The organism is Corynebacterium sp. CNCTC7651, from assembly GCF_021496665.1.
In the GTDB taxonomy this organism is placed as follows: domain Bacteria; phylum Actinomycetota; class Actinomycetes; order Mycobacteriales; family Mycobacteriaceae; genus Corynebacterium.
In genome coordinates this window covers 282,445-338,530 of record NZ_CP071246.1, presented here as the reverse complement: position 1 = coordinate 338,530, position 56,086 = coordinate 282,445, and the positions used below count along the sequence as shown (strand labels likewise).

Genomic DNA, 56,086 nt, shown 5'->3' with positions numbered 1-56,086 from the left:
CGGACAAGCTACTCAGCCTGCTCCGCGTCCGCTGCCTGCGCGGCGCGGCGTTCTGCAGACTCCACAATGTTGCGGACCAGGAACGTACGCGTCATCGGGCCGACGCCGCCCGGGTTCGGGGAGACCCAGCCAGCCTTCTCCCACACGTCCGGGTGCAGGTCGCCCACCGTCTTGCCGTCCACGCGGGATACTCCGACGTCGACAAGCGCGGCCCCCTCCTTGATCATGTCTGCGGTGATCATGTGCGGCTTGCCGGCGGCGGCGATGACCACGTCCGCACGGCGGGTCTCCGCTGCGAGGTCCTTGGTGCCGGTGTGGCACAGCACTGCGGTGGCGTTCACGCCGCGCGTGGTCAGCATGAGCGAGATCGGGCGACCGACGGTCACGCCGCGGCCGACAACGCAGACGATCGCACCGTTCAAATCAACGCCGAAGCGCTCCAGCAGCTTGATCGTGCCGTTCGGGGTGCACGGCAGCGGCGCCGGCTCGTTGAGCACGAGCTTGCCCAGGTTCACCGGGTGCAGGCCGTCGGCATCCTTGGCTGGGTCGATGAGCTCCAGCACGCGGTTCTCGTTCAAGTGCTTCGGCAGCGGGAGCTGGACAATGTATCCGGTAACGGCATCGTCGTTATTCAGCTCGTCGATAAGCGCCTCGAGCTCCTCCTGCGTGGTGTCACCGGGCAGCTCCTTCTGAATGGAAGCGATGCCGAGCTCCTCGCAGTCCTTGTGCTTCATGCGCACGTAGTTCTGGCTCGCGGGGTCCTCACCAACCAGCACGGTAGCCAGGCCGGGGGTGATTCCCTTGGCCTTCAGCGCCGCCACGCGCTCCTTCAAGTCCGCGAAAATCTCCTCGCGGTAGAGTTTTCCGTCCAGTTTGATCGCAGTCACGCCACGATTCTATGCCTCAGTGCGCGGCGGGCACCGCAATAGGATGGAAGCCATGACGAACGTGAACCTTGACACGCTGCACGAGGGAATCGACGCCGCCGCACGGGACATTCGCGACGATGTCATCGGCTGGCGCCACCACCTGCACAAACACCCGGAGTTATCGAACCGCGAGGAGCAGACGGCAGCATTCATCGTCGAGCGGCTGCGGGAGTTCGGTATTACCGACATCACCGAGGGCGTGGCAGGCCACGGCGTTGTCGCGCGCATCCACGGCGGTGACGCAGGTGACGCAGGCGAGGCCGATCGCCGCACCATGCTGCTGCGCGCGGACATTGACGCCCTGCCGGTGAAGGAACAGTCCGGCGAGGATTTTGCCTCCGAGGTGGTGGATAAGGACTACCCAGGCGGTCCCTTCCCTGTCTCGCACGCCTGCGGCCACGACACGCACGCCGCGATGCTGCTTGGCGCGGCCAAGATTCTGCACGACCAGCGCGACCAGCTCCCAGGCGACGTGCTCCTCGCCTTCCAGCCCGCGGAGGAAGGCGCTCCCGCCGGTGAGGAAGGCGGCGCGTCCCTCATGGTCGAGGAGATGGAGACCAAGGGGTTCTTTGAGCCGCGCCCCACGATGGCATTCGGTATCCACATCTCTCCCCTGCCCGTCGGGGCGATCGCGTACGCCCGCGGCATCCAGAACGCTGCCTCCGAGACGTTGAAAATAACTGTCTCCGGCAAACAGGTACATGGTTCAACCCCGTGGCAGGGCATCGACCCGATGCCGGCGGTCGGGGACATTTTGAGCAACACCGGCCAGATCTACCGCCAAATTGACGTGGAGGAGCGGTTCTCCATCTCCCTCGGCCACATCGTGGACCAGGGCCGCTTCAACATCGTCGGCGAGCAGGTGGAGATCTGGGGCACGGTGCGCGCCCTGCGCACCGAAGTGATGGCGGACGTGAACCAGCGCCTCGAGCGCTACGTGGAGCACCTCGCGGCCGCGCACGGCTGTACCGGCACCGTCGAGTTCTTCGATGAGGTCCCGCCCGTGGTGAACGGCCCAGAGTGGATCGACTCGATCCTGCCGGTGTACGAGCGCATCGCGGGCGAGGCACCTGTCATCGAGGTCCCGTCTTCCATGGGCTACGACGATTTCTCCGAGTTCTCCTCGCGCTTCGGCGGCGTGTACGCGCTGCTCGGCGGGCAGAACATCGCGTTTACGGCAGACGGCGGCATCGAGCCAGCCGGCGGAGATGACCGAGGTTTCGTGCCCAACCACAGTCCGCGGTTCTACGTCAACGACGAGGCGCTCGCGTACGGCGTACGCCTCCACGCGCAGGTGGCGGTGGATCACCTGCACGACGAGCTAGTTGGCAAGCCGCAGGAAGAGCAGGACGGGGGCGCGCAATAACCTATGCCGCTGCACATCATCTTCGATAACCCCGTCATCCCCGGCAACACCGGCAACGCCATCCGCCTCGCCGCGAACACGGGGGCGGTGCTGCACTTGGTTGAGCCGCTCGGCTTCAACTTCGATGACAAGCACCTGAAGCGCGCCGGGCTGGACTACCACGACCTCGCGGACCTGAAGATTCACCCGGACTTGGACACTTGCTTTTCGACGATTGGGGAATGCCGCGTCTTCGCTTTCACCACCCAGGCGACGAGTTATTACCACGAGGTGGAATACCAGTGGGGCGATGCGCTCCTCTTTGGCACCGAGCCGACCGGCCTGCCGCCTGAGCACTCGCACCACCCGCGTGTGACGCAGCGGCTACGCATCCCGATGGTGGAGGGCCGCCGATCCATGAACCTCACCAACTCCGCCTCCGTGGCAGTGTTCGAGGCGTGGCGCCAGCTCAGCTTCACCGGCGGGGTCTAGTTAACCAGTTGTACCTCGACCCCCAGAGACAGATAGTTATTCACGGCACGCCGATCCCTGCTTGCGAGGGGCACACCGTTTTCTAGCGCCGTCAGCGCGACGATACCGTCGTAAGTAGCCCCGCCAAGGACTCCAGCCTTAGCTAGCCTCCGATGGATATCTTCGCCGACCGTGTCTGGCAACATCAACGGCTTGGGAAAATTGTCATCGATGACCTGGACCGCGTCACTGCCCGCCAAACGGTTATCTCCCGGCAACCTCGTCAGCACCGAGTACGTCTCAACCAAGGAGTGCGCGCACAGCGTCAGCTCCCGTCCCTTCGCCCACCTCTTCACCGATTCGTGGGCATTATGCGTGCCCAACAGAAGCGGAACGGCCAGGCTGGTGTCCAGCGCGATCACTGACGCTACTTTCTTCCCGCGTCAATGAGCGCGAAGACATCGGCGTCAGTCACTTCCGTTGAACCGTACGCGACGAGGAACCCGTCTTCGTTCCTCTCCACACGCGCAGTCCTGCCTCCTGGAATGACTGTGAGGCCCCCGCCGTAGGCACTGATGTCCACTACGGAGCCGGGGGTAAGCCCGAGCGCATCCCGCAGAGCTTTAGGGAGCAGCAACCTCCCACCCGCATCAATCTTCGCTTGCATGGGAACAGGTTACCATTGAATCCCCATTTACTGCAGTCTGCGGATGCGGCGCCAGCTCGGCTTCACCGGCGGGGTCTAGCTTCCACCAAACCGCTTCTCGTAGCGCTCTTGGTACAGCGGTGGGAGGATGTCCAGTTCCCACATCCGGCGAGCCAACGCATCATCGCCCATCCATGCCGCGAACGCTTCGCCCATGGTAAAGCCGTGCGCCGGCTCGTCCAGTGCCACGATGGTGTCGCCGGGGCGAATCACACCCTCCACGTTCACGCGGAAGTACGCACCGCAATCGCCCGACTCAGTGAAACGGCGCACCCAGGCGCGCTCCCCCATCCATTTGGCAAAGGTGCGACAGGGCGTGCGAGGAACGGACACTTCCAGCTCCACCTCGCCGACCTGAAAGCGCTGATTCAGCAGCGCCTGCGTCCAGTCGATGCCGGCGGTGGTCAGGTTCTCCCCGAATACGCCGTTATGCAGGTCGCGGCCGAGCTCATCCTCCCAAGCGTCGAGCCGTTCGCGCGCAAACGCGTACACCGCTTTCTGCTGCCCGCCGTGATGTTTCGTATCCCCGATGTGGTCGCCCACCACACCCGAGCCGTCGCCGTAATCCGGCCCCGGGATGGTCACTTCGATCAACTCGGCGGAAACTTTGTGGATCCCGCTTTGGCGCTTGAGCCCGCCGGGATCGGCTTGCGGGACGGCGATGTTGGTGCTGAGAACCTGTGCCATGCTCTTACGGTACCGGGGCAGGGTCCGCGCTCAGCGGCGGCAGCTCTCGGGCACGCAGCGTGTCGACGAGCACCCGTGCCGCGCCCTCATCCACATCCCGCGCCGTCATTTTCACCGGGCCCGGGACCAGGTCGAAGCGCACGTCCGCAATCTTGAGCGCGCGCTGCAGCGGCCCCTGCTTCATGGTGAGTTCCTGGATGTGCGGCACGGTGACCATGTGGAAGCGGCGGGTGAGCCGCCCGAACGTGGTCACGGCCACCCCTCCGCGCACCGTCGCGGTTTGCTGGCGCCAATCAATTGGCGAGACCCAGCGCGCCCGGCGCGGTGTGACGTAGTCCGCCGCGGCGAGGTCCGTGAGCTGGGCTGCGGTGAGCGGCCCGACGGCATCCACCACCGCTACCGCCTGCTCCCACGTGCCCACCGGCAAGAGCTTCGAAGTGCCCGTGGCGTTACTGCGCTCAGAGGCGTAGCCGGCGGTGGTCACGGAGACGGTCCACCACCCGAACGGCCGCCACAACAGCGGCTGCTTCAGCTGCAACGCGTGGATCCGGTGTTCGGGCACCGCTTGCCTGCGCCGGTTTGCCAGGCCGTAGGTGAGTTGAAAAACGCCGTCGGCACGCGTGGCGTTGAATCGCCAGGATTGGTCGATGGTGCGCCAGATGATGGGGATGAAGCCGACAAGCACGGGCACCACAGCGGCGAGGGACACGTCCGTCCACAGCGGGGCTGTTGCGGATACGACGGTGAACAGCGTGGAAAACTGCAGCGCTGCGGCGGCCAGGGAGCGGCTCATGGGGATCGGCGGGACCAGGTAGTCGTGCTCTGGCGTTTCACGCTCTTGCAGCTCTTGCGCGAGCCCACCTTCCGGCGCCTTCGCTGCGATGCGGCCCAGGATCTCCTCGCGCAGCGCCTCCGCCTCCTCGCGGGAGAGGTACGCGATCTCGATTGCGGCATTGATGCCGCCAGCCACCTCTACACGCACGGCGGCTAGGCCAAAGATGCGCGCGGCGAGCGGTTCCACCACGTCCACGGCTTGAATGCGGTCATAGCGCGCAGTGCGCACCTGGTTTGTCAGCACGCCGCGCTTGAACTCCAGCTCCTCTGGCCCGACGCGGAATCCGGTGCGGGACCACCAGAGCTGCGAGGCGCCGAAGATGACTAGCACTGCAAGAACGATGCCGCCCACTGCCCACAGCACCTGCATCCAGCCCACCTGCTCGTCCAAGAACCAGGCGTAGAGCGGACCGGCAAAGTTGAACACCGCCAGAGCCACGAGCGTCAGCGCTGCACCCCACACGCGCAGCAGCGGGCTGATCCGGTGGACGCGGCGGTACTCGGGTTGCGCGGTCACAGGCCGCTCATCCTCTCGCGCGCCTTGGCCGCCAGACGGTCACGCAGCGCATCCGCCTCCGCCGCGGGCAGTCCCGGCAGATCCGAGTTGGAGGTGGTGGAGGCGGTGTGGATCTCCAGCTTCTTCAGGCCCAGCGCGCGGGCGATGGGGCCCGATTCCACGTCTACGAACTGGATGCGGCCGTACGGGATAGCCGTCATGGTGTGCCACATCTTGCCCTTGCTCAACAGCAGCTCATCATCCGTTTCCAGATACCCTAGGTTGCGCACCCGGAACGGGATGAGCACCAAGTTCCACACGATGAGCACCGTGGCTGCCCCCAGCGCCCACAAGAGCCACGTCCACCCCCAGCGCGAGTAAGCGTACCCTATGCCCCCAAGCACAATCGCGGCCCAGATCAGCGCGGAGATAAACCGCGGCACCATGAGTTTGGGCGAGACGCGGTGCATGGTGTCGACGCTGGTTGGTAGGGGTGTGGGGTGAGCCAAAGGAGCGTCGTCAAGCATGTGCCCCAAGCTAGCGGAAGTCCCGCGAACCGCGCGTAAGCCACTCCCCCATCTCCAGCGGCTCCAGCTTGTCCGCGACCAAGCTCGCCGCCCCGGAGGCGTTTTGGATGATGCCGCGCACAATCAGCGCCTTCGCGGTGCGGGCGAGCACCTTCTGGCGGTTCCACAGCCCCACCGGGATGACCACGTTGATCAAGCCAGTCTCATCCTCCATCCCCAGAAACGTCACGCCCCCGGCCGTTTTCGGCGCCTGGCGGTGGGTGACCACGCCTGCGCAGCGGATGCGGGTGCCGTCGGGGACGGTGAGGAGCTGACCGGCGCGCACCACGCCTGCCGCATCCAGGGCTCCGCGCACCATCTCCACCGGCATCTTGTCGTGCGTCACGCCGGTGGCCGCCACGTCCGCGGCCATGAGCTCGAAAGCGTTCATGCCGGGCAGGCTCGGCGCGGAAATCGCGGACAGCCCGGGCAACATGCCCTCGCGCTCCGTGGCTGCGATGCCCGCCTGCCACATTGCTTGACGACGGTCCACGCCAAAGCAGTCCAACGCACCCGCCCGCGCGAGCGCCTCCACGTGCTCCACCGTAAGGTCCGCCCGGCGCGCAAGATCCGGGACGCCGGTGAATGGCTGGGCCTCTTCAATGCGGTCCGCGGCCGCGTCGCCGAGGCCCTTGATCAGGTTGAGGCCGACGCGGATGGCTACTTCCTCGGCCCCGTCCCCGGCCCCGCCCTCGGCTGCCGCGCCCGCGACGGCACCGCCAGCACCGCGCACGCAGCGCGCCTCCCGGCCGGACTCGTTCACGCACACCGGCAGCACCGTGACACCGTGGCGGCGGGCGTCCTGGATCAGGGACTGCGGGGAGTAGAAGCCCATCGGCTGGGCGCGCAGCAACCCCACGCAGAACTGCGCCGGGTAGTAGCGCTTGAACCAGGCGGAGAAGTACACCAGCGACGCGAAGGACTGGGAGTGCGATTCCGGGAACCCGTAGGCGGCGAAGGCCACGATCTTCTGCCACAGCCGCTCCGCCACCTCTTCGCTGATGCGGTTGGTCTGCCAGCAGCCGTCGAAAAACCGTTGCCTGAGCGCCGCCATCTTCGCGGGCGAGCGCTTCGAACCCATGGCGCGGCGCACCGCGTCCGCCTCGCGCCCGGAGAAGCCGGCGGCGTCCACGCAGATCTGCATGAGCTGCTCCTGGAACAGCGGCACGCCCAACGTCTTGCCCAGGGATTTCTCCAACACAGGATGGTCGTACTGCACCGGGTCCGCACCATCACGGCGGCGCAGATACGGGTGCACGCTGCCGCCCTGGATGGGGCCCGGACGGATCAGCGCCACCTCCACCACCAAGTCGAAGAAGCAGCGCGGTTTCAGCCGCGGCAGGGTGCCCATCTGCGCGCGGGACTCCACTTGGAACACGCCCACAGAATCGGCGCGGCAGAGCATGTCGTACACCGCGGCATCATCCAGCTGCAGCTCCCACAGCCGTACCTCGCGGCCCGTGGTGTCGCGCACCAGATCAATCATGTGGTGCAGCGCCTCGAGCATGCCCAGGCCGAGCAGGTCGAACTTCACCAACCCCGCGGAGGCGCAGTCATCTTTATCCCACTGCACCACGGAGCGGTTTTCCATCCGCGCCCACTCGGTGGGCACCACGTCCGCGATCGGGCGATCGCAGATCACCATCCCGCCGGAGTGGATGCCCAGGTGGCGCGGTTGGCCTTTGAGCTCCGCCGCCAGCGCCGCCACCGCGGGCGGGGGCTCCGCAACGTCCTTCGACCACGAATCCGCCGCGCCTTGCGCATAGCCCAGCGCCCGCGCCGCGTCCCGGATCGCGCCCTTGCGGCGGTAGGTGATCACGTTGGCCACCTGCGCCGCATTATCGCGCCCGTAGCGCGCGTAGACGTATTGGATCACTTCCTCGCGGCGGCCGGATTCAATATCTATGTCGATATCCGGCGGCCCGTCACGGTCCGGCGACAGGAAGCGCTCGAACAATAGACCCGCCGCGATCGGCTCCACACTGGTGATGCCCAGCGCAAAACACACCGCGGAGTTCGCCGCGCTGCCGCGCCCCTGGCACAGAATGTCCTCCCGGCGGCAGAAATCCACCAGGTCATGCACGATAAGGAAGTAGCCGGGAAAGTTCAGCTCCTCAATCACCGTCAGCTCATACTCAATCTGGGCCATTGCTTTTCTGCGGATCTCTTGCGGCCGCGACGCATACCGCACCTGCGCACTGGATATGGTGAGCGCCCGCAGAAACGTCATCTCGTTGTGGCCCTCCGGCGTGGGAAACAGCGGCAGCTCCGGGGCGACCAGGTTGAAGGTGAACGCGCACTCCGCAGCCAATTCCGCAGCGTAGGCCAGCTTGTCCTCGCACCCCGGGTACATGGCGCGCAGCTGATCCGCACTGCGCAGCCAGTTCGCGCCCATCGGGTGGAGGTTGCCGTGCGCGTCCGACAGGGATTGTCTGCGCCCCAGCGCCCGCTTGGCCGCGGCGAGGCGGGCGGCATCCCGCGTGGCGGCCGCCGGAGCAGCCGTCACCACCGCCGGGATATGGACGAAGCTGTCTAATGTGGCGTGCCGGTCCGCGTCCTCCGGCAGCATGGCCACCTCGTATTCCCGAACTACATTCATAGGACCAAACACTTCGACCAGGTGATCGATTTCATTCGCCCACGCCCACCCGGCAAGCACCACGCAAGTGCCGTCCAGCGCGGCCCCAATGAGTTCCAGCGGCGGGTAGGCCACCTTATCTTTTTCCCGGGTGTCCATGCGGGCCTGGGTGATCAGGTGGGAGAGGCGTTTATAGCCCTCCGGCCCGCGCGCGATAACGGGCAGTACCCGCTCCCCCAACGTCAGTTCCGCCCCAAACACCGTGGCAATGCCCGCCCCCGCCGCAGCTTCCGCGAACTTCACCGCACCGTAGAACCCGTCCCTATCCAACAGCCCCAACGCACTTAAGCCCAGCACTTTTGCCCGTTCCACCAGCTCCTCTGGTTCACTGGCACCGCCGAGGAAGCTGTAGGAAGACACCGCGTGCAGCTCCGCAAACGGCACAGTTGGCGCCATGGGCACCGTATGAACCGTGGGTGCCGTAGAACCCTCCGCCATCACGCAAGGCCCCGGCCCCTGCGGCGCGTACGTGAGGCCTGCGGGCGTGCCGGTGTGGTCCGCGGGGATTGGCGTGGGCCCGGGCCGGCCGGAGAGGATGCGCTCCAGCCGGGACCAGGACAGCGGCTCGCCCCCGTTAAACCTCATGGGCAAAACGCTACCAACATTCGAAAACGTGTGCCAACGCGCTGGCCACCGCGCAGAGCCAACAAAAAGCGCCGAATAGACTAAGCGGTTCACCCGGTGCTAGATTCGTGCCCGTAGTTTTCCCGAATAGAAAAGGATGAGCCATGCGCGCTTCCCGTTTCCTCGCTGCCGCAGCTGCAGCGACCCTGGCCTTCACCGGCCTGACCGCTTGCTCCAACGAGTCCAACAACGCCTCCACCTCCGACACCACCGCCGCAGGCGAGAACGTCACCGTCCGCATCGGCACCACCGACGCAGACCAGCAGGCGTGGTCCGTCTTCGCCGACCTGGCGGAGAAGGAAGGCATCACCCTGGACATCGTCCAGTTCTCCGACTACCCGCCGGTCAACGAGGCACTGGCACAGGGCGAGCTGGACCTGAACAAGTTCCAGCACATCCTCTACCTGGCCAAGTACAACGCCAACTCCGGCAATGACCTCAAGGTTGTCGGCTCCACCGAGATCTACCCGCTGGCGCTGTTCTGGAAGGACCACACCTCCCTCGACGGCATTGAGGGCTCCGAGATCGCCATCCCGAACGATGACTCCAACCAGGGCCGCGCCATCAACGTGCTGGTCCAGGCTGGCCTGATCACCCTGAAGGACGGCGCAGACGAGCTCGCACCGGCCCCGGCAGACATCGACACCGCCGCTTCCAAGGTTTCCGTGGTGCCGGTGGACGCATCCCAGACCCCGTCCGCGTACAAGGAGGGCCGCCCGGCCATCATCAACAACTCCTGGCTGGACCGCGCCGGCATCGAGCCGTCCGAGGCCATCTTCCAGGATGACCCGGCTTCCGCACAGGGCGAGCCGTACATCAACGTCTTCGCTTCCCGCGCTGAGGATGTTGACAACCCGACCTACGTGAAGCTGGCTGAGCTGTGGCACGACGCCGCTGTCTCCGAGGCTGTGCAGAAGGACTCCCGCGGCACCGCAGTTGAGGTTGAGCGTCCGGCGAACGAGCTGAACGACATCCTCGCCCGCCTCGAGCAGAACGAGAAGTAACTAGATGGCTAAAACCGGCACCCGGATTGAGTTCCAGAACGTAAGCAAGGTGTTCCGCACCGGCGGACGGGAAGTTGTGGCCGTCGACGACGTCACGCTGACCGTCGAGCCGGGCGAGATCCTCGGCGTGATCGGGTATTCGGGTGCCGGCAAGTCCACGCTCGTCCGCCTGATCAACGGCCTCGACATGCCCACTTCGGGGCATTTGCTTCTCGACGGCACCGATATCGTCGGCATGTCCGAGAAAAACCTCCGCGGCATCCGCCGCAACATCGGCATGATCTTCCAGCAGTTCAACCTGCTGACCTCCCGCAACGCGGAAGGCAACATCGAGTACCCGCTGCAGCTTGCAGGCGTGGACAAGGCGGAGCGCAAGCGCCGCGTGGCGGAGCTTTTGGAGTTCGTGGGCCTTTCGGACCGCGGCAAGAACTACCCGGAGCAGCTCTCCGGCGGCCAGAAGCAGCGCGTGGGCATTGCCCGTGCGCTGGCCACCAACCCGTCGCTGCTGCTGGCGGATGAGGCCACCTCGGCCCTCGACCCGGAGACCACCGAAGAGGTGCTGGCGCTGTTGCGCCGCGTGAACCAGGAGCTGGGCATCACGATCGTGGTGATCACCCACGAGATGGACGTGATCCGCTCAATTGCGGACAAGGTCGCTGTGATGGAAAACGGCCGCGTGGTGGAGTACGGCTCCGTCTACGAGGTGTTTTCCAACCCGCAGACCCACGTGGCCAAGCGCTTTGTGTCCACCAGCCTGCGCAACACCCCGAACGAGGTGGAGGCGCGCGAGCTGCTCGCCGCCGCTCCGGGGCGCCTCTTCACCGTGAACCTGAAGCAGAACTCCGGGTTCTTCGCCGCCGCAGAGGCCGCCCGCAAGCAGGGCGTCACCGTCCAGCCGGTGCACGCCGGCATCACCACATTGCAGGAGCACAGCTTCGGCAAAATGACGGTGCGACTAACGGGCGACGACACCGCGATCAACGAGTTTCTGACATCGCTGCAGCGCACCACCGATATTGAGGAGATCGTCCGATGACAACCAACGTGCACGAGCTCATCCTCGCCGAACCGAACTGGGATCGCCTTGGCCCCACGTTCATCGAGGCTATCGGCGACACGATGTGGATGGTCGCCATCACCATGGTGGTGGGCGGCTTCTTCGGCCTGCTCCTGGGCATCCTGCTCTACACCACCCGCCCCGGCGGGATCTTGCAGTCCAGCCCGATCTACTGGCTGATCAACATCGCGGTGAACTTCTTCCGCCCGATCCCGTTCATCATCATGATCGCCATGCTCTACCCCATCACGTTGTCGGTGGTGGGCACGACGATTGGCCGTGAGGCCGCCACGTTTGTGATGTGCTTCTCCGCCACGTTCACCGTCGCCCGCATTGTGGAGCAGAACTTGGTGGCCATTGATCCCGGCGTGATCGAAGCGGCTCGTTCCATGGGTGCTGGTCCGTGGAAGATCATCCAGTCCGTGATCCTCCCGGAGGCGCTCGGACCGCTGATCCTGGGCTACACCTTCATCTTCATCGCCGTGATCGACATGTCCGCCATGGCCGGCTACATCGGCGGCGGCGGTTTGGGTGACTTCGCCATCGTCTACGGCTACCGCCAGTTCGAGCCTCAGGTCACCTGGGCCGCCGTGATCGTCATCGTGGTCATTGTCCAGCTCGCCCAGTTCCTGGGTAACTGGCTGTCCAAGAAGGTCATGCGCCGCTAGCACTCAGCCCCCGAGCCTGCGACGCTAGGCTTGAACGCTATGAAGGTCGCAGCGTTCGATTTCGACGGAACCCTCCATGTCGGGCCCCATTTGGGGCCCGACATGAGTCATTTGGAGGCCAGTCACGGAGGGTTTCGCGCAGCTGATCTCGAGGCCATCGAGGCGTGGCGCGCCGCCGGTCACCTCGCGGTAGCCGCCACGGGCCGCTCCCGCGCAGCGCTCGCCCACGGCATGCAAGGCTCCACCCTCCGCTTCGATTACCAGGTGCTCTCCAACGGCGCCTCCGCCGCAACCGGCGACGGCGCGGAGCTCATCTTCGCCTACCCCATCGACCCGGACGTGCTCCGCGCGGCAATCGACGCATTCTCAGAGCAACCCGGCATGGCCGTCTTCGGCACCACCATCGGCGCTATTGACGGCGTCTTTGCCAACAACACCGGCGACACCTCTAACCTCACCGCGCACTTCACACCGATGACCAAGGCGGATGTCCCGGACCACACCTTCGCCGTGGTCCCCCTCTGGGTGCCGGAGGATGATACCTTGCGCGCGGACGTTGTCGTTTGGGCCGAGGCGCTCGGCGGCGTGACCGTCGCCCAGAACCAGACCTATGTGGACGTCATGGCCCCGGGCCGCACCAAGGGCACCGGCGTGCTAGAACTGCTCGATCACCTCGGGCTGGACCGCGCGGACGTGGAGCTGTACACGTTCGGCGACTCGTGGAACGACCTCTCGATGCACGCCATCGCTGACCACGCCCACAGCTTCACCCACTCCCCGGCCGATGTGCAGGCGGCGACCGGCACCGTGCTCACCTCCGTCGCCGAGGTGCTCACTTCCTACCTGTAGCTACAGCTCCTCCACGCTGTGCACAACCCACGCCGCGCCGGTAGACGGCGCATCCCCGCAAGAGGAAACTACCCCGTCCACCTCGTGCTTCACCAGGTGGACGGTGAACGCGCGGGCGGCCCCGGTATCGTCGACACGCACCTGCGCCTCATGCGTGTCCCCGGAAACCTCCCCGACGCGCAGCTGGTCAATGCCCACCTGCACCCCCTCGTGCGAAAGGTGAGCGGCAACGGCGATCTCCGCCGCCTGCGCCTGCGGCGGGAGGGTGCCGCGGCCGCGGTTGCCGGGCACGAAGAACTTCTTTTCCAGCGCGTGATCGAGCAGCGCTTCCGCCGCCTGCGCCGTCATCCGCCCGAAGCTGAACGCCCACGGCATGAGCATCAGCGTCGCCGCGAAGCGGTGCCCCTTAATGTGGGACGTCTCCCACACCAGGTCCCGCCGCTCCGGGGAGCGCCCCACCAGCTCCGTCACCAGCGGGCGGCCCTTCACGGCGCAGCACATGTCGCGCTTGCCGTGCGTGCACACGAGCAGCAGGGGGCGAGTGCGTACCGACGCTCCATTCTTGCCCGGTCCCGACAAATCCAAGCCCAACAGCTCTTCTGGCCCATCGACGTGGAGCACCTCAGTGACACCTTCCTCAGCGAAGACGAGGTAGACGTGGTGGTCCTTGATCTGGCGGCCCTCGCGCGTGGGGTGGCGGACCAGGAGCAGCGTCGCGCCGTAGCGCTTCATCAGCTCGCTGAGCTTGGCGCTGAGCTCCGCGCCCAGCGTGTCCCCGTCTAGCACATCGCGGCCCCACGGTCCCGGCCACTCGAAGAGCACGTACGTGCCGCCGGTCTTGGCAGTGCCGGGCAGGGGCTCTACGTCAACATCTGAGCAGCGCAGGTTGTTAGTCATGCCTTACATAGTACCGACCGCGGCTGAGTCACCATCCCGCATACGTGGGCTAACGGTTTGGTAACCATTCCGGTTTTGCCCGCTCACGGTTTTGCCCACCCCGGGCCCGTGGATACGTTGAATTGGATGAGTACACCACACGCACCCGGTAGCCGGCGCGCCCCGCGCTGGGCGGTCGCTGTGCTTGCCGCGGCGGCTTTGGTGACCGTCGGCTGCTCGGTTGCGGGCCCCGGCGCGGGTGGGCAAAACAGTGCGGCACCTCTCTTGGCTGCGCTGCCGGGTGCATCAACGACTGTGCTGCAGCCACTGGGCACGGCGGACCCTTCGCCGAAAACGCAACGGCCGTCCGAACCGGCGCTGCTGGCCGTGGCCGGTGTGCGCGTGGGCAACCACCAGGGCTTCGACCGCGTGGTGGTGGACCTCGAGGGCGACGGGGATCCGGGCTGGTACGTGGCCTACACCTCCGCCCCCATGGTGGGCACCACTGGTCGCGCGCTAGCAGTGAGCGGCAACGCGTTTCTGAACATCAACGTGGACGGCACCGTCCCGCCCGCGGAGCTCAACCTCGAAGGCCCGGTCACGGTGGACCGCAGCGGCGCCACCGGCAACGTGGTGGAGGCTGTTCCGGCCGGCACGTTTGACGGCCGCAGCCAGATTGTTGTGGGCCTGCGCTCCGAGGCGCCATATTCGGTGCAGGTGCTCGAGGACCCGAAGCGCCTTGTCATTGACATCGTGCAGAAGTAGCAGCACGCTAATACACTGCCTCCACGCGCCAGCTGCGGCGCGACCACACCAAGAGCCAGCCGGTGATTTCCCCCTCCGGCCCACCCAAGCGGCCCACTACTTGCATGCGCGCCAAACGGTTCCGGTTCGCCTCGCTCGCCCACCAGCCTTCGTCCACCGGCCACGGCCCGGCCCACCCGGTGACCAGGTATTTCTTGTCACCCCACGCCAGGGCGTACGGCTCCCCAGCTAATAACACCTCGGCGGTGACGATGACGGGTTTTCCGGAAGCGTCGATAAGCATGACGCGCGACGCGGGGTGGTCGATGCCTCCGCCCAGCCGTGCGGGCAGTGGTGCGGGGATGGCCCCCGGCCAGCTCTTTGCCTCCACGGGCGCGGCGGCTTCGCCGAAGGGCACGAGCTGGATGCGCTCCGCCACCCCGCGCCCGCCCACCATGCGCGGCTGGAGCACCGCGTCGATGCCCAGCTGGGACTGCACGCGCTCCACTACCCGCCGCGCGCCGTCCGTGGAGGCGCCGTCGGCCCACAGCTCTCCCACCGCATCCGGTTCCGTAAGCTCCAGCGGCTCCAAAATCAGCGAGGTGATCGCGCCCGCGCCGCCGGAGGTGAGCCAGCCGTCCAGCTGCCAGCGCACACGGTCCGCGGTGGCGGATTCCGTCAGCGCCTCCCGTGTGCGCCACACGCGCTCCACGCGCTGGCCGGCCTCCAGCTCGGCGACGACCTTCAGCCGCAGGCAGTTGCGCCCCGCCTCTTTCAGCCGCTCGTGCAGGCTGGCGGCCAGCGCGCGGGCGGCGAAGGCGGCGGCGTCCACGCGCTCGATCGGATCCTCCGGCGTGATTGCCACCGCCAGGTCCGCCACCGGCAGCTCCGGGGCCACCCGCCTGTCCGGCGCGGCCGCGGCGATGCGGTGCACGTGCGCCCCGTGCGCGCCGAACCGCGTAGTCATGGCCGCGGGCGGGATGGCCGCCAGCTCGCCGAGCGTGGTAATGCCCAGCTGCCCAAGCGTCTTCACCGTCTCCGCATCCGCCCCCAGCGCCGTCTCCGCGATGAGCACGGTCAGCGGCTGGGTGGCCAGGTACGCCGCCGACCCACCCGGTGCGACCACCTGCCCGCTGCGCGCCGCGATGACGGCGGTGGCAATCTCATCCGCCGCGCCCGCCAGGGTGTCAATGCCGCGCCGCGCCGCCGCATCCACCAGCATCTCCAGCGCCACGTCCTCCCCGCCGTGGAACGCGCCCGCCGCAGCCAGGTCCGCCACCACCAGGCCGGGGCGCAGCACCTCCACCGAGGCGGCGACATCATCCAAACTGCTGGCCAGCGACGCGAACATCCGCCCGTCCCGGTCCGGGTTCGCGTCAATCACCGTCAGCTCCGGCGCCGCAGCCTGCGCGTGCCGCACCCGCATCCCGCGCCTGATCCCCGCCGCGCGCGCCGCCTGCGAGCACACCACTACCCGGTGCTGCGCGGCGATCACCAGCGGTTCTTGCACCTCATCGTCCAGCTCCAGCTTCGCCGCCTGCACCGGCCAGTCCGGGAACCACAGGGCCGCGACTCTCACGGCACTGCCCTGAGCTTAGGATGCTTTTCGACGTTCCCTTCTTCCACGCCCGTTTGTTCCACCCCGTGGCCCAACGTGACCGTGGCGGAGGCCGGGCGCATACCTTTGCGCTCCGCACGCACCCGCATGTCGATGCCGGTGATGCGTCCCGTGCCCCGGCCGATGCCGTGGAAGGCGGTGATGGTGCCGCTCACCGCCAGCGCCGGCGACGGCACCGCCACGTTCACACAGGCCAGCGCCGCGTTGCCTTTGCGCAGGCGGGCCAAGAGCGGACGGGCGCGCACGGGCGTGAGCTCCAGCGGCACGCGGGCGCGCAGCACCACCAGGTCCAGCCCCTCTGCTAACACACCCGCGACCGCGAGGTCCTCGATCCCCGGCTCCGGCACCGCGATCACGCGCTCCAACCCTTCTGCGTCTATGGCTGCGTAGGACAGCTCGGGCCAGCCGACCACGCCTACGCGCCCGCCCGCTTCCACTGTCTGCGCGATCAGCTCCACCACCAGCGCCGGGGTGTCGCTGACGTGGGTCACCGCTTGGCGGGGTAGCCCGCCATTCGGCAGGATGAGCGAAAGCGGGCCACCTATTGCGAGCGTGCCGGCATCCTCCACCGGGCGGTGCGCGACCTCTCCGCCCAGCGCGGCCATTTGGGCGCGCAGCTGCGCAATCTGGTCTGCACGATGCTGTACAGCAGGCTGGCCTGCTGCTTCATGCGCCCCCGCGACCTCCTCCGGGAGCGCCGCGAGTGCTCGAATAGATGTTCCACTCACGGCAATGAGTATGCCCCGCACGCCGGAGGCGAGCAAGCATAAAGGTCGAACAGGCTTTCTAAACCGGTCCTACTGCCCAACCTCCACAAGGTCTTGTTGAGCCGGATCGTAGATGTAGTTGACGATATCGCCAGACATAATCAGATCCACTGCGTGATCGATGACGAGCAGAGGGACTAGGAACCACTCGTTTGTACTCACTGAGCCACCAACGGCGTCCACAGCACCGCGCGCCGTGTTCGAAAGTTGCAGACCGAGGTTTGGGCGCTTGAGTAGGCTTTAAGCACTAAAAGTTTTAGTTTCAGCGGAGAGGAGGCTGGCATGGATCGCGCACCGATCGAGGCGGCAACACTCACTTGGGCACGCGAGGTATCGGGGCTAAGCGTTGAACAGCTGGCCGCTGCAATCCAAGTGAAGCCTGAGCAAGTCATCGCTTTTGAGGAAGGCAGTCTCGCTCCGACAATGAAGCAACTGATCAAAGTTGCGAAGAAGCTGGACCGCACCCCGGCGTTCTTCTTCATGCCCCCGCCAGAGGCGCCGGACATCCCCGAAACCGTTGACTTCCGGCAGTCTCCCGAGCACGACGGGCTCGACGCCCCCATGACAAAAGCCTTGCGCCGCGCTGAGCGGTACCGCGAGATCATGCTGGAGTATGGAGATACGGAGGGTAGTCGTTTGCGACTACCGGGGCCTTTTAGACGCGACAACGTTGCGCAGGCCGCCGAAGAGATGCGCCAGCTCTTGGGGCTCGATCCTGAATTCACCCCAGCTGGACCTGCTAAAGATGCAGGGTTTCGCTTCTGGCGTCAGCTGATCGAGTCCAACGGTGTCATCGTTTTCCAGACCTCCGACGTGGAGCGAGGTCAGTTTCGAGGGCTCTCTGTTTACTACGACGTTCTGCCAATAATCTTACTGAACGGTAAAGACAGCTCTGCCGGAAAGAGTTTCACCCTGTTCCACGAAGTGGCCCACCTCATCAACAGGTCCAGCGGATTGTGCCTACTCGAAGAACAGTCTATTGAAGAAGCCTTGGCCAATTCCTTCTCTGCTCATTTCCTTATGCCGGAGGAGGCGGTGCGGAATCATCTGTCCGAGCCTTCCAACGATGTTATCGGCGAGATAGCGACGAAATTCAAGGTAAGCCGCGTAGCTGCCGCAATAAGATTGAAGAATCTTGGCTACCTGAGCGAGCGCGAGGTTCAGAAGGAGAAGAGTGCAAGCGACGCAGCCTGGAAAGCGGACCGTGAGAAGCTCCGCAGCCAAGACTCTGGGCCGGCATATTGGAGGGTCCGCTATCGAGACCTCGGCGCTACGTATGTAGGAACCATCGCCCGCGCTCTTGAAGAGGAGCGGATAAGTGTCCTGGACGCAAGCTACTTCCTAGATGCACGGGTGCCAGTTGTTGACCAGATGATCCGCCACTATGAGCAGAGCGAGTAAATATGACCTCGTACACACTGGATACGAACATATTGATTGGTCTCGCCCGGTTATACCCTCGTGAACACTTCGAATCCCTGTGGATGAGGATTGAGGAGCTAGTTGTCGCAGGGAGATGTTGCGTCCGCACCATGGTTGCTGAGGAAGTCAAGCGCGGCTCTGATGATCTTCTCGCGTGGACCACGTCACTTGACGGATTCGTGCATGACCACGTCTCTGAAGAATTTGAGACGGTGCGGCAAATCAACACGGCTCACCCAGGCTGGGTCATTGCGCAAAAGAACGCCGCAGACCCGTTTGTGATCGCCCACGCGAAGGTTGAATCCTCGGTGATTGTGAGCAATGAGAAGCGGAAGGGCGCCGGAACTCAGGACCACAACCTCAGCATCCCGAATGCCGCTGATGAGCATGGAGTGGAGTGCATCAATTTCTTCGATCTCCTTCGCGCAGAGAACTGGAGGTTCTAACCAGCTCAGCGGTTAAGACGATTTGGGCCGGTCAGTAGGGGGCCAGCCTGGTAACGTCCCAGGCCATGTTCCCCTCCGATATCCGCAATCGCCCCACTCCAGTCCCCACCCCGCTGGCGGTGCGGCTCGGCGGATCACTCGGCGCGGCACTGTCGGTGGCCATCATGGTTTCGCAGGTGCCGCTGACCGCGAAGGTGCCTATCGCGCTCCTCGCGGTCGCCTTCACCATCGCGCTCTCGCTCGCCCATCCTTACCGCGCGGAGATGCGGAACTATGCGCGCAGGAAGGGTGTTGAGGCGGAGTTCAAAGTGCCGTCGATAAGCATGCTGCTCCCGCTCATGGGCTGGTGGCTGCTGCTCATGCTTGCGCCGCTGGCGCACTGGCCAGTGTGGGGCGTGGTGCTGACGTTCGTGGGTGTGCTGGCGGCGGCGTGGGTGCTGTTCCCGCACGTCGACGGGTCCCGCCGCCTTGCGTACGCCAGATAAACCAGATTTACTAGAAAGGCTTTCTAGTAGGATGATTTCTGCAGGCCAGGGGCTTGAAAGTAGTTTCTAGCTTGTTTCTAGTAGCTTTCGAGCTGCCGCAGCGGGCCCTCCAAGTACCAGACTGCCCGGGGATCGCGCGGGCCGTTACCCCGCCAGTGAACAAGTCCGGCATCGCGCAGCCCTTGCAGCGCGCGCCTCACAGGAGGATTAGAAAGCCCAAGCACCTCGGCCACTTCACCTGTGGACATTGGTCTACCACTTGCCGAGAGGGCAGACAGCGCATCGGACGCGCGCGGTGGCAGTTTTTCCAGCACCTTGGGGTCAAGACGCTGCACCGCTTTCAGGGTGAGGATCACGCTGCCACTTGTCTGCCGATATTCGGGATCAGCGAAGCCAACTCGGCGCATGCCAGCGAACATGCGTCGAATTCCCTCTCCGAGTTCTTGACCGATCCGGAGCTCTGCAGTCACTCTGGCGATAAGGGGATTGCGGGCAAATCGGGCAATCGATTCCGGCTGCGTGGGGTCTACCAAGCCAGGGAAACGACCAGGACTCGAAATTTCAATACGCCCCGGATAGATCTCAAAGCGGATGTGGTCGCCTGCGACGCTGTACGAGCGGTGGATGACCGCATTGACCAAACCCTCCAGCCACACATCATGAGGAATGAGATCCTCATCCTCAAAAAGGCCTTTACTGGTTAGACGGCGCACCTTGGGCAACATTTCCCTGATGGCCTCCTGCGCCTGAAAAATTTGCTGTGGCAGCGGCCCATCAAATCGCTCATCCGCTGTGAGCTGCTGGAGGTGCCCAGGAAGTCGCTCATCCTCCCCGAAGCGAAGCACCCGAATATGTGCATTGGGGAAGAATTCCTGCGGATTGTGCCCAAAAAGCAGAATTGCAGCAGTTCGCGGAACGCCGTCGCGACTTACCAAGTTCCGTGCCTTTAAAGCATCCATCGGTGATGATGAGCCAATCGCAGCCGCATAAGCCTCGACCAACTCCATATCGAGATCCGCCATCTGGGCACGGGGCGGAACAGTGGCATCAAATTGCTGCTCACCCTTCGTATACCGCAGTTCCAAGATGTCGTCTGCACTAAGCTGCCGTGTCTCATCACCCACCCGCAGATAGCACTCACCAGACTTCATGTAGTGCACCCATTCACTGGGCAAGACATGAAAGAGGTAGACCTGTCGCTCCTCGTCCACCTTGAAAACCTCAATATCCACCCGAACGGTTGGGTCCGTGTGGTCAAGAGCTGTCTGGCGCAGACGATTATCCTGGTCCGCCGTCGGCCGACCATCGAAGGTTCGGTTCGTGATGCCAACTACAATCACGCCGCCCTCGGCGTTTGCCATACCCACTACGGTTTTCGCCAAGTCTTTCGGCTGAATGCGGAATGACTTGCGCTCGAACCACTGATCCTCCGGAAGCGTGAGTAGCAGCTGCGGATCCGCGCGGTAGTTGGGAGCATCCTTCATGACTTAGATTCTACTAGAAAGGCTTTCTAGTAGAATGATTACCGCAGGTCAGAAGCTTAGAAACTGTTTCTAGCTTGTTTCTAGTAGCTTTCGAGCTCTGATCCGGGCTCTGATTCGAGCTCCGTTTCCAGCCTTGCAGCAAGCCCCTAATCCAGATCCCGGTCCGCGGCCCAGCGCGTGAGCTGGTGCCTATTCGACGTCTGCGTTTTGCGCAAAATGTTGGACGCGTGCGTCTCCACCGTCTTCACCGAGATGAACAGCTGCTGGCCAATCTCCTTGTAGGTGTAGCCGCGGGCAAGCAGGCGCAGCACCTCAAGCTCGCGGCGCGTGAGCGCGTCCACAACCGGGTCCTCCACCTTCTCCGGCTCGCCCTCCGGGTCCTCCACCACCCCGCCGGCGGCGAAGGCGTCGAGCACGAACCCGGCCAGGCGGGGTGAGAAATAGGCGTCCCCGCCGTGGACGCGCTGCACAGCCTCGGCGAGTTCGGGGCCGTCGATGGACTTGGTCACGTACCCGCGGGCACCTGCGCGGATGAGGGCGATCACGTCCTCGGCGGCGTCGGACACGCTGAGCGCCAGGTACTGCGGCCCCGGAGCTTGGCGCAGCACAGCCAACCCGCCGCCGTCCGGCATGTGGACGTCAAGCAACACAACGTCGGGAAGCGTGGCTCCGATGCCCTGCACCGCCTCGGCGACGCTGCCTGCCTCGCCCACGATCTCGATGCCCTCCGCGCTGCCCAGCTCGGCGCGCACGCCGGCGCGGAAGACGGAGTGATCGTCGACGAGAAAGACGCGGGTCATGCCCACCAGGCTAGCGCGGCGGGGCGGGCACGGTCAGTTCCACCTCGGTGCCCTCGCCCGGCGCGGAGGTGATTCGCGCAGTGCCGCCGGCGCGCTCCATGCGGCCGAAAATGGAGTCTCGCACGCCATGGCGGTCCTCCGGCACCGCGTCCACGTCAAAGCCCGCACCACGGTCGCGCACAAATACCGTGAGTTCGCCGGCGAGGTGCTCCGCGTACACGTCGATGCGCTCCACGCCAGCGTGTTTCGCGGCGTTGACCATCGCCTCGCGCGCGGCCAGCACCAGCGGCTCGGTCGAGGCATCGAACGCCACGTCTTCGCCCACCGTCACCGGGCCAATGACCACGCCGAACATGTCCTCCACCTCGCCGGCGGCCTTCTGCACCGCGGCAAATACGGTGGTGGCGCTGTCGCCCGTTGGTTTCTCAGAAGCGTCGAAAAGCCAAGCCCGAAGCTCGCGCTCCTGCCCGCGCGCGAGGCGCGCAACCTCCTCCGGGTTGTCCGCCTGCTTCTGAATCAGCGCGAGCGTCTGCAGCACCGAATCATGCAGGCGCGACGCAATCTCCGTGCGCTGATCCGCCACAGCCTTCGCCTCCCGCTCCGCCACCAGCGAGGACGCCAGCTTGGCAATCAACGGCACCACCAGCACCGCCACGCCGAATACCGTGACCAGCACGCTCACCACCACGCCCGTAATCCCGGCGTTCTCCCCCATCAGTGCAATGGCGAGCACGCCACCCATCACAAGCAACACACCCACCGCCAGCGCGGCATAGTTCGCCACCGACCCGGTACCGCGGTCATACGCCTGCAGCGCAATCACCGCACCCACAATCAGCAGACCCAGGACAAACACCACCGTGCCGCCCACGCCGCTGGTCACCTGCAGCGCCACCAGCGCCCCCACAAACCCCACCGCTACCAGCACAATGTTGAGGGCACTTCGCTTTTCGACGTTCGATTTCTCCGCCTGCTTCTCCTCCAGCGGCGTGAGCATCCACAGCCCCGCATAGAGCAGGGGCCCCAAACCGCCGGCGAAGCTGGCGATGACGAAGAACACGCGGACCCACAGCACCGGGATCTGGAGGTGCTGCGCCAGGCCCGATGCCACGCCGGCGACAACGCGCAGCGAACGGCTGCGGCGCAGGCGCGGGTACAGCGGCTCGGGGCGCGCCGCGGCGTAGGGCGCAGGGGAACTCATAGTTGTCCATCGTCGCACGCGCCCGGCACCAACCGCATCGGGGACAACCCTGATCTCGGGGCCAATGCTTATCGACGAAAGTTCAGGGCCGATCCCCATACCCATTCCCACCCAATCGCCGGACAATGGAGCCATGGAAACGAACAACACCTTCGGCGACACCGTCCGCCAGATGTGGGCCACCCGCCCGCCCCGCATCCCGAAAGATCAGGGCGGCAAGGCTGTGGTCGCGGGCGTGTGCGAGGGCATCGGCGCCCGCTACCGCATCGACCCGGTGCTGGTGCGCCTAGTGTTTGTCGCGCTCACGCTTGTCATGGGCTGCGGCATTTTCCTTTACACCCTGTGCTGGATCACCATGCCGCGCTTCGGCATGACCACCACCCCGTGGGATTCCGCCCGCAAGCCGAAGTCCGAACTCAGCGAGGCCGCCCTAAAGGAGAAGTCCACCGGCTACGTGCTGGCGTTCATCATCGGCTTTGCCCTGTTGAACTGGTTTGCCAACATGGTCGGCGACGCCAACCCCGGTTACCAGATCGTCGGCATAGCTATCGCATTCGGCTGCTGGTACGGCCTGCACAACCGTATGCCGGAGCCGCCGGCCGGCTTGCTGGCCCGGCCGCAAGAGGAGACGGCCAACCCGGTGGATACCTCCCACCTCACCGTGCCGGAGGGGTATCCGCACCCGGGCGCTGGCGCGACTACCCCGCCGGCGTGGGACCCGCTGGGTGCCGCGCCTGAGCTGTGGCACCTGCCGGATCCGGGCCAGCCGCTGCCTGAGCCGGAGCCGGTGCGCTCGAAGAACCGCCCGTTGTGGTTCTGGATCCCGGTCGCACTCGCCCTCAGTGCCGCCACCCTGACGCTGCTCGCGGTCGCCGATCAAGGTGCGCGCACCCTCGGCACCAAGGCCATCACCGTCTACGACGCCGACGCACTCAACCCTGTACAAACCTTCGGCGGCGCCGTGACCGTGGATCTGCGGGAACTCTCCCCACTCGATGAAGAGGCCACCCTGGATATCAACAGCACCATCGGCACCATCGACATCAAGCTGCCGGAGAACATCCCGGTGGAGGTGCGGTGCGTGACCGACATGGGCGACGTCGCCTGCCCCAACAGCGTCCAGAACGCCGACGGTGACGGCAAGCTTCTGCGCATCAACGCGCACCAGCGCGTCGGCTCCATCACCGCGACGTACTAACGGCTGTTTACTCCCACTCGATAGTTCCCGGCGGCTTCGACGTCACGTCGAGCACCACGCGGTTGACCTCCGCCACCTCGTTGGTGATGCGGGTGGAGATGGTCTCCAGCACCTCGTACGGAACGCGCACCCAGTCCGCGGTCATCGCGTCCTCGGACGCAACCGGGCGCAGCACGATCGGGTGGCCGTAGGTGCGGCCGTCGCCTTGGACACCGACCGAGCGAACGTCGGCAAGCAGGACCACCGGGCACTGCCAGATCTGCTCGTCCAGGCCAGCGCGGGTGAACTCCTCGCGCGCGATGGCGTCGGCGTCGCGCAGCGTCTCTAGGCGCTCTTCCGTCACCTCGCCGATGATGCGGATACCCAAGCCCGGGCCCGGGAAAGGCTGGCGGTTGACAATGACCTCCGGCAGGCCAAGCTCGCGGCCAACGGCGCGGACCTCGTCCTTGAACAGGAGGCGCAGCGGCTCGACGAGCTCAAACTCCACGTCGTCCGGCAAGCCGCCCACGTTGTGGTGGCTCTTGATGTTCGCGGTGCCGGTGCCGCCGCCGGATTCCACCACGTCCGGGTACAGGGTGCCCTGCACCAGGAAGCCGACATCTTCGCCCTCCAGCACGGAAGCCACGGCGCGCTCGAAGGAGCGGATGAACTCCGCGCCGATGGCCTTGCGCTTCGCCTCCGGCTCGGTCACGCCGGCGAGCTTGTCCAGGAACGCCTTGCGCTCATCCACCGTCACCAACTTCGCGCCGGTGGCGGCCACAAAGTCCTTCTCCACCTGCTCGCGCTCGCCCTTCCGCAGCAAACCGTGGTCCACGAAGACGCAGGTGAGGCGGTCGCCGATCGCGCGCTGCACCAGCGCAGCCGCTACAGCAGAGTCCACACCGCCGGACAGGCCGCAGATCGCGTGGCCATCGCCCACCTGCTCGCGCACCTGCTCCACCAGCTGGTCCGCGATGTTGGACGCGGTCCAGTTCTGCTCCAGGCCCGCCACCTCAGTGAGGAAACGGGTGAGTACCTGCTGGCCGTGCGGGGAGTGCATCACCTCCGGGTGGTACTGCACACCGGCGAAGCGGCGCTCCAGGTTCTCAAAAGCAGCGACCGGCGCGCCAGGGGTCGACGCGGTCACGGTGAATCCTGCTGGCGCCTCAGTTACCGAGTCCCCGTGGGACATCCAGACCGGGTGATCGTGGTCAATCCCAGCGTGCAACACGCCGCCTTCCACGTGCATCTGGGTGCGGCCGTACTCGCGGGCACCAGTCTTGGCAACGGTGCCGCCGAGCGACTGCGTCATCACCTGGAAGCCGTAGCAAATGCCGAAAATCGGCAAGCCCAGGGAGAAAATCTCCGGGTCGAGCTGCGGAGCGCCCGCCTCATATACGGACGACGGACCACCGGAGAGCACAAGGGCCACCGGATCTTTCTCCTTCAGCTCGGCCGCGGTGATGGTGGAGGGCACGACCTCGGAGTAGACGTTCGCCTCGCGCACGCGGCGCGCGATCAGCTGCGCGTACTGCGCGCCGAAATCGACGACCAGAACAGGACGGATTTGGGGGGTAGTCACGCGTTAAATAGTAGCCCAGTGGTGGACAATACCCACCGTGACCGCCAACACCGCCGCCCCTGCGCCAACCAGCGCTCCACCGCTCGGCGCCGTCCTCTGCATGCTGGAAGCACGAAAGGCGGCGCGAAAGAGCGCCGCCTCACCCGCGAAAAGTTGATGGACTAGAAGTTGGTGACCACCAAGTCCGCCTTCTGGAACTGCTTCAGGTCCGTGTAGCCGCACTTGGCCATGATCCTGCGCAGGCCACCGACCAGGTTCAGCCCGCCATCCGGCTCGCTGGACGGACCCTCGAGCACCACATGCAAAGGTTGGCGGGAATCATAGGGGTTCGATGAAACGGTGCCACGGGGAAAGCGCGGGTGCGCCGCCTGCGGTTCCCAGTACGTGCCGCTCGCCGGTGCTTCGTGAGCGCGAGCAAGCGGCCTGCCCACCATGACAGCGTCTGCGCCACACGCCAGCGCCACCGCGATTTCGCTTGCGGTGTATACCTCTGCATCCGCGACCACGTGAACGTAGCGTCCCTCAGTCTCGTCCAGGTAGGCGCGACGCGCCGCCGCCACGTCGGCGATAGCAGTCGCCAACGGCACACCCAAAGCGTGGCTACCGGTCGCCCCGGAGCCCACAATCACACCCGCAACACCCGCGCGCATGAGGTGGGTCGCCGTGGCGTAGTCAAAGACGCCGCCGGCAATCACGGGCACGTCAAGCGTGCCGACGAATTCCTTCAAGTTCAGCGGCTCCCCGCCCTCCTGGACGTGTTCCGCCGACACAATGGAGCCCTGAATGAACAAGATCTCCGCGCCAGCGGCAATGACCACGGGGGCAAGCTCACGGGCGTTCTGCGCACTCACGCGGACCGCGACAGTGACGCCGGAATCACGCACCTGCTGAATGCGCTCGGTGAGCAGATCGCGGTCCAGCTCGTCCGCGTGCAGCTTCTGCAGGGCGCTGGTGGCGTTGGCGAACGAGTCCCGGTAGGCCTTGAAATCTTCGTCGTCCCGCGGGAACATCGGCGACTCCGCTGCCTCCACAACCTGCGCAATCGCACCTTCCAAATCTGCCTGGCGGCCCCACAGCCCCTCCGCATCGATCACGCCGAGGCCGCCCAGCTTGCCCATTTCAATGACAAACTCGGGGCTGGCCAGCGCATCCGTCGGGTGGGACAGCAGCGGCAGGTCAAAGCTGTAGGCATCGAAGTGCCACGTGGTGTCCACCAGCTTCGACGAGCGGGTGCGGCGCTTCGGCACCACAGCAATGTCGCTCAAGTCGTAGGCCTTGCGGGCCTCGCGCCCAATGCCAATTTCAACGTATTCGCGCATGGATCCTTCCTTACGTCGACAAGCACCCAGCTCTTAGCCGCGGTAGTTCGGTGCCTCGACGGTCTGGGTGATGTCGTGCGGGTGGCTCTCACGCAGACCAGCGGTAGTGATCTGGACGAACTGCTTCGTCTGCAGCTCCTCGATGGAAGCGGAACCGGTGTAGCCCATCGCAGCGCGCAGGCCGCCCACGATCTGGTGGGTGATGGCGTCTAGCTCGCCGCGGTAGGGCACGCGCCCCTCGATGCCCTCCGGCACGAGCTTTTCTTCGCTTGCCACGTCCGCCTGGAAGTAGCGGTCCTTGGAGAAGGAGCGCTTCTCACCCGTGAGGCCGCGGCCCTGCATCGCGCCCATGGAGCCCATACCGCGGTAGCGCTTGTACTGCTTGCCGCCGACGACGACGATGTCGCCCGGCGCCTCAGCCGTACCAGCCAGCATGGAGCCGAGCATCACGGAGGATGCACCAGCTGCCAGCGCCTTTGCCACGTCACCGGAGTGCTGCATGCCGCCGTCAGCGATCACCGGCACGCCCGCCTTGTGGGCGGGCACGGATGCCTCGAGGATCGCGGTGATCTGGGGCGCACCCACACCAGCAACCACGCGGGTGGTGCAGATGGAGCCCGGGCCGATACCAACCTTGATGGCGTCCGCGCCAGCGTCGATCATCGCCTGCGCGGCGGAACGGGTGGCCAAGTTGCCGCCGATCACGTCGACGCGGTCGCCGAAGTCCTGCTTCACGCGGGACACCATCTCCAGCACGCGGTTGTTGTGCGCGTGGGCAGAGTCCACCACAAGCGCGTTCACACCGGCCTCAACCAGCAGGCCAGCGCGGTCGTACGAATCTTCGCCGGTGCCGACACCAGCCGCAACGAGCAGGCGGCCCGCGTCATCCTTCGACGCATTCGGGTACTGCTCGCTCTTCACAAAGTCCTTCACCGTGATCAGGCCGGCGAGGGTGCCGTCCTTGGACACGATGGGAAGCTTCTCCACCTTATTGGCGGACAGGAGCGCGAGCGCGTCCTCCTTGCTCACGCCCTCTTCCGCCACGACGAGCGGCATCGGCGTCATAACCTCGGCAACCTTGCGGTCGAAGTTCGGCTCGAAGCGCATGTCGCGGTTGGTGATAATGCCCACGAGGCGACCCGCATCGTCCACCACCGGCAGACCGGAGATGTGGAAGCGCCCGCACAGTGCGTCCACGTCGCGGATGGTCATGTCCGGCGTTGCGGTGACCGGGTTAGTCACCATGCCGGACTCGGAGCGCTTCACAATATCGACCTGTTCCGCCTGCTCCTGCGCGCTCAGGTTACGGTGCAGCACGCCGATACCGCCCTGGCGAGCCATAGCGATGGCCATCCGGGATTCCGTCACGGTATCCATCGCGGCAGACGCGATGGGGATACCAAGCTGGATGTTGCGGGTGAACTGGGTGCGCGTGTTCACCTCGTTCGGCACAATGTGGGACTCCGCGGGCAGCAGCAGCACATCGTCGAACGTCAGGCCGCGCAACACCACCTTGTCCGGATAGTCCCCACCTGTGAGAACTCGCTCGATTGCCATGGGCAGTGTCTCCTCTCCCGCGCTGTGCCCGCGAAATACGGGGCCCAAATGGGCCGGATATAGCTTTCGCCCATGATATACCGCGCGCGGTAGTTGAACGAAGGTGCGTGCGATGGCCACGGGTGGTCTTGGGCGCGTGCTAGGTGCCGACTACCATTACGGGCGTGAACTACGACGACATGATGCCCTTGGACCCGTTTGCGGACGACCCGAACGACCCGGCATCGTTCATCGAGGACGACGAGGTTCCTGAGCCCCTGTCCGCTCGCGAGCGCGTCGAAGTGATCCAGGACTTGGGATACGTGCGCGACTGTATGCGTCGCCTGAGGCCGCGCGGCATCCTCGGCATCTACTTCCAGTGCGAAGACTGCGAGGAATTGCATTATTACGACTGGGAAATCATGGAGCAGAACATGCTCGCGTCCCTGCGCGGCGAACTGCCCCCGGTCCATGAGCCCAGCGCGAGCCCTAACGTTGAGGCGTACGTGCCGTGGGATTACGCAATGGGCTACCTGGACGGCTTAGACGCCCGCTAACCCTGCCGCTGAGAGCCCTACGCGGAGAGATCCCGCAGGGGCAGCGGAGTACTAGCCGTTCTCGCGCGACACAACCTGCGGCACCGCGCCGCCCTGGGCACCGCCCTCGGACGAGCCCGGCTCAACCACCGACGGCTGCACACCTGGGTTCTCCGGCTGCGGTTGCGGCTGGGGCTGCACTACTGGCGACGACTGCGAGAGCTGCGACGGCCGCGCTGACTGCCCCGGCTCAATCGGCTGGGCCGGCTGTGCTGGCTGCGCGCTCGGCTCCACCCGCACGCTGCTAGGCTGCTGCGCCGGACGAGACTGCTGCGCAGGCTGGGACGGCTGCGCCGGCTGCGGATTCTGGCCCGGTGCCACCGGTGCCGCAGGCTCCGGGTTCTGGGCAGGTTGCGTCGGCTCCTGAGGCCCGTGCGCGGGTGCGTTGGGGTTCGGTGTCGCCGTCACGGTCACCGTGACAGTGCGTGTCACAGCATTGTCTACAGCCGTTGCCGGTGCGCCATCACCGCTGGAGGATGCAACCGGCTTCATAGAATCAACCAGCTCGCGTGCCTGGTGCAGCAAGGCGGCGAAGTAGTCAGCATCGCCTTCCTGGCTTGCCACCTCCAGCTGCTCCAGCGTAGAGGCAAGTTCCACCGCAGCGGTGCGGTCCCCGAACACGGAGGATGCCACACCCCACAGCGGGGAGGATGGGGTGGCGTTGTACAGCACCGCACCGGACCCGGCAACCACAACGGTTGCCGCAGCAGCACCGATCAAGCCGGAAACCCAGGGGTTCACACCGCGGCGGCGAGACCGTTCCACGTCGAGCGAGACCACACGCGACGGCTCCTGCGCAGGAGCAGTGGACGTAGTCTCGTGCTGCGGGAAGGCAACCAGTGGCGCACCCGGCATCGGCCGCTCAATATCTGCCTTGAGGTCCAGCAGCATCCGAGCCAGCGGGTCCTTGCCGGAGGATGGGTCTTGGCCACGAGCGAGTGCGTCGAGGAACGCATCATCCTGCGCGACGGGGGCGAACTGGGTGGTCGCATCTTCCCCATGCGGCATCTCGGCGCGGCGTGTCATGTCAGTTGGTCCTGTTCTTGAAGAGCCTGGCGCAGCTTAGCTATCGCGCGGTGCTGGGCAACCCTGACCGCTCCGGGCGTTGAGCCCACAGCTTCAGCCGTTTCCTCCGCAGATAGCCCGACAAACACCCTGAGAATGATGATGTCGCGCGCCTTTTCACCCAGTACATCGAGTAACTCGCGGATTTGGTTACTTCCATCCAATTCAAGTGCGGCATCCTCGGGCGTGTGGCCCGGTGCAACCGAATCCGGGACGTCCTCGATTGGGCTCAGCTTGTCCCGGAACATCGCCCGATGAGCATCCGCCACTTTGTTGAACGCAATGCCATACACAAAGGCCATGAATGGTTTTCCCATGTCCGTGTACTTGTGAATTGAGGTGGCAACGGCGAGACAGATCTCCTGCGAGACATCCTCAGCGGTGGGGGTGCGCCCGCCGCCTATGCGGGCGCGGGTGTAGCGCAGTACCGGCGGGTGGATCAGCTTGATCACACGCCCGAGGGCGCGTTCATCGCCCTCGACGGCAAGAGGCACGATCCGCGCTAGCTCGTGCTCGAGCTCCGCCTTGTCCGGCTCCGTCACAGCACCCTCCTCTCCAACCGCTTATCTATCCGTTTATCTATCGCAGTGCGCTTATTGTTCTACGGCTTCTCAGGGCACGATACCGCCGAAATGATGATCATACCAACGATTTCCGGTCTACCAGCGGGTACGTGGAGCTGAAGCCCGGCCACCCCCATAATCACACCCGTTGCCCCGCAGGAAGAAATTCACCCATTGGTAACCTTAAGTGAATTCCCAGCTTGAGGGCGCTTTTTCGCGGCATCCTCACACCAATCAAGCTCCCGGCAACCGCCAGGACACCCGGTGTTCACTCAGGGTGACCACACTGCCCTTTCGGTACGGAGCGCGGTCCCCGCGCATCGGCCACGACGTAGAGCAATGTGGCGCGTCGGCGCCGCTGAGGCACACTGAAGGAGCTTTTATCACCATGTCGCTGCCGCACCTGCTTCCTGGACCGAACGCTGATTTTTGGGATTGGCAGCTGCACAGCGCCTGCCGCGGCGAAGCCTCGGAGGTGTTCTACCACCCGGACGGGGAGCGTGGCCGCGCCCGCACCCAGCGCGAGAACCGCGCAAAGGCAATCTGCTACTCCTGCCCGGTCCTGTCCCAGTGCCGCGAGCACGCCCTGCGCGTCGCAGAGCCGTACGGCATCTGGGGCGGTATGAGCGAGTCCGAGCGCCAGGCCATCCTCCGCGGTGCCCACGGCGGCATGAAGGTCGCCGCCGCTTCCGCAAAGTAGGGGCTTTCCGCTTAACGACGAAACAAAGCCCCATCCACTCCCGCACACCGCGTGCGGAAGATTGGATGGGGCTTAAGCTGTGGCGCAAACAGCGCCCAGCCGAATTTTTAGTGCGCGTGGCCGGCTTCGTCTTCTTCCTCCGGCTTGGTCACCACAGATGCCTCGGTGGTCAGCACCATGCGGGCCACGGAAGCGGCGTTGACCACAGCAGAGTGGGTCACCTTCACCGGGTCGATGATGCCCTGCTCGATGAGGTTGCCGTACTCCAGCGTGGCGGCGTTGAAGCCTTCGCCGTTGCCCATCTCGGCAATCTTGGACACCACGACAGCGCCGTCCAGGCCAGCGTTTTCCGCAATCCAGTAAGCGGGCTTGGTCAGCGCGCGGGCGACGGCCAAGACACCGGTCTTCTGCTCACCCTCGAAACCCTGGGCAAATTCCTCGAGCTCCTTGGAGATCTGCACGAGCGCAGAGCCGCCGCCGGCGATGATGCCTTCCTGCACCGCAGCGCGTGCGGCGTTGATCGCATCCTCGACGCGCAGCTTGCGCTCATTCATCTCCGTCTCGGTGGGCGCGCCGACCTTGAGCACGGCCACGCCGCCGGACAGCTTGGCCAGACGCTCCTCGGTCTTCTCCTTGTCCCAGGTGGAGTCGGTGGCCTCGATTTCGCGGCGCAGCTGCTCGCGGCGCTCCTCGACCGCCTCGGCGGTGCCGGCACCGTCCACAATCACCGTGTCGTCCTTGGTGACAGTGATTCGGCGGGCAGCACCCAGGTGCTCCAGGGTGGCGTCCTTGAGGTTGATGCCAACCTCCGGGTCAATCACAGTTGCGGCGGTGACCACAGCCAGGTCATCCATGAAGCCCTTGCGGCGCTCACCGAAGTACGGGGACTTCACGGCGACAACCTTGAGGGTCTTGCGCAGCGTGTTCACCACCAGGGTCTGCAGCGGCTCGCCCTCAACGTCTTCGGCGATGACAAGCAGCGGCACAGATTCGGTTGCTACCTGCTCCAGCAGCGGCAGGAAGTCCGGCAGCGAAGAGATCTTGCCGCGCACCAGCAGCACGCGCGCGTTCTCCAGCACTGCCTGGCCCGCGTCCGGGTCGGTGACAAAGTACGGGGACAGGAAGCCCTTGTCAAAGGAGATGCCCTCCGTAATGTCCACGAAAGAGTCGATGGACTGGGATTCCTCGACGGTCAGCACACCGTCCTTGCCCACCTTGTCCATCGCGCCAGACACCATCTCGCCCACCTGCGGATCGCGGGAAGACACAGTGGCAACGTTGGCAATTTCGGTGGAGGAAGACACCGGGGTAGCGCGTGCCTTGAGCTCTTCGACAGCCTTCTCGGCGGCCGCGGCGATGCCCTTGTTCAGCTCAATCGGGTTTGCGCCGGCAGCAACGTTGCGCAGGCCCTCCGCAACCAGCGCCTGAGCGAGCAGCGTCGCGGTGGTCGTGCCATCGCCGGCAATGTCGTTGGTCTTGACTGCGACTGACTTGACCAGCTGGGCACCGAGGTTCTCGAACGGATCCTCAAGGTCGATGTCGCGGGCGATGGTGACACCGTCGTTGGTCACCGTCGGGCCGCCCCAAGCCTTGGTCAGCACGACGTTGCGGCCGCGGGGGCCGAGGGTGACCTTGACCGCGTCGGCAAGAATGTCCACGCCGCGCTGGATGCCCTCGCGGGCCTCCTGGTCAAATGCAATGAGTTTTGCCATTGGTGGCGTACTCCCCTTCGCTTACTTTTCTACGATTGCCAGCAGGTCGCGGGAGGAAAGCAGCAGGTACTCCTCGCCGTTGTACTTCAGCTCGGTGCCGCCGTACTTAGCAAAGATGACGGTGTCGCCCTCCTTGACATCCATCGGGATACGGTCGCCGTCCTCGTCGAAGCGGCCCGGGCCAACCGCGATCACGGTCGCCTCCTGCGGCTTCTCAGCTGCAGAATCCGGGATGACCAGGCCGGAAGCGGTGGTGGTCTCGGCCTCGGCGATCTGCACCAGAACCTTGTCGTCGAGCGGGCGGATGTTCACGTTTGCCATGATCTGTGACCTTTCGTATTTCCAGGTTGGTTACCGTTAGCACTCTACCCACGCGAGTGCTAACACTCAACCTTGGCCACGCCTATCCGGTAACTAGTGGTGTCTCAACCTCTAGCGACGTATCCGTCCCCACCGCAAGCCCTGAAGGCTGCGCCCCCTCATGGATCAGCTGCGCCGCCAGCGCCGCAATCATCACCCCGTTGTCCGTGCACAACCCCAGCCGCGGCACGCGCAGCTCAATACCCTTCGCCGCGCAGCTCTCGGCGGCAAGTTCGCGCAGCCTGCGGTTCGCCGCTACCCCTCCACCAAGCAGCAACGTCTGCGCGCCGGTATCCTCGCACGCCATCACCGCTTTGCGCGTGAGCACGTCGCACACCGCCTCTTGGAAGGACGCGCACACGTCCTCCACGCTGATCACGCGCCCCTCCCGCTCAGCCGCCTCAACATGGCGCGCTACCGCGGTCTTGAGACCGGAGAAGGAAAAGTCGTAGCGGTGCTCCCCGCGCAGGTCCTCGGCGCGAGTCAACGCTCGCGGGAAGTTCACGGCATCCGCATCACCGCGGGCAGCAAGCGTATCGACGATCGGTCCCCCCGGGTACCCTAGCCCAAGGAGACGGGCAACTTTGTCGTAGGCCTCCCCCGCGGCGTCGTCAAGCGTAGAGCCCAGCTCGCGCATCGGGCGACCCACCGCATCCACCTCGAGGAGCTGCGTGTGCCCGCCGGAGACCAGCAGCGCGATGGAGTGCGGCAACTCGCTTTCACCCTCCAAGTTGGCCACCGCAACGTGGCCGCCCAGGTGGTTCACCCCGTAAAACGGTACGCCCCACGCGGCGGCGTACGCCTTCGCTGCAGAGGCACCGACAAGTAGCGCGCCCGCCAAGCCCGGTCCCACAGTGGCCGCGACGGCATCGGGCTTGGACACGCCCGCCTCGGCCAACGCCGCCTCCATCACCTGCGGCATCGCCTCAAGGTGGGCGCGGGACGCAATCTCCGGTACAACGCCGCCGAAGCGGGCATGCTGCTCCATCGATGAGGCGACCTTGTCGGCGAGGATGGTCATCGTGCCATCGTCGGCAAGCTGGATAATGCCCACGCCGGTCTCGTCGCAGGAGGATTCGATGCCGAGGATGTTCATGCTGCGCTCCCCTATTCGTGCTCTGATGCGCGGCGGCGCATCATGGAAAACGCGTCCGCGCCGGATGGCTGATAGTAGCCCTTCCTGGTAGTCAGGGTGAAAAACCCGTAGCTCTCATACAACGCGATAGCTGGCGCGTTATCGGTGCGGACCTCCAAAAACACCGGCCCGTCGAGCAGGTCCGCGGTGTGGAGAAGCTGGTCCATCAGCGCGCGACCAATCCCGCGCCCCTGGTGGGTTGGCGCGACCCCGATGGTGTGCACCTCAAATTCCGGATCCTCCCGCGGCCCCAGCATGGCTAAGCCCGCGTATCCGACCATGGTGCCGCCCTCGAATGCGCCGAGGTAAAAATTCCGCGGGGCGGAAATTTCCGCGGCCAGTGCGCGCTCCGACCAGGGGTTTTCCTCAGCGAACAATACTTGTTCCAGTGCGGCCGCCGGGGCAGCGTCGGCACGCGTGAGCTCCCTGAATTGCAGACCCGCGGTACGCATCACAGCGCCACGTCGGGGATCGCCGGCGATTTGGGCTTCGCCTTCGGTTCGACCGCGTCGGGGCGGCGCAGGTAGTGGGGCAGCAGCGGCGCGGGCTCTACCGTGAAGTCGGCGGCGCGGATGAGCCCCTCCGTGCGCGGGGCAACGTAGGTAGTGCGCTGCGCGGGGATGCGGATTTGCCCGGCAAGCTGCTCCGGCACGCTTAACACATCCACGGCGTCTGTACCGATTGCGATATCACCCGGCGCGCACACGGATGGGCCCGCAACACGCTCGGCGGTACGCTCCGTGCCGCGGTAGAACGCCCAATACACTTCGCGTCGGCGCGCGTCCGTGACTATCAGCGACGTTGGCGCATTGAGCTGCGCAGCCACCGCGTCGTGGGTGACCACGCCGTAGACGGGCACGCCAAGCGCTTGGCCGAATGCGGAGGCGGAGGCCATGCCTACCCGCAGGCCGGTGAACGGGCCGGGGCCACACCCGACGACGATTGCATCGAGATCGGCGAACCTTAACCCCGCCTGGCCGAGCACCGCTTGCGTGGTGGGCACGAGGCGCTCGTTGTGTGCGCGGGTTGCCTCAACCGATTCAGCCAGCACCGTGGGCTCCTGTGCGGGCACGCCGTCAGCCAGCTGGGGGACTTCGGCGATGCCGACGATCAAGTCAGTCGTCGCCGTGTCCAGCGCAAGGACCAGCATTACTGGCGGATGCCCAGGGTCCAGGTGCCGTTTTCAAAGTAGAACGGCATGCCTGCGTTCAGCGGGTAAGAATCCGTCTGCGGGATATCGCAGACGTTTATCTTGCTCAGCTCCACCTGGTCCAAGAGCACCGGTTCGGCTTGGTTCGCCGGGAGCAGCACAACGTAGCCGTAGCGGCCATCAAGGTCGGGTGCCTCAGCAAGATCGAACGCGGACAGCTTGGCACCGATCAGGTCTGCCGGCTCATTCGGGCACAGGGTGGTGTAGCCGGCGTACGTGTTGGAATCGTAAACCAGGGACGGCGCGACCAGCTGGGCCACCACCGCACCGCCGGTGGGGTGCGTGCGATCAAGCGTGTTAGCCAGGGAGTTCGTTGGGGCGACGTGCGCCGCCTGGACCTGCGAATCGGGGCGCGATGCCGGAATGAAGATCAGGCCGATGAGGACAACCAGCCACGCCACCGCAGCCAGCACAACCCAGTTACGCTCGGAGTTCTTAAGCTTCAGCATGCCCACCACCCTACAACCAGGCCCAGTGGCCGTCGCGGGTAGCGCCCTAGTTGCCGGCAGAGTTCCCGGCAGTGCGCCAGCTGATGATGCGCCCCTCCGAAGCTGGGTCTTCTCTCACCAGGGTCTCCCTGTCGAGGGTGATCAGGAGGTAATTGCTGGAGATCTGCTCCACTAGCCCGCCTCCCCATTCCGCCACCACTACGGCGGAGTCGAGCTCTGTGTCCAAGTCCAGCGCGTCCAGCTCTCCCAGCGGGTCCCCCGGAGACCCCTCGCCCAGCAGCCGGTAGGCGTCCACGTGGATCAGGTCAGGCCCGCCGACGGTGGAACGGTGCTGTCGTGCAATAACAAACGTCGGGCTGGTCACGCGCCCCTTGACCTGCAGCCCCTCCGCAATGCCTTGTGTGAAGGTGGTTTTGCCAGCCCCGAGAGGACCATCCAGAATCACCACATCGCCAGCCTCGAGTGCGGCACCGAGTTCTTTGCCCAGCACCTTGGTCTCTGCAGCGGTGTCGCAGACCCGGCTGCCCTGCGAAGGAAACTCGCTCTTCATCTCTGCCTGCCTTTGCTACGCCGTGCTTATGTGAGGTACTCGCGGACAGTCCGCCCTTTCGGGGAGCACACCACTTCATAGTTGATGGTGCCCACCGCATCGGCGAGTTCAGTGGCTGACATGCCGCCGGCACCGAAAATGATCGCCTCGTCGCCGGGACGCACACCACGCTCATTGCCCTCCAGCCACAACACCACCTGGTCCATGCACACGCGCCCCACAACCGGGTAGCGGGTTCCGTCCACGGTGACCGCGAGGCGCGGCTGCCACGCGCGAGCTATCCCGTCGGCGTAACCGGCGGGCACCACTGCAGTGAACCCGTCAGCTGGGGCACGCCACGTCTGCCCGTAGCTCACGGAGTCACCGGCTCTCACGCGCTTCACAGCCAGGATGCTCCCCACCCATGTCATGGCCGGGCGCAGCCCGTGATCCTCCCCGGCGATGGGTTCAAGCCCGTACAGGCTCACCCCCGGCCGCACCTGCTGGAAATGCAGGTCCGGCCGCGCCCAGGTTGCCGGGGAATTGGCAAGGTGGTTCACCTGCGGGTCCAAACCTGCCTCGCGCGCCCGGTCAATGGCATCGCGGAATCGCCCGCCTTGCGTGTCGTTGTACGGATCCTCAGGCGTGTCCGCGGAGGCCAAGTGGCTCATCAGCCCGGCAACCTTGATCGCCCCGGCGCGCTCCGCCTCTGCGGCCGCGGCAAACGCCAAATCCCACTCCGCTTCGTCGAATCCGGAGCGTTGCATGCCCGTATCCACCTTGAGGTAGACGGTTCGCGGGGTGGCGGGCAAGGGACCGTCGATAAGCGCCTGCAAGTGCCCCATGCTGGGAACGCCCAGCTCAACGCCCTCCGGAATGTCCTCTGCCGGTGCCCAAAGCCAGGCGATGACCGGGAGATCCGTCACCGCGCGCACCGCCCGGGCCTCGGCGAAGGTGGCAACCCCGAACGCATCCGCCCCGTTTGCCGCCATCACTGGCACGCAGCGCGCAATCCCGTGATTGTACGCATCCGCTTTAACCACGCAGACTAGGCGCGCATCGCCCGCCTGCCGCTTCAACACGGCAACGTTGTGGGCGATGGCAGCGAGATCGATCCGGGCGGTCAACGGGTACATGGATTCATATTGTGCACCGCCGCCGCCGGGTTAGAGGAGGTGCACCACGCCAAGCACAATCAGCAACGCTGAGACCACCCAGGTAGCGGCAAGCGTGACGGTCCGGGGGTTGGCGCGCGCCCACGCGAACGCCCGCCCAGCCGCACTGTACGGGGCTTGCCGAACCCATGCGACCAACAGCGCGGTCAGTGTGGGTAAAGAAAGCGCGATAGTGGCGTAGAGCGGGATGGTGGCGTACCGCGTCGCCGCATCCACCCCTGCCGCGGAAAGGAGCGCGAGCCCGCCGTAAAACGGCACCGACGTGGCGGACTGCACTACGCCAAGCACGAATCCGGTCAGCACCGTCAGCGGATTCGGCGATTTCAGCGGGCCGAGAATGCGATCAACCAGCGCAGTATTGTCACCCCCGCGAAGGGCAAGCAGGGCGGTGAGCACGCCGGTTGCTATGAGCACGATGCCAAACACCGGCCCATCCACGAACCGCTGCACGGCGGGGCCGAGGCCGTCAAAAATCACCAGCATCACAAACGCCAGCGCGGCCACGCCCAGCCAGTCGCCGCCAATCAACAGCGCAGTCACTTTGCCGTACCGCCCCCCGCCGCGCGGCGCCATAATCCCCACGGCGACGATCACGGCGATCAGCAGCAGATTGATTGAATCGATGAACGCGAGCGAAAGCGCTCCAAGCATCGCGCCTCCTTCACTTCGCCGCCGTGGTGAACGTGAGCAACACTAGACCATCGCAGGCACTGCTCGGGGTTCGCGCACGCGTGACGACGCCCCTTCAAACACCCAAACGCACCCAGGAATCACGCTGAGGTATCAAGTAGGCTATTGAGCGTGTCTGCAACTTTGAAACACCTGTCTGACTTGTCCAAGCGCGGCCCCCACCGGGTCATGGAAGGCGACCTGGGTTACACCGGGCTCCCGGGCAAGGTTTACACGCCTGCAGAGGGGCGCGACCTGCCAGCGGTAGCCTTCGGCCACGACTGGCGCCGCGGCACCGAGGCATACGTGGAAACGCTGCGCCACCTTGCCAGCTGGGGCATCGTCGTTGCAGCACCCAACACGGAAACGGGCCTGACCCCGGACCACAAGGGCTTCGCCGCAGATCTGGAGACCGCGTTGCAGGTGCTTGCCGGCGTACGCATCGGCAACGGCAACATCACCGTCTCCCCTAGCAAGCTCGCCCTCGCGGGCCACGGCATGGGCGGTGGCGCAGCAGTACTTGCCGCGGTGGATAACAAGAAGGTGCGCGCTGTTGCCGCCGCGTACCCGGCTAACGTTGCCCCCTCCGCCGTGGAGGCCGCGCGCAACCTGTTCATCCCGGGCCTTGTCATCGGCCCCGGTGAAGACAGCGATTCTCTGCTCAACCCGGGCAACCCCGCCAAGCTGGCCTACAACTGGGCCGGCGAGGTTGCGTACCGCGCCGTGAAGAAGGGTGAGCAGCGCGGTTTCTCCGAAGACACGTTCGCGTCCCGCCTGATCGGCCTTGGCAAGTCCGACTCGAAGAACCAGGCCACCACTCGCGCGCTCATCACCGGTTTTCTGCTCCACCAGCTGGAGGGCGAGAAGAAGTACGCGGCCTACTCCGACCCGGAGGCATCCGGCAAGGGCATCACCTCCATGGTTGGGGATGACTTGGCAAAGGCCGCCGGCCTGACCCGAGACGATTCCGCGTTCTCTCTCTTCTAGCTTTCGCCTTAGCCACCCGCGATGCAGACCGCGGGTGGCCTTTTTCTGCCTCAGGTGGGGTTATGCCTCAGGTGGGTTTATGCCTCAGCTGGGTTTCCGCCAGAACCCGGCCCCTCCCTCCGCAGCACAGCTTTCACCTGGCCCTGCGGCCGCTCACGACGTCGCGGCATACCGTACTCCCCACGCGGAATGTGGGCTGGCGGACGCTGCGGGTGCAGTTCGCGCGACAGCGCCTGCTGCTGCGCCGTAATCTCCATTTTCTTCTGCGTGTCGCGCAGTACCGCTTCGAAGTCCTGCAAGCGCTTGGCGGTGCGCCGCTGGTACATCTCCGCGAACTCGATGAAATCCATTACCAATCCCCCAATTTTCTCATTCCCCATGTTTTGACGTGCTGTGTCGCCTCAACCTTTACGCCTGCCCTACCGCCGGTGGACGCTGGTGTCGCAGCCGGAGCGGCCGGACCAGGTGCAGCGGCCGGACCAGGTGCAGCGGGCGGCGGTGCAGCCGGTGCAGGTGCCGACGGTGCAGGTGGCGGGGCAGCGGTTCCGGACGGCACCCCAGATCCACCACCTGAAGACCCCGCCCCAATGGTGGGCGCAGAATTACCGTTAGCCACCTTTTTGGGCGGAGCCGGCGGTTCCTCCACCTTTGCTAACTCGGGTGGTGGCGAAGCGACTCCCCCACCCGTTGCCGTCCCGGCCGCAACCGTTGAGGCCTCGGCAGCAGGAGCATGCGTCCCGCACTCCGCACCCGGGCACGCAACCACCTCATGCAGCAGCGTGCGCAGGCGCTCAATGCCCCCTTGCACCGCGGCCACACCCGCCTGCGCCAGCGGCCCCACCATGATCTTTGCCGTCACCTCCGGTTTTGCCGGACTAATAGTCTCGGCGATCCCGCAATCCACGGCATCCAGGGGGGCATTGACGGTGAGCTCAAGACCGAAATCGAAGCTCAGGGTAAACGTCAGTGCTCGCTTGGCGTCCGGCTGGGCTTCTTGCTTATCGACGACCCCCGGACCCTCCGTATCAGGCAGCACCTGCTCAGGCTGTTTCGACTCCCCGGGACCTTTCGACGTGTCCGGCTGCTCCAGCGGTGCCTGCTTGGCGTCATCCGGCGCTGCAGGCTCGCAGCGGCAAAGCCGGTCAATTGGGCCCGCCTGGGTGTCGGGAGCACCTGGGCGGATGCCAGCATGGGTAACCGGGGCATTCGGCGACTGCTGCGCCGCGCCGGGAACGCTTGAGACCGTAGGCACCTGGAACAAGGACTTCGTCGGCGGGACCGCCTGCGGAGCAGCAGGTTGGGCGGGAAGCGGGCTCACCCCCGCCTGCGCGCTCGGAGTCGGTGCGGTTGCGACCGGCGCGGTCGCAGTCGGCGGGCTGCCGGCCGGCGTTGTAGTCCCCGCTGGCTCACTCCCCTCCGGATTCAGCGCGGGAGGTTCCTTATACTGCATAGCCGGGGATTCCCCAGCTGGCACCTGGGATGCCGGCGGCGCAGGCAGCTGCTCTACCTCGGTCACCCTCGGCACTTCGAACACCTTGCTCTGTGGCGGTGTCACGGTAGGCGGAGTCGTAGCAGGCGGCGGTGAAGTCGGCGTCGGCGCCGGCGTTGGTGCCGAGGGGAGCTCCGGCGGCAGCGTCACCGTCGGCGCGGGCGACGGAGCGGGTCCAGTGACAGGGCCCGGGTTTGGGGCAGGTGTCGGCGCTGGCGGTGGCGCCACAGTGTCGGTCTGCTTGCCCGGCGCTTCCTCGTAGTGGCACTTGTTGTCCCGGTACCGCACCGGCTGGTCGGCCTTGTTGCCTGCCGCGTCTTCGAGGCAATCGCACATCCCGTCCAGGATGAGTTCGATAAGGCCGTTACCATCCCGGGTGATGTCCAGCGCCCACTTGATCGCCTTGAGCACCAGCTCCACTGCTATGGGAATGAGCTTGGTCAGCGCGAACTTAAGCACGATTTCGAGCATGCGCTTGGCGGGGCGAATCAGCATTTCCACGCTCGCACGCATGGTGGACTTGATCTTCTCGATGGCGGAACAGCAGTTGCGGATCTGCTTACTCACCGTGTCCACCTGATCGAAGTGCGATTTCGTCTTCGCGGCATCCGCACGCTCCCGACGAGTGATACCCACCTCGAGGAACCAGCTCTCCGCGCCGCGTGGTACGGACACCCGGGTGTTCCGGCGGGCCACTTCTCCGCGTGCGCCGCCGCAGCCGGCCAGCCCAATAGTGAGCGATGCCCCGCGAAAGCGGGTGAAGTCCTGGCCGCTGCACCGCTTAACCTGCCCAATGACATCCTTGCCAGCGGATGCCACCGCGGCCTTTTGTCCTGCGCTTACCCCGGGTGCGATGTTGACCATTGCCACCGCTTCACTCACCGTGGTCTGCGCCGTTGCACCTGCCCCCATCACAGCCCGTTCACCCGCCCGAAGGCTGCGGCGTTAGCGGCATCGAGTGCATCCACATCGTCCGCGAGCGCGAGGATGCTCTCCCACGTGCGGGAACGTGACTCGAGATACTCAAGCGTGGTCCCGTGCAGGCGCTCCAGCGCGTCAGCGATGCGCGCCCCGCGGTCAGCAAACCCTTCGCCGAAGTCCGCGGGATGGACCTCAACCCGGTTTGCATCCAATGCGTGCGCTGCAGATTCGTAGGTGGCAATCGCTCCGTCGTAGAAAGCACGCACCACCGCGGTGTCTAAATCTGGCCCAACGTGAGTGCCCACGTCTTACCCCCAATGATGTTGTTTGGGCCGGCTCACACCGGCCCAAGTCTGAATAGTCTTCCCCTATTCAGACTCCCCCAAACGCCCGCCGGTTCCCTCGCCGGCGAAACTTTTTTACCCGCGCCTAGATTAAACCGCCGCGACCGCGGCCGCCAGCCGGCCGGCAACCTTGCGCGCCTGTTCCTCCTCGGCTGCCTCCACCATCACGCGGAAGAGCTCCTCGGTGCCGGATGGGCGCAGGAGCACGCGGCCGTCGTCGCCAAGCTCGTGCTCCGCGGCGGCGATTGCCTCCTGCACCTCGGGTGCGTGCAGGATGCGGCCCTTGTCGGACACCGGCACGTTGATCAGCACCTGCGGCAGCACCGTCATCACGCTAGCCAGCTCGGCGAGGCTCTTCCCGGTCTCTGCCATGCGGGCCATGAGCATGAGGCCGGTCAGGGTGCCGTCGCCAGTCGTCGCGTAGGCAGGCAGCACGACGTGGCCGGACTGCTCGCCGCCCAGGGAGTAGTCGCCGCGACCGAGTTCCTCGAGCACGTAACGGTCGCCCACGGCCGTCTCCTTTAGCGCAATCCCCTGTTCGCGCATCGCGATCTTCAGGCCCAGGTTGCTCATCACCGTCGCAACCAGTGTGTTGTCGACGAGGGCGTTGCGCTCCTTCATCCCGGTGGCCAGGATCGCCATGATCTGATCGCCGTCAACGATGCTGCCCTGCGCATCTACAGCAAGGCAGCGGTCCGCGTCACCGTCGTGGGCCAGGCCGAGATCAGCACCGTGCTCCACCACGGCCGCCTGGATCTGCTCCATGTGGGTGGAACCGGAGCCATCATTGATGTTGAACGCGTTGGGCTTGTTGAAGATCGCGGTGACCTCTGCGCCAGCGGCCTCGTACGCCTGGGGTGCCACCTTGGAAGCGGCGCCGTTCGCGCAGTCCACAACCACCTTGATGCCGCTCAGATCAGCAGCTACGGCCTCCTTGAGGTGCGCCAGGTAGCGCTCGCGGGCATCCGGAGCCTCCTCGATCACGCGACCAATGCCGGTGCCGGTCGGGCCGGTCTCGGAAAGCTCCGCCATCGCGGCCTCAATCTCGTCCTCAACATCGTCGGGGAGCTTCTTGCCGCCGGCGGAGAAGAACTTGATGCCGTTGTCCGGCATCGGGTTGTGGGACGCCGAGATCATCACCCCGATATCGGCACCGTAATCGTCCGTCAAAAACGCCAGGCCCGGGGTGGGAATGACACCTACGCGCAGCACGTCCACGCCCTTGGAGGCCATACCTGCAGCCATCGCCGCTGCTAGCATCTCGCCGGAGACGCGGGGATCGCGCCCAATGAGCGCCGTCGGGCGACGCTGCGAGCTGCGGTCACGGGTAAGCACGGTCGCCGCGGCCGCGCCAAGGCGCATCGCCATCGAGGCCGTCAACGCCTCATTTGCCAGGCCGCGCACACCATCAGTGCCAAAAAGTCGAGTCATAGCCACAATTATGCCGGACACCTCCGCTGCTGCCAGGCTGCGGTTCCTACAAAAACTGAGGTTTTTGCAATCGTCGGCAAGCAAAAAGCTCCCCCCGGCGTACGGAGGGAGCTTGAGCATGCGCGGCGAATGTGCGCCGCAGCGAGATTAACGCTTGGAGTACTGCGGTGCGCGACGGGCCTTGTGCAGACCAGCCTTCTTGCGCTCCACGGCACGGGCATCACGGGTGAGCAGGCCAGCCTTCTTCAGGGTCGGGCGCTCAGCCGGGTTGTACACGTTCAGCGCACGGGCGATTGCCAGGCGCAGGGCACCGGCCTGGCCGGTCGGGCCGCCGCCGCCGATGTTTGCCTTGATGTCGAACTGGCCCTCGCGCTCGAGCAGGGTCAGCGGCTGCAGGATGTCCTGCTGGTGCAGCTTGTTCGGGAAGTAGTCCTCGAAGTCGCGGCCGTTGACGGTGATCTTGCCCTCGCCCTCGGTAACGGTCACGCGGGCGATGGCGCGCTTACGGCGGCCAACGGTCTGGATCGGGCCCTCGTGCAGCTGCACCGGCTCAGCGAACTCGCCCTCGGTCTCCTCGACCTCCGGTGCAATCGCGTCACCGATGGTGTAGTTGAACTCCTCGGTCGCCGCGGTTGCGTGATCGATGTCGGTGTCCAGCGCCTCTGCTGCGTAGTTGTCCTCGGCGTAGTTGTTCGGCTCGGTCATTACTGTGCCACCTGCTTAAACTCGTAGGGCTCGGGCTGCTGACCGGCGTACGGGTGCTCGTCGCCGACGAAGACGTGCAGCTTCTTGATGGACTCACGGGAAAGCCTGTTGTGCGGCATCATGCCCTTCACAGCTTCCTCGATGACGCGGTCCGGGCGCTCATCCAGCGCGCGGCCCAGGGTCATGGACTTCAGACCACCCGGGTAACCGGAGTGGCGGTAGCGCATCTCGCGATCGCGCTTGTTGGACGAGATGTGGATCTTGTCAGCGTTGATCACAATCACGTGATCGCCGGTGTCAACGTTCGGTGCAAACTGCGGCTTGTGCTTGCCGCGCAGCAGGTCAGCTGCGGTGGAAGCGAGCTTGCCAAGCACCACGTCGGTTGCGTCGATGACGTACCACTTACGGGTAATGTCACCGCTCTTCGGGTGGTAAGTAGACATGCATGACTCCTTTAAAGTCTGTCTAGAGGCTGCCGGCCAGGTACAGCGCCGCGCGCCCTGCGTTCCAACGGCGGCCGGTGGAGACCCGATGGAACGTGCGCAGGCTGCACAGCCCGCGCGACACACAGGTGTATAACCCTACGTCACGCCCCCGCCGTGACCAAAACGCCGTGTGTCCCACAAATGCGGAAACGCCCCGCCCGCCACCTACCAGAGCCTGGCGGCAGCGCGCGGGGCGTTTCATGTCCCCCCGATGGATTCGGCGGAGCCGGGTCTTAACCCCAGCCGATTAACCCCAGCTGTTCGCGGCCGCTGCGTTGACGGCCATCATCTGGTTGTTGCCCTCCTCGACGGTGTCCGCGATCTGGTTGAGGATGCGGTTGAGGTCCTCCGCCGCCTGATCCCACTTGGCCTGGTGCGCGCGGTAGTTCACAGCCGCGTCGCCTTCCCAGGTGTCCGTCATCGGCTTGATCATGTCCTTCAGGTCCGACAGCTGGCCGTTGATGCGCACCGCGGAAGAACGGATGTCGGAAGTTGCGTTGGCGATCTGGGCGAAGTCGTACTTAATGTGCATGGCTGAAAAGTCCTTTCTTTACTTCTAAAGCGCCAGGCCGGAGGTGGATGCGAGACGGTCGAGGCCCTCAGTGTTGGTCACGTCGGTGTTCTCGTAGTGCTTCGCGTTGTCGCGGATGTTCACGGAAATCGCGTTCAGCGCCTCCCCCAGGCGTCGTTGTGCATCGTCATACCTCAGCATCAGCTCGTCGAAGCTGCGCTGTGCGCGACCCTCCCAGGACCCGCGGAGTGCCTGGGCGACGTCCTGGATACGGTCAATCTCACGGTTGACATCTGCGTTGACGGCGTCCGCGTGGTCCGCGGTCGCGCGCATGACCTCGGCTTCTGTTGCGAATTGGCTCATGGTGTTGTCTTCCCCCTCGAAGAAGTGTCAGGTAAGAACAGCCGGAATGCGTTGAACTGTTCATGTATCTGACGTTGAAAACCCCGCTTCGGTTCCATCCCCGCCGAAACTTTTTTATTGGGCCGCTAAATCCCCAGCTAGCGGGGCATATTCCGCGGAGCGCATCGCCATCTCGCACGTCGCCTGCTGCACCCGCGTAGGCACCCCGCGTGTCTGGCACGCCAGAAAAATCTGGTGCGTGCCGTGCGGCCACGTCTTCCACAGCACCTCGGACCCATCCCCCGGGCGCTCCAGGTACGTCAGCGCAAACCCGTCCGTGGCCACCATCTCCGTTTGCGGATCCGCCTCTACCTCGCGCCGCACGTGCTCCGCCATCGTCTCCGGCGGGAGCGTGAACAGGTCATCGACCGCAATGTGCAAACGAAAATCAGGGACTGGCCCGCTCGCGCGCCACATGTCCCCCTCCCGCTCCAGGGTGAAACCTGCAGGCAGCTCAACCCGCACCCCGTCCCGCTCGTGCACCACGGTCGCCGGGGGCTTTTCGCTTATCGACGTCCGCGTCACACCCGTCAGCGTCTCCACCGGCGCGGTTGTAGTCGCTGTGGTAGCCACAACGGTTGGCGTTTCGCCCGCCGCCTCGGCAACCTCGCGCGCCCCAAACAACGACCGCGCGGTAACCACCACGGCGATCGCGCAGGCCACGGCCACGACGGTGACAGCGATGCCGATAATCCACAGCGCCCGGCGGTCTTCCTCGACCGCATCTGTCGGCCTGTGCAGCCCCAGCGTGTCCGCGGCGCGGGGCAATCCTTCGTCGGCACGCACAGCCTCCCTGAAGTCCCCGGGGTCGGCGAAAGTGAGGGAAACGTCGTAGCCCTTGAGTGCGGCCTCAATCTCCCGGCAGCGCTCCGGCGATGCCGCGAGGTGGACCTCCGCCCCGCCCGGGTGCGGTCCGAAGACGTGGCGGATGTAGGCGGCGATATCGCGTGCGGAAGGCGCGTCGAAGCGGTGCAGGTTTGCAGCCCCGGAGAACACCGTCGCGGTGTCAGTCACCGTGATGCGGAGGGCATCGGCGGTGTCGGCGTGCGTCACAGTGATGCACCCTCTTCGTAGGGCGCGGCCAACTGGACCGTGCCCACCACATCGCCCGCTTGCACCAGCGTCGCGCGGCCCGGCGGCTGAGCGGAGGGGCGCACGCCGAAGAGCGCGCCTTCTTCGCGGGTGCCGTCCAGAAGCAGGACGTCCGGCAGCAGGTCTTTCAGCGCGCCCAGGAATCCGCCGTACAGCGCGCGGGAGACCCCGCCGAACTTGCGGGCGCAGATCACGTGCAGGCCGATATCGCGAGCGTGAGGTATCAACGCCTCCACGTCTCGGAGCACCGGATCCCCCACCAAGTCAATGTCGTCGATGACCAGGTACAGCTCCGGGCCCTTCCACCAGGAGCGTTCCGCGAGCTGCTTCGCCGAGATGTCCGCTCCTGGCAAGCGTGCCGTGAGCGTCGTGCACAGCGCCCGCACGGCGTCAGCGATGGCGCTGGCGGAGGCCGCGTAGAACGCCACCATGTCCTCGTTCGCCCTGCCCAGGTGTGCCCGGCGCGGGTCCAGAATCACCATCCGCGCTTCCTCGCGCGGCATCGCGCCGATCGCCTCGATAGCACATGCAATCACTGTGGATTTGCCGGCACCCGTGGCGCCGATAGCTAGCAGGTGGCCGGAAGCGCATGCGATCGGCTCTAGTCTCGGCCCGCCCACGCCGATTGGGATGGCGGGGCCGTCGAGTTCCCTTTCCAGGAGATCCTGCACCGTGACGTGCGCAGGCAAGACTTTCAGCGCCGGCACCCGCGGCTGCTGCGCCGTCACGCGCGCCACGTGGGCGAGGTCTTGCGCACTCGTTCGGGCGAAGAGCATCACCTTCGCCTCCGGTGTCAGCCCAATCCCGGGGCGCGCGGGCAGGTTGGTTTGGGCAGTGCGGTCGATGAGGGAGTCCAGCGGCTCCGTCAACCCCAGTTCCAACCTGGTGGCCACCAGGTCGCGCACGCCGGTGCGCACCGCACTCCAGCGCTGCGTGGTCAAGACCAGGTGCACGCCTGCTGCCGGGCCCTCGGAGGCGACGCGGGTTAGCGGGTCGCGCAAATCCTCCAGCTTGGAATCGCTGGCCAAAAGCGCGTGCCAGCCGTCCACAATCAGCAGCGTCTCCCGCCTCGGCGCCGATGTCTGCGGTGCGGGTGTGGCGGCTGCGGCGTCGTCGATCAAACCAACCACCTCATCCACCACGCGGCGCACCCGTTCCTCGTCCGCGCGCACCGCTACACCCGCCACGTGCGGCAGCGTCTCCAACTCATGCAGCCCGCCGCTGCCGGCGTCGATGGCATACACCGCCACTTGGTCGGTGGTGTGGGTGAGCGCCAGCGATGCGACCAAAGTCTTCAGCGCCTCGGACTTACCGGTCTGCGGACCACCGGCGATGGCGAGGTGCCCGCCGGAAGCGCCCAGATCGATTACCTGGGTGTCCTGCCGCTGCAGGTACGGCTCATCCACAATGCCGACAGGAATGCGCAGGTGCCCGTAGTCCACACCGCCCGGCTGCAATTCGTGCAGTTCCATCCGATCCGGCAGCGGCGGCAACCACACTTGGTGCGCCTGCATCCCGGCATGCTGGGCAAGCGCGCGGGTTCGGGCGACCACAGCGTCCACGACGGTGGTGGAGGGGTCGGTGGTGATGGTCTCGGCGTCGTCGGCAAGCATCTGCTCCTCCCACTCCCGCTCGGAGGCGTCCCAGCCGGTGAAGGGGCGTACCTCCACGTGTTCGGCTGCGCGGTGCTGCACCACCCGGCGTGTGAGCGGCCCGGAAACGTAGGCGGCGCGGAACCGGACCAGCTCCGGCGAGGCGGCCTTGAGGTAGCCGGAACCTGGTTCGCTGGGCAGCTCGTACGCATCTGGCACGCCCAGGACTTGGCGGGATTCGCCCGCAGAGAAGGTTTTCAAGCCGATGCGGTAGGACAGGTGCGAGTCCAACCCGCGGAGCTTGCCTTCCTCCAGGCGTTGGGAGGCCAGCAATAGGTGCACGCCCAGCGATCGCCCCAGCCTGCCGATGGCCACGAACAGCTCCGCAAAGTGCGGGTGCTGGGTGAGTAGCTCGGAGAACTCATCCACCACAACTACAAGCGCAGGCAGCGGGTCAAGCGGCGTGCCCTCCGATCCCGCAGCACCTGCAAGGCGTGCCGCGGTGTAGTCGGTGATGTTGGCGTAGTTGCCGGCTTTCCGCAGGAGCTCTTGACGACGGTGCATTTCACCCGACAGCGCGTCATACATGCGCTCCACCAGCACCGCCTCATCCTCGAGGTTGGTAATCACGGCGGAGGTGTGCGGCAGCCCTTCACAGCCGAGGAAGGTCGCGCCTCCCTTGAAATCCACGAGCACCAGGTTGAGCTCATCCGGCGAGTGCGTGGCCGCCAGGGCGATGACCAGCGTGCGAAGCAGCTCACTCTTTCCGGACCCCGTTGCGCCGATGCAGAGCCCGTGCGGGCCGGCACCGCCGTGGGCGGCTTCCTTGATGTCCAGAAACACCGCGCGACCTTCCGGGGTTGCGCCGATGGGCACTGTGAGCCGCTGCCGCGTGCCTTCGCGGCCTGGCCACATCGCCGCCACATCGGCATCGGTCACATCCATGTCCCCCAGCTCGCCGTGACTCTCCCCCAGGCGGTCCAAGCCCAGCATGGCCAGCACGTCCGCGCCCTTCTCTTTCGTCGCCCCCTCCGGGCGGCGGTAGAACGCCAGCCGCCGCGCAACCAGCGCGGCCTCAGCATCGCTGAACGCGTCCGGCGCGCCGAGGCGTTCTGGGCCTGTGGCGGTCAGCGCCGTGACGGCATCGGTGCAGATGAGGTGCAGCGCGTCTTCATCCACGTAGAAGTCCGGATCCGGGTGGAACGTGATCACGCAATCGCACTCGTCCGGGCTCAAGCTCGGCGCAAGGTCCGCCCCGGCATGGGAGGCGCGGGCGGGGTGGAACGTGGCATCGATAAACGCCACCCGAAACGCACCGTCTTCCGGTGCCTTCGCGTGCGGCAGCCACTTCGCCCACGCGAAACCGGTCCGGGTCGTGTCAACGCCCACCAGCTCCGGGCCGTGGAAGACGGCCAGCTGGCACAGCATCGACCGCGCCACTGCTTCCGCCGTCGGACCGGCAAGTGTGACAGATCCGAATGCGGCAAGCTGCACCACAATCGGCATCGCCGGCACAGCGCTCGCCGTGGCCACCGTGCGCCGCAGGCTCACGGCGCACACGGGGTCCAAGTCCTCGGGCGAACCCGGGTCATCCACATCGATCGGTGTGCACAACGCGGCAGTGCCCGTGCCCACCCTCACCTGGAGTGCTTCCGGCGACGTATCCAGTCGCTCCCACACGCGGACGGTGGGCAGGCTCAGCGCCAACTCGGCCGGCGCGGGGTGCAGGTACGTCATGTGCGTGCGCTGGGCATCGCCGTTTGCTCGAGCGCGGACCGCTAACGCGTCAAGGTGCCGCAGGTACACCCGGCGCGTTTCGTCGATATCGCCCTGCCCTTCTGAAGGATTGAACATGGCGATCATGCCCACCAGCATCATGAGCGGGAACATCAGCATCATCGGGCTCACGCCGCGCCCGGAGAGGGCCATGAGCGCCATCACCGCACCGATGGCCACCACCATGATCACGGGGATAAGCACCCGGATGAGCGGGATGGGTTGATCTTTCTGCGCCGGCGGAACCGGTTCCGCGCGCAACGTTCCCGCAGGTAGCGGCGGTACGTCGTCGGTGCCCACCACTGCAGCGGGCGCAATAACTGGATTGTGGTCGAGGCCGAGCATGAGCAACTTCCCCCGGTTGAGATGCCTTCCGCAGATGCCGGCTCCCCCGAGCCGGACCCCCAATCTGTGGACGTGGCGGATACTCTACGCCATACTCTGAACCACCGCGCGGTACATGGGGGTTACCGCGCACTATGTGCCCTGGGGGGATTCAACTTGGTTGCCACATCGGCGTACCACGTTGTGCGCGTCACCGTCCGCGTCAGCGTGGTCACTCTACATCGCGACATCGATGTCACATTGCCCACATCATCCACACTCGCCGAGGTTCTGCCGGAACTCGCGCGTCTCATCGACATTCCAGAGATCCACCGGCCCTGGGTGGCATCCACCGCCGCCGGCATGCCGCTGGACATGCATACGCCGTTGCACAGGCTCAAGCTTGCCGACGGCAGCATAATCACCCTCTCCCCCGTGGAGCAGCCGGAACCGCCGGTTGTGCGTGAGGCCGCAGAATCGCTGCGGGCGGTCGCCGGCACCGCCGGCGAGGTACGCGGCGTGGATACGGCCGCCGGCATTGTCGGCGCCGCAGGTATTGGAGTTGTGGCGTATGCGCTCGCCCCGCTACCTGTTGCCTTGACCGTCAGCGGCTTGAGCTTGGTGGTGTTGGCAGCGCTCAGCCGCTCCACCCAGCTCTTCGCGCCGGCTCCGTTTGCGCTGGGAGCCGCGGCAGGCACGTGGGTCGCCGGGCCACCGAGTGCGTGGATCAGCGCCGTCGACCCCGCCCTCGGTGCGCTGGCGGGCGTACTCACCGCCGCCGCCGGGGTGGGGGCGGGCGCCATGCTCGGCCTCGCGACACCCGCGACGGTGACGTTTGTGTTGACGTCATGCGTCACCGCGGGTGTCTCCGCCTTGGGTGCCTGGCTGCCGGCCACCACCGCACCGGCGGCGCTCGCCGCGTTAGCGAGCATCCTCGTGGTCATGGCCACCCCGGGTGCCGCAACGCGGGCTGCCGGACTCCAAGTCCCGCGCATCCCCACTGCCGGGGAGGACTTTGACACTGCCGACGGATACCAAATGGATGTGGACGCACGCAGCGTACGCGCTGTAGCTATCGCCGGCTCGATGTCGCTCGCCGCCGCGGCGTGCACCATTCCGGCGTTGACTGCGCTGGGTTGGCACGCCGACGCTTGGGTAGCCGTGTTCGGCCTGTGCACTGCGGGCGCGTTCGGTTTGCATGCCCTCCGGCAGCATTACCCCACTGCCCGCGCGGCGCTGGCCGCAGCCGCGTTGGCGGCGGTGATCTGCGCAGCAGTTGCTACCGCGCGCACTTCGGCATCGCACCCGGCCCTTATCGCCGTCGCAACGCTCGGCGCAACGGCCGCAGCAGCAGCCCCGCTGTGGGCGCCGCGCTTGAGCGAGCTCGAGCCAACCACCGTCGTGTGGTTTGAGCGAGCGGAGATGGCTGCGATTATCGCTGTCATCCCGCTCGCCGTGCATCTAACCGGCCTCTTCGCGCTGATCAGGGGGCTGTAACCATGCGTACGTACCGCCTTGCCGCCCTGACTAGCGCCCTGACCAGCGCGCTGAGTGTCCTCTCTTTCGCAGCCGTCCCGCTGCCGTACGCACACGCGCAGGATTACGCCTGCGCCGTGCCCGCGCACATCGGAGTGGAGGAGCTTCCGCCCGCGGATCCCTCCCTTGCCCTGCTGCGCCAGTTCGCCACCGGTGCTGGTGTGCGCGTGGCGGTGATTGATACCGGGATCGCTCCCACCGCAGAGCTGGACCAAGTGATTCCTGGTCACGACTTCATCGACCCGTGGGCACCAGCCACCCACCTGGATTGCGATAGTCACGGCACCGTGGTCGCCGGCATCATCGCCGGCACGTCCCGCGGCATCGCACCGGACGCGGAGATCCTGAACATCCGCCAGTCCTCCGCTTACTACCGCACTCCGCTCGAGGGAGGCGAGGAGGCACCTGGGGCTGGGAGCCTGCAGACGCTTACCGACGCTATCCATCACGCCCTCGACGAACACGCCAGCGTGATCAACATTTCCGTCGTCTCATGCATCCCGCAGAGCGTAGCGGCGCGTTTAGATACCAGCGGCATCGAGCACGCGCTGGCGCGCGCAGAAGCGGAGGGTGCGGTCGTCGTCGCAGCTGCGGGCAACGCCAGCCCCAAGTGCGAGCAGGGCTACGCGGTGATCCCCGCGCACTCCCCGACGGTGATCGCAGTCGGTGCCCTTGATGCGGACTACGGGCTCGCCGACTACTCCATCATCGCGCCCTCCGGGGCCGTCGCCGCGCCCGGTTTCGTCGAGGTGGCACTTGCTTCCGACGGCAGCGGGTGGGCCACCGGCACTTGGGCGACAGAAGGTTTGCGCCCATATACGGGCACCAGCTTCGCCGCGCCGGTGGTCAGCGGCGCCATAGCGCTGCTGCGGGAGCGCTACCCGTACCTCACGCCCGCGCAGATCCGGGACATGGTGTGGGCGGCCGCAGAGCCGAATTGGGGCGCGATTGATCCGCTGGTACTGCTCAGCATGCTGCCGCCCCCGCCTGAACCTGCGCCTGAATTCGAGTACCAGCCGGTTGTCATCGAGCCGGCGGAACACCCCGTCCACCATTCTTCGCGGCGGTGGTCACGGATGGTGCTCGCGCTAGTGTTCCTCTCCGTTGCGGGCATCTGCGCACCGCGGGCGCGCGAAGCAACCTACGCCCAGTACGGGATTTACGTCTAGCGCCGTCTAGTACAGCGCCGCGAGCGCCGCCCGGCGCGTGAGCTCTGCACCTTCTGGGAGCAGTTTCAGGATTGCCCACGGCACATCATCAGTGCGGTGGGCACCGATCATTTCCAGGGTCTCGCGCTCCGGCACTGCGTGGCGCAAACCGGCTGCTCCCACCACGTGCAATCCGCGTCCGGTGTCCACCGCAACCGCACCGGCGGCGGGGCCAACGAACCGTGTGGCCACGGCGTCGCCGGACAGTTCCGCGCTTCCTTCCAGCGCCTCCGCAATGCTCCACGTTGCCGCCGCTGCGCCGCCCACGGCGCAAATCGCTGCCTCATCAGGGTCAATCCACTCGGGCGAACGCTGTGGCAGCCGCAATTCCGCTTGGTCCGTGGCGTCGGCGAAAGCGGCGAGGCCGGGGCGGGGAACTTCTGTGGCTGGGGAGCCTGCGTCGATAAGCAATTGCCCCTGGAACGGCGTGACCTCCTTGATGCCGCCAACGGCATCAAGCGCCCACGCGCCGGTGTCGGTAAGCAGGACTTCCGGGAGCGGCGACGGGAAAGTGTACGGCGGGAGCTCCGGGATTGCCGCGAGGACTTGGGCTGGCGGTGCCCACCGTGGCGTGCGGGTGTCGATGTGCAGCGCGCGCCGCAGGATCCTCCCGCTGGCGGAATCGCTCCCTGGAAGCTCGGTGCGGCCCTCCGCGGTGACCACCCAGTCGCGGCCATCGGCGGTGGCAAGCACCGCTTGCTTTTCGACGATTGCCTCCGGCGCAGCGCCAGCACGCACCACCACCTCGCTTTCTGCGGTGCAGACGGACCACGTGTCTGCATCCGGAGGGATGAGCTCAGTGCCATGGCCTGGGGCGAAAAGCGACGGTGCGGACACGATGCCGACGGGAACGCCGCGGATAGTTTTCGACAACGCCTCGTCACCGATGCGCTGTGGCTCCGCATCAGTGCCCGCGACAAGACGCGCCGAAGTCAGGTTGGTCACCGGGTGGACCACGTCGTCTACTCGCACGTAGAGCTCCCCGTCCGAGGCCCGCAAGATGGGCGCGTCGAGCGGGTCCGGGTTGGGGCGCATCCAGGCGAACAGCCCCATGACGGCGGCGACCATCACCACGGCGACCATGCCGAAGACCATCGCCCGGCGGCGGGTGGCCAGCGGATCGTGGATCATGCGCACATCGCCGAAAATCAGTCCGTGCTCAACTCGCCGGCGCATGAAACGGTGGCCGGATACCTGCACTTTTGTTGTGGGCTGCAGACGCTTCCCCATCGTGGTCCCCCCAGATGTCTATGTGAATGGCCCCGATTCCCCCGAACCGGGCTCACCCACCTTAGCCCGCCGCGGCGCTCTCCGCCGGGCGGGGACTATCCAGCGGCTCCGAGCCGTGCTCTAGCGCATCCTGCTGCAGTGCTTCCAGCTCCGCTGCGGTGAACTCCTCGTTCACTGCGAAGATGACGACCTGCCCCTTGCGGTACACCGGCGTGGTACCCTCCGCGGTCCACATGCCGGTGTCCAGCTTGTTCAGCGGGTGCTGCCAGTACCAGAAAGATCCGGGGCTGGTGATGTAGAACTTCACTTTGAGACCCGCCAGCGCGCGGTCAATCGCATTCGCCGCCCCTGGCGCACCCCGCAGGCCCTCACCGGCCGAGTCAGACTCGTACACGCCGAGCGCCGTGTCCGCACCGCTGCCACCAGCGGGCCACAGGTAGTGGCGCGAAACAGTGGGCACTCCGGTGACCGCATAGAGCCACGAGTGGCCGTCCGCCGGATCGCCCAACGTCGTGCCTTCGAACGCCGCGGGCTGTGACGCAAGCCAGGCGAACGCCGCGAGGTCATCGTCGTTGACCATTCGGCCGTCCTCACGCGGGGCGACGTATGCCCGCTGAGCTCCCTCGATGACAGCCGCATGCAGCTGCGGTGCCGCTACTGCGCCGATACCGGCAGCCAGCGCGACGGACGCAGCCGTGGTAGCCGCCGTCCAGGCCGTGGAGGTCTTGCGCGCCGCAAGTGGCGCGAGGGTGATCAGGCGTAGTGCAGCGGCGACACCGATCGCTGCCGCGGCAACTACGCACATAGCCACCGGCAAAATCAGGCGGTGCGGGGTGTTGTAATGCACGTTGCCGATCATGGCCAGCGCGCGCCCCACCCAACCGTCCAGTGGCTGGGTCGAATTCGCGGCGGCAGCGAGGCTGACAAGGTAGAACAGCACCGGCCACACTTGCCCACGGAAGAACACCAAGACTAGAGCTCCGGCGAGGGCAAGCCACAGCGCGATGGTGGGGTCAAAATTCGGGAAGAACTCGCTGACATGGCGGGTGTCCATGAAAAACGAGCTAGCCCATGCATCAGTTTTTGCGGCTGCCTCTGACGCCTCCCAGCCGGAGACTTCTTCCGCCTGCTCCGAACCGGCGAAGATCTGGGGCAGGAAAGCCAGTGTGCCACCGATTGCGGGCAACCCAATCCACAGCGTGTCCACAAGACGGGAGCGCACAGGCCGCACCAGGGTGGAGGTGAGCCAGCTCAAGGCCACGCACAGCACCACCACTGTCACCGCGGAAGGATGCGCGGTGAGCACGCCAAGGAAACCAAGGGCCGCTGGCAGCGCCCCAGCAGGCGTTCGAGGCGTGGCGACGAACTGCCAGACCACAATGCCAGTAAGCGACATTGCGAATAGGTAGGGCCACATGCCCACGTAATCCGGGATCCAGGCAACCTGTGGCACGGCATAGATTGCCGCCGCCGCAAACGCCGCGGCAATCTGCGCGGTCACACCAGTTGAGCGCATGAACGCGAACACCAGGCACGCCATGGTCAGCGGCAGCGCCACC

At 65.7% G+C, this 56,086-nt stretch carries 56 protein-coding genes (2 of these 56 running past the window's edge); 16 read left to right on the top strand and 40 right to left on the bottom strand.

Going from position 1 to position 56,086, the window contains the following annotated elements; genetic code table 11:
- Both JZY91_RS01720 and JZY91_RS01715 read right to left on the bottom strand, forming a co-directional pair.
- Positions 1-7, bottom strand: the 5' portion of a protein-coding gene (locus JZY91_RS01720; RefSeq protein WP_234948276.1) for a DUF3017 domain-containing protein. The gene continues 338 nt to the left of window position 1, outside the view; only the first 7 of its 345 coding nucleotides appear in the window; it begins with the start codon at positions 5-7; its stop codon lies off the left edge, out of view.
- 1 nt (position 8) lies between these two features.
- Positions 9-887 (bottom strand): bifunctional methylenetetrahydrofolate dehydrogenase/methenyltetrahydrofolate cyclohydrolase, encoded by an 879-nt coding sequence (locus tag JZY91_RS01715; protein ID WP_234948275.1) that lies wholly within the window; start codon positions 885-887, stop codon positions 9-11.
- 52 nt (positions 888-939) lie between these two features.
- On the opposite strand from JZY91_RS01715, the gene JZY91_RS01710 reads away from it, so the two are divergent.
- Both JZY91_RS01710 and JZY91_RS01705 read left to right on the top strand, forming a co-directional pair.
- A complete protein-coding gene (locus JZY91_RS01710) occupies positions 940-2,295 on the top strand; it encodes a M20 family metallopeptidase (protein ID WP_234948274.1) in 1,356 nt (451 codons plus the stop codon).
- Between the two features lie 3 nt (positions 2,296-2,298).
- Positions 2,299-2,766 (top strand): tRNA (cytidine(34)-2'-O)-methyltransferase, encoded by a 468-nt coding sequence (locus JZY91_RS01705; protein WP_234948273.1) that lies wholly within the window; start codon positions 2,299-2,301, stop codon positions 2,764-2,766.
- Here JZY91_RS01705 and JZY91_RS01700 read toward each other — a convergent pair.
- From JZY91_RS01700 to JZY91_RS01675, 6 genes are all read right to left on the bottom strand, one after another.
- Positions 2,763-3,167, bottom strand: coding sequence for a type II toxin-antitoxin system VapC family toxin (locus JZY91_RS01700; protein ID WP_234948272.1), 405 nt, complete (start codon positions 3,165-3,167; stop codon positions 2,763-2,765). The genes JZY91_RS01705 and JZY91_RS01700 overlap by 4 nt on opposite strands.
- A 5-nt stretch (positions 3,168-3,172) precedes the next feature.
- On the bottom strand, positions 3,173-3,412 hold the full coding sequence (locus tag JZY91_RS01695) for an AbrB/MazE/SpoVT family DNA-binding domain-containing protein (protein ID WP_234948271.1): 240 nt from the start codon (positions 3,410-3,412) through the stop codon (positions 3,173-3,175).
- A gap of 75 nt (positions 3,413-3,487) precedes the next feature.
- Positions 3,488-4,138, bottom strand: a complete 651-nt coding sequence (locus tag JZY91_RS01690) for an MOSC domain-containing protein (RefSeq protein ID WP_234948270.1) — start codon at positions 4,136-4,138, stop codon at positions 3,488-3,490.
- A 4-nt stretch (positions 4,139-4,142) separates the two neighbouring features.
- Positions 4,143-5,489, bottom strand: coding sequence for a PH domain-containing protein (locus JZY91_RS01685; RefSeq protein ID WP_234948269.1), 1,347 nt, complete (start codon positions 5,487-5,489; stop codon positions 4,143-4,145).
- The gene (locus JZY91_RS01680; RefSeq protein WP_234948268.1) at positions 5,486-5,938 is read right to left on the bottom strand and encodes a PH domain-containing protein; all 453 of its coding nucleotides are present in this window, start codon (positions 5,936-5,938) and stop codon (positions 5,486-5,488) included. The genes JZY91_RS01685 and JZY91_RS01680 overlap by 4 nt, the downstream gene beginning before the upstream one ends.
- A 67-nt stretch (positions 5,939-6,005) precedes the next feature.
- Positions 6,006-9,257, bottom strand: a complete 3,252-nt coding sequence (locus tag JZY91_RS01675) for an error-prone DNA polymerase (protein ID WP_234948267.1) — start codon at positions 9,255-9,257, stop codon at positions 6,006-6,008.
- A 143-nt stretch (positions 9,258-9,400) separates the two neighbouring features.
- Between JZY91_RS01675 and JZY91_RS01670 the strand changes: the two genes are divergently transcribed.
- Genes JZY91_RS01670 through JZY91_RS01655 form a run of 4 tightly spaced genes read left to right on the top strand, consistent with a single transcriptional unit; the run spans position 9,401 to position 12,874 of the window.
- Complete coding sequence (locus JZY91_RS01670) at positions 9,401-10,300, top strand: MetQ/NlpA family ABC transporter substrate-binding protein (protein WP_234948266.1); 900 nt, start codon at positions 9,401-9,403, stop codon at positions 10,298-10,300.
- Between the two features lie 4 nt (positions 10,301-10,304).
- Entirely contained in the window at positions 10,305-11,336 is a 1,032-nt protein-coding gene (locus JZY91_RS01665) for a methionine ABC transporter ATP-binding protein (RefSeq protein WP_234948265.1), read from the top strand.
- A complete protein-coding gene (locus tag JZY91_RS01660; protein ID WP_234948264.1) occupies positions 11,333-12,025 on the top strand; it encodes a methionine ABC transporter permease in 693 nt (230 codons plus the stop codon). The genes JZY91_RS01665 and JZY91_RS01660 overlap by 4 nt, the downstream gene beginning before the upstream one ends.
- A gap of 39 nt (positions 12,026-12,064) precedes the next feature.
- On the top strand, positions 12,065-12,874 hold the full coding sequence (locus tag JZY91_RS01655) for an HAD family hydrolase (RefSeq protein WP_234948263.1): 810 nt from the start codon (positions 12,065-12,067) through the stop codon (positions 12,872-12,874).
- Here JZY91_RS01655 and JZY91_RS01650 read toward each other — a convergent pair whose 3' ends face one another.
- On the bottom strand, positions 12,875-13,771 hold the full coding sequence (locus JZY91_RS01650) for a sucrase ferredoxin (protein ID WP_234948262.1): 897 nt from the start codon (positions 13,769-13,771) through the stop codon (positions 12,875-12,877).
- Between the two features lie 126 nt (positions 13,772-13,897).
- Here JZY91_RS01650 and JZY91_RS01645 point away from each other — a divergent pair, with 126 nt between their 5' ends.
- Entirely contained in the window at positions 13,898-14,515 is a 618-nt protein-coding gene (locus JZY91_RS01645; RefSeq protein WP_234948261.1) for a hypothetical protein, read from the top strand.
- Positions 14,516-14,522: 7 nt separating this feature from the next.
- Here JZY91_RS01645 and JZY91_RS01640 read toward each other — a convergent pair whose 3' ends face one another.
- The gene (locus tag JZY91_RS01640; RefSeq protein ID WP_234948260.1) at positions 14,523-16,073 is read right to left on the bottom strand and encodes a DNA polymerase Y family protein; all 1,551 of its coding nucleotides are present in this window, start codon (positions 16,071-16,073) and stop codon (positions 14,523-14,525) included.
- On the bottom strand, positions 16,070-16,840 hold the full coding sequence (locus JZY91_RS01635; protein ID WP_234948259.1) for a hypothetical protein: 771 nt from the start codon (positions 16,838-16,840) through the stop codon (positions 16,070-16,072). Before JZY91_RS01635 ends, JZY91_RS01640 begins: the two co-directional genes overlap by 4 nt.
- A gap of 321 nt (positions 16,841-17,161) precedes the next feature.
- On the opposite strand from JZY91_RS01635, the gene JZY91_RS01630 reads away from it, so the two are divergent.
- The 3 genes from JZY91_RS01630 to JZY91_RS01620 all read left to right on the top strand — a co-directional run bounded on the left by JZY91_RS01630 (position 17,162) and on the right by JZY91_RS01620 (position 19,232).
- Complete coding sequence (locus tag JZY91_RS01630; protein ID WP_234948258.1) at positions 17,162-18,280, top strand: XRE family transcriptional regulator; 1,119 nt, start codon at positions 17,162-17,164, stop codon at positions 18,278-18,280.
- Positions 18,281-18,282: 2 nt separating this feature from the next.
- Positions 18,283-18,747: a DUF4411 family protein gene (locus JZY91_RS01625; protein WP_234948257.1), complete on the top strand. Its 465-nt coding sequence runs from the start codon at positions 18,283-18,285 to the stop codon at positions 18,745-18,747.
- Positions 18,748-18,812: 65 nt separating this feature from the next.
- Positions 18,813-19,232, top strand: a complete 420-nt coding sequence (locus tag JZY91_RS01620; RefSeq protein ID WP_234948256.1) for a hypothetical protein — start codon at positions 18,813-18,815, stop codon at positions 19,230-19,232.
- Positions 19,233-19,309: 77 nt separating this feature from the next.
- Here JZY91_RS01620 and JZY91_RS01615 read toward each other — a convergent pair whose 3' ends face one another.
- The 3 genes from JZY91_RS01615 to JZY91_RS01605 all read right to left on the bottom strand — a co-directional run bounded on the left by JZY91_RS01615 (position 19,310) and on the right by JZY91_RS01605 (position 22,852).
- Positions 19,310-20,716, bottom strand: a complete 1,407-nt coding sequence (locus JZY91_RS01615; RefSeq protein WP_234948255.1) for an RNA-binding domain-containing protein — start codon at positions 20,714-20,716, stop codon at positions 19,310-19,312.
- Positions 20,717-20,862: 146 nt separating this feature from the next.
- Positions 20,863-21,516, bottom strand: a complete 654-nt coding sequence (locus JZY91_RS01610; RefSeq protein ID WP_234948254.1) for a response regulator transcription factor — start codon at positions 21,514-21,516, stop codon at positions 20,863-20,865.
- Positions 21,517-21,526: 10 nt separating this feature from the next.
- Positions 21,527-22,852 (bottom strand): PspC domain-containing protein, encoded by a 1,326-nt coding sequence (locus tag JZY91_RS01605; RefSeq protein WP_370639234.1) that lies wholly within the window; start codon positions 22,850-22,852, stop codon positions 21,527-21,529.
- On the opposite strand from JZY91_RS01605, the gene JZY91_RS01600 reads away from it, so the two are divergent.
- Positions 22,851-23,915 carry a PspC domain-containing protein gene (locus JZY91_RS01600; RefSeq protein WP_234948253.1) on the top strand — a complete coding sequence of 355 codons (1,065 nt, stop codon included), beginning with the start codon at positions 22,851-22,853 and terminating at the stop codon, positions 23,913-23,915. The genes JZY91_RS01605 and JZY91_RS01600 overlap by 2 nt on opposite strands.
- Before the next feature lie 7 nt (positions 23,916-23,922).
- On the opposite strand, the gene guaA is transcribed toward JZY91_RS01600, so the two are convergent.
- The 3 genes from guaA to guaB form a co-directional block, all read right to left on the bottom strand.
- On the bottom strand, positions 23,923-25,476 hold the full coding sequence (guaA, locus tag JZY91_RS01595) for a glutamine-hydrolyzing GMP synthase (protein WP_234948252.1): 1,554 nt from the start codon (positions 25,474-25,476) through the stop codon (positions 23,923-23,925).
- 161 nt (positions 25,477-25,637) lie between these two features.
- On the bottom strand, positions 25,638-26,795 hold the full coding sequence (locus tag JZY91_RS01590) for a GuaB3 family IMP dehydrogenase-related protein (RefSeq protein ID WP_234948251.1): 1,158 nt from the start codon (positions 26,793-26,795) through the stop codon (positions 25,638-25,640).
- A gap of 33 nt (positions 26,796-26,828) precedes the next feature.
- Positions 26,829-28,352 carry an IMP dehydrogenase gene (gene guaB, locus JZY91_RS01585; RefSeq protein ID WP_234948250.1) on the bottom strand — a complete coding sequence of 508 codons (1,524 nt, stop codon included), beginning with the start codon at positions 28,350-28,352 and terminating at the stop codon, positions 26,829-26,831.
- Positions 28,353-28,507: 155 nt separating this feature from the next.
- Here guaB and JZY91_RS01580 point away from each other — a divergent pair, with 155 nt between their 5' ends.
- Positions 28,508-28,888 (top strand): DUF5319 domain-containing protein, encoded by a 381-nt coding sequence (locus tag JZY91_RS01580; protein WP_234949010.1) that lies wholly within the window; start codon positions 28,508-28,510, stop codon positions 28,886-28,888.
- 51 nt (positions 28,889-28,939) lie between these two features.
- Here JZY91_RS01580 and JZY91_RS01575 read toward each other — a convergent pair whose 3' ends face one another.
- Together JZY91_RS01575 and JZY91_RS01570 are read right to left on the bottom strand one after the other, a co-directional pair.
- Positions 28,940-29,953, bottom strand: a complete 1,014-nt coding sequence (locus JZY91_RS01575) for a hypothetical protein (RefSeq protein WP_234948249.1) — start codon at positions 29,951-29,953, stop codon at positions 28,940-28,942.
- Positions 29,950-30,534, bottom strand: coding sequence for a sigma-70 family RNA polymerase sigma factor (locus JZY91_RS01570; RefSeq protein WP_234948248.1), 585 nt, complete (start codon positions 30,532-30,534; stop codon positions 29,950-29,952). The genes JZY91_RS01575 and JZY91_RS01570 overlap by 4 nt, the downstream gene beginning before the upstream one ends.
- Positions 30,535-30,943: 409 nt before the next feature.
- Here JZY91_RS01570 and JZY91_RS01565 point away from each other — a divergent pair, with 409 nt between their 5' ends.
- A complete protein-coding gene (locus JZY91_RS01565; protein ID WP_234948247.1) occupies positions 30,944-31,255 on the top strand; it encodes a WhiB family transcriptional regulator in 312 nt (103 codons plus the stop codon).
- Positions 31,256-31,362: 107 nt separating this feature from the next.
- On the opposite strand, the gene groL is transcribed toward JZY91_RS01565, so the two are convergent.
- The 9 genes from groL to JZY91_RS01520 form a co-directional block, all read right to left on the bottom strand.
- Positions 31,363-32,967, bottom strand: a complete 1,605-nt coding sequence (gene groL, locus JZY91_RS01560) for a chaperonin GroEL (protein WP_234948246.1) — start codon at positions 32,965-32,967, stop codon at positions 31,363-31,365.
- Between the two features lie 21 nt (positions 32,968-32,988).
- Complete coding sequence (gene groES / locus JZY91_RS01555; RefSeq protein WP_234948245.1) at positions 32,989-33,288, bottom strand: co-chaperone GroES; 300 nt, start codon at positions 33,286-33,288, stop codon at positions 32,989-32,991.
- A gap of 82 nt (positions 33,289-33,370) precedes the next feature.
- Positions 33,371-34,423 (bottom strand): tRNA (adenosine(37)-N6)-threonylcarbamoyltransferase complex transferase subunit TsaD, encoded by a 1,053-nt coding sequence (gene tsaD / locus JZY91_RS01550; protein ID WP_234948244.1) that lies wholly within the window; start codon positions 34,421-34,423, stop codon positions 33,371-33,373.
- Positions 34,424-34,434: 11 nt separating this feature from the next.
- Complete coding sequence (rimI, locus tag JZY91_RS01545; RefSeq protein ID WP_234948243.1) at positions 34,435-34,914, bottom strand: ribosomal protein S18-alanine N-acetyltransferase; 480 nt, start codon at positions 34,912-34,914, stop codon at positions 34,435-34,437.
- The gene (gene tsaB / locus JZY91_RS01540) at positions 34,914-35,612 is read right to left on the bottom strand and encodes a tRNA (adenosine(37)-N6)-threonylcarbamoyltransferase complex dimerization subunit type 1 TsaB (RefSeq protein ID WP_234948242.1); all 699 of its coding nucleotides are present in this window, start codon (positions 35,610-35,612) and stop codon (positions 34,914-34,916) included. Before tsaB ends, rimI begins: the two co-directional genes overlap by 1 nt.
- Positions 35,612-36,121 (bottom strand): hypothetical protein, encoded by a 510-nt coding sequence (locus JZY91_RS01535; RefSeq protein WP_234948241.1) that lies wholly within the window; start codon positions 36,119-36,121, stop codon positions 35,612-35,614. Before JZY91_RS01535 ends, tsaB begins: the two co-directional genes overlap by 1 nt.
- Before the next feature lie 46 nt (positions 36,122-36,167).
- On the bottom strand, positions 36,168-36,671 hold the full coding sequence (gene tsaE / locus JZY91_RS01530) for a tRNA (adenosine(37)-N6)-threonylcarbamoyltransferase complex ATPase subunit type 1 TsaE (RefSeq protein ID WP_234948240.1): 504 nt from the start codon (positions 36,669-36,671) through the stop codon (positions 36,168-36,170).
- Between the two features lie 26 nt (positions 36,672-36,697).
- Positions 36,698-37,786 (bottom strand): alanine racemase, encoded by a 1,089-nt coding sequence (alr, locus tag JZY91_RS01525; protein WP_234948239.1) that lies wholly within the window; start codon positions 37,784-37,786, stop codon positions 36,698-36,700.
- Between the two features lie 30 nt (positions 37,787-37,816).
- Positions 37,817-38,476, bottom strand: a complete 660-nt coding sequence (locus JZY91_RS01520; RefSeq protein ID WP_234948238.1) for a hypothetical protein — start codon at positions 38,474-38,476, stop codon at positions 37,817-37,819.
- A 150-nt stretch (positions 38,477-38,626) separates the two neighbouring features.
- Here JZY91_RS01520 and JZY91_RS01515 point away from each other — a divergent pair, with 150 nt between their 5' ends.
- Positions 38,627-39,481: a dienelactone hydrolase family protein gene (locus JZY91_RS01515; protein WP_234948237.1), complete on the top strand. Its 855-nt coding sequence runs from the start codon at positions 38,627-38,629 to the stop codon at positions 39,479-39,481.
- A 77-nt stretch (positions 39,482-39,558) separates the two neighbouring features.
- Here the strand turns inward: JZY91_RS01515 and JZY91_RS01510 are convergent, their stop codons facing one another.
- The 10 genes from JZY91_RS01510 to eccCa all read right to left on the bottom strand — a co-directional run bounded on the left by JZY91_RS01510 (position 39,559) and on the right by eccCa (position 50,574).
- Positions 39,559-39,831 carry a hypothetical protein gene (locus JZY91_RS01510; protein WP_234948236.1) on the bottom strand — a complete coding sequence of 91 codons (273 nt, stop codon included), beginning with the start codon at positions 39,829-39,831 and terminating at the stop codon, positions 39,559-39,561.
- A complete protein-coding gene (locus JZY91_RS01505; RefSeq protein ID WP_234948235.1) occupies positions 39,831-41,882 on the bottom strand; it encodes a hypothetical protein in 2,052 nt (683 codons plus the stop codon). The genes JZY91_RS01510 and JZY91_RS01505 overlap by 1 nt, the downstream gene beginning before the upstream one ends.
- Positions 41,882-42,196: a hypothetical protein gene (locus JZY91_RS01500; RefSeq protein WP_234948234.1), complete on the bottom strand. Its 315-nt coding sequence runs from the start codon at positions 42,194-42,196 to the stop codon at positions 41,882-41,884. The genes JZY91_RS01505 and JZY91_RS01500 overlap by 1 nt, the downstream gene beginning before the upstream one ends.
- Positions 42,197-42,325: 129 nt before the next feature.
- Positions 42,326-43,666: a phosphoglucosamine mutase gene (gene glmM / locus JZY91_RS01495; protein WP_234948233.1), complete on the bottom strand. Its 1,341-nt coding sequence runs from the start codon at positions 43,664-43,666 to the stop codon at positions 42,326-42,328.
- 147 nt (positions 43,667-43,813) lie between these two features.
- A complete protein-coding gene (gene rpsI / locus JZY91_RS01490) occupies positions 43,814-44,371 on the bottom strand; it encodes a 30S ribosomal protein S9 (protein WP_234948232.1) in 558 nt (185 codons plus the stop codon).
- Positions 44,371-44,814, bottom strand: a complete 444-nt coding sequence (gene rplM, locus JZY91_RS01485) for a 50S ribosomal protein L13 (RefSeq protein WP_234948231.1) — start codon at positions 44,812-44,814, stop codon at positions 44,371-44,373. The genes rpsI and rplM overlap by 1 nt, the downstream gene beginning before the upstream one ends.
- Before the next feature lie 289 nt (positions 44,815-45,103).
- Positions 45,104-45,388 (bottom strand): WXG100 family type VII secretion target, encoded by a 285-nt coding sequence (locus tag JZY91_RS01480; protein ID WP_234948230.1) that lies wholly within the window; start codon positions 45,386-45,388, stop codon positions 45,104-45,106.
- 24 nt (positions 45,389-45,412) lie between these two features.
- Positions 45,413-45,730, bottom strand: coding sequence for a WXG100 family type VII secretion target (locus tag JZY91_RS01475; RefSeq protein ID WP_234948229.1), 318 nt, complete (start codon positions 45,728-45,730; stop codon positions 45,413-45,415).
- 114 nt (positions 45,731-45,844) lie between these two features.
- Positions 45,845-46,822, bottom strand: coding sequence for a type VII secretion-associated protein (locus tag JZY91_RS01470; protein ID WP_234948228.1), 978 nt, complete (start codon positions 46,820-46,822; stop codon positions 45,845-45,847).
- Entirely contained in the window at positions 46,819-50,574 is a 3,756-nt protein-coding gene (gene eccCa / locus JZY91_RS01465; RefSeq protein ID WP_234948227.1) for a type VII secretion protein EccCa, read from the bottom strand. Before eccCa ends, JZY91_RS01470 begins: the two co-directional genes overlap by 4 nt.
- A 156-nt stretch (positions 50,575-50,730) precedes the next feature.
- Here eccCa and eccD point away from each other — a divergent pair, with 156 nt between their 5' ends.
- Together eccD and JZY91_RS01455 are read left to right on the top strand one after the other, a co-directional pair.
- Positions 50,731-52,050, top strand: coding sequence for a type VII secretion integral membrane protein EccD (gene eccD, locus JZY91_RS01460; protein WP_234948226.1), 1,320 nt, complete (start codon positions 50,731-50,733; stop codon positions 52,048-52,050).
- 2 nt (positions 52,051-52,052) lie between these two features.
- A complete protein-coding gene (locus tag JZY91_RS01455) occupies positions 52,053-53,258 on the top strand; it encodes a S8 family serine peptidase (RefSeq protein ID WP_234948225.1) in 1,206 nt (401 codons plus the stop codon).
- 6 nt (positions 53,259-53,264) lie between these two features.
- Here JZY91_RS01455 and eccB read toward each other — a convergent pair whose 3' ends face one another.
- Both eccB and JZY91_RS01445 read right to left on the bottom strand, forming a co-directional pair.
- Positions 53,265-54,527 (bottom strand): type VII secretion protein EccB, encoded by a 1,263-nt coding sequence (gene eccB / locus JZY91_RS01450; protein WP_370639233.1) that lies wholly within the window; start codon positions 54,525-54,527, stop codon positions 53,265-53,267.
- A gap of 61 nt (positions 54,528-54,588) precedes the next feature.
- Positions 54,589-56,086, bottom strand: partial view of a DUF6541 family protein gene (locus JZY91_RS01445; protein ID WP_234948223.1) — the 3' portion only. 665 nt of this gene lie beyond the right edge of the window; 1,498 of the gene's 2,163 nt are visible here — the last part of the coding sequence; its start codon lies off the right edge, out of view; its stop codon occupies positions 54,589-54,591.

Bases quoted from the DNA above. Each gene is read 5' to 3' on its own strand.
- JZY91_RS01710 (WP_234948274.1), top strand. From the start codon at position 940: ATGACGAACGTGAACCTTGACACGCTGCACGAGGGAATCGACGCCGCC.
- JZY91_RS01705 (WP_234948273.1), top strand. From the start codon at position 2,299: ATGCCGCTGCACATCATCTTCGATAACCCCGTCATCCCCGGCAACACC.
- JZY91_RS01695 (WP_234948271.1), bottom strand. From the start codon at position 3,412: ATGCAAGCGAAGATTGATGCGGGTGGGAGGTTGCTGCTCCCTAAAGCT.
- JZY91_RS01690 (WP_234948270.1), bottom strand. From the start codon at position 4,138: ATGGCACAGGTTCTCAGCACCAACATCGCCGTCCCGCAAGCCGATCCC.
- JZY91_RS01680 (WP_234948268.1), bottom strand. From the start codon at position 5,938: ATGCACCGCGTCTCGCCCAAACTCATGGTGCCGCGGTTTATCTCCGCG.
- JZY91_RS01675 (WP_234948267.1), bottom strand. From the start codon at position 9,257: ATGAGGTTTAACGGGGGCGAGCCGCTGTCCTGGTCCCGGCTGGAGCGC.
- JZY91_RS01670 (WP_234948266.1), top strand. From the start codon at position 9,401: ATGCGCGCTTCCCGTTTCCTCGCTGCCGCAGCTGCAGCGACCCTGGCC.
- JZY91_RS01665 (WP_234948265.1), top strand. From the start codon at position 10,305: ATGGCTAAAACCGGCACCCGGATTGAGTTCCAGAACGTAAGCAAGGTG.
- JZY91_RS01660 (WP_234948264.1), top strand. From the start codon at position 11,333: ATGACAACCAACGTGCACGAGCTCATCCTCGCCGAACCGAACTGGGAT.
- JZY91_RS01655 (WP_234948263.1), top strand. From the start codon at position 12,065: ATGAAGGTCGCAGCGTTCGATTTCGACGGAACCCTCCATGTCGGGCCC.
- JZY91_RS01650 (WP_234948262.1), bottom strand. From the start codon at position 13,771: ATGACTAACAACCTGCGCTGCTCAGATGTTGACGTAGAGCCCCTGCCC.
- JZY91_RS01645 (WP_234948261.1), top strand. From the start codon at position 13,898: ATGAGTACACCACACGCACCCGGTAGCCGGCGCGCCCCGCGCTGGGCG.
- JZY91_RS01630 (WP_234948258.1), top strand. From the start codon at position 17,162: ATGGATCGCGCACCGATCGAGGCGGCAACACTCACTTGGGCACGCGAG.
- JZY91_RS01625 (WP_234948257.1), top strand. From the start codon at position 18,283: ATGACCTCGTACACACTGGATACGAACATATTGATTGGTCTCGCCCGG.
- JZY91_RS01620 (WP_234948256.1), top strand. From the start codon at position 18,813: ATGTTCCCCTCCGATATCCGCAATCGCCCCACTCCAGTCCCCACCCCG.
- JZY91_RS01615 (WP_234948255.1), bottom strand. From the start codon at position 20,716: ATGAAGGATGCTCCCAACTACCGCGCGGATCCGCAGCTGCTACTCACG.
- JZY91_RS01610 (WP_234948254.1), bottom strand. From the start codon at position 21,516: ATGACCCGCGTCTTTCTCGTCGACGATCACTCCGTCTTCCGCGCCGGC.
- JZY91_RS01600 (WP_234948253.1), top strand. From the start codon at position 22,851: ATGGAAACGAACAACACCTTCGGCGACACCGTCCGCCAGATGTGGGCC.
- JZY91_RS01605 (WP_370639234.1), bottom strand. From the start codon at position 22,852: ATGGCTCCATTGTCCGGCGATTGGGTGGGAATGGGTATGGGGATCGGC.
- JZY91_RS01590 (WP_234948251.1), bottom strand. From the start codon at position 26,795: ATGCGCGAATACGTTGAAATTGGCATTGGGCGCGAGGCCCGCAAGGCC.
- guaB (WP_234948250.1), bottom strand. From the start codon at position 28,352: ATGGCAATCGAGCGAGTTCTCACAGGTGGGGACTATCCGGACAAGGTG.
- JZY91_RS01575 (WP_234948249.1), bottom strand. From the start codon at position 29,953: ATGACACGCCGCGCCGAGATGCCGCATGGGGAAGATGCGACCACCCAG.
- JZY91_RS01565 (WP_234948247.1), top strand. From the start codon at position 30,944: ATGTCGCTGCCGCACCTGCTTCCTGGACCGAACGCTGATTTTTGGGAT.
- groL (WP_234948246.1), bottom strand. From the start codon at position 32,967: ATGGCAAAACTCATTGCATTTGACCAGGAGGCCCGCGAGGGCATCCAG.
- groES (WP_234948245.1), bottom strand. From the start codon at position 33,288: ATGGCAAACGTGAACATCCGCCCGCTCGACGACAAGGTTCTGGTGCAG.
- tsaD (WP_234948244.1), bottom strand. From the start codon at position 34,423: ATGAACATCCTCGGCATCGAATCCTCCTGCGACGAGACCGGCGTGGGC.
- rimI (WP_234948243.1), bottom strand. From the start codon at position 34,914: ATGCGTACCGCGGGTCTGCAATTCAGGGAGCTCACGCGTGCCGACGCT.
- tsaB (WP_234948242.1), bottom strand. From the start codon at position 35,612: ATGCTGGTCCTTGCGCTGGACACGGCGACGACTGACTTGATCGTCGGC.
- JZY91_RS01535 (WP_234948241.1), bottom strand. From the start codon at position 36,121: ATGCTGAAGCTTAAGAACTCCGAGCGTAACTGGGTTGTGCTGGCTGCG.
- tsaE (WP_234948240.1), bottom strand. From the start codon at position 36,671: ATGAAGAGCGAGTTTCCTTCGCAGGGCAGCCGGGTCTGCGACACCGCT.
- alr (WP_234948239.1), bottom strand. From the start codon at position 37,786: ATGTACCCGTTGACCGCCCGGATCGATCTCGCTGCCATCGCCCACAAC.
- JZY91_RS01520 (WP_234948238.1), bottom strand. From the start codon at position 38,476: ATGCTTGGAGCGCTTTCGCTCGCGTTCATCGATTCAATCAATCTGCTG.
- JZY91_RS01510 (WP_234948236.1), bottom strand. From the start codon at position 39,831: ATGGATTTCATCGAGTTCGCGGAGATGTACCAGCGGCGCACCGCCAAG.
- JZY91_RS01505 (WP_234948235.1), bottom strand. From the start codon at position 41,882: ATGGGGGCAGGTGCAACGGCGCAGACCACGGTGAGTGAAGCGGTGGCA.
- glmM (WP_234948233.1), bottom strand. From the start codon at position 43,666: ATGACTCGACTTTTTGGCACTGATGGTGTGCGCGGCCTGGCAAATGAG.
- rpsI (WP_234948232.1), bottom strand. From the start codon at position 44,371: ATGACCGAGCCGAACAACTACGCCGAGGACAACTACGCAGCAGAGGCG.
- rplM (WP_234948231.1), bottom strand. From the start codon at position 44,814: ATGTCTACTTACCACCCGAAGAGCGGTGACATTACCCGTAAGTGGTAC.
- JZY91_RS01480 (WP_234948230.1), bottom strand. From the start codon at position 45,388: ATGCACATTAAGTACGACTTCGCCCAGATCGCCAACGCAACTTCCGAC.
- JZY91_RS01475 (WP_234948229.1), bottom strand. From the start codon at position 45,730: ATGAGCCAATTCGCAACAGAAGCCGAGGTCATGCGCGCGACCGCGGAC.
- eccCa (WP_234948227.1), bottom strand. From the start codon at position 50,574: ATGCTCGGCCTCGACCACAATCCAGTTATTGCGCCCGCTGCAGTGGTG.
- JZY91_RS01455 (WP_234948225.1), top strand. From the start codon at position 52,053: ATGCGTACGTACCGCCTTGCCGCCCTGACTAGCGCCCTGACCAGCGCG.
- eccB (WP_370639233.1), bottom strand. From the start codon at position 54,527: ATGGGGAAGCGTCTGCAGCCCACAACAAAAGTGCAGGTATCCGGCCAC.